The organism is Blastococcus sp. SYSU D00922 (genome assembly GCF_054050495.1).
Genome location: NZ_JBJGZL010000007.1, coordinates 57672 through 114147, shown reverse-complemented (window position 1 = coordinate 114147; position 56476 = coordinate 57672). Strand labels below are relative to the sequence as shown.

General features: G+C 72.9%; 55 protein-coding genes and 5 tRNA genes (2 of these 60 only partly in view). 19 read left to right on the top strand and 41 right to left on the bottom strand.

What is annotated here, in order from left to right:
• The 4 genes in view from aspS to ACI78T_RS12120 are tightly spaced (at most 23 nt apart) and all read right to left on the bottom strand, a layout consistent with a single transcriptional unit that may run on beyond the window.
• Positions 1-1087 carry the 5' portion of an aspartate--tRNA ligase gene (gene aspS / locus ACI78T_RS12135; RefSeq protein WP_456558349.1) on the bottom strand. It extends 689 nt beyond the left edge of the window, so 1087 of the gene's 1776 nt are visible here — the first part of the coding sequence; the start codon lies at positions 1085-1087; its stop codon lies beyond the left edge, outside the window.
• Positions 1088-1110: 23 nt separating this feature from the next.
• Positions 1111-2094 carry an aldo/keto reductase gene (locus ACI78T_RS12130; RefSeq protein ID WP_456558348.1) on the bottom strand — a complete coding sequence of 328 codons (984 nt, stop codon included), beginning with the start codon at positions 2092-2094 and terminating at the stop codon, positions 1111-1113.
• 8 nt (positions 2095-2102) lie between these two features.
• Positions 2103-3365, bottom strand: coding sequence for a histidine--tRNA ligase (gene hisS / locus ACI78T_RS12125; protein WP_456558347.1), 1263 nt, complete (start codon positions 3363-3365; stop codon positions 2103-2105).
• Positions 3362-4057 (bottom strand): MBL fold metallo-hydrolase, encoded by a 696-nt coding sequence (locus ACI78T_RS12120; protein WP_456558346.1) that lies wholly within the window; start codon positions 4055-4057, stop codon positions 3362-3364. Before ACI78T_RS12120 ends, hisS begins: the two co-directional genes overlap by 4 nt.
• Positions 4058-4207: 150 nt before the next feature.
• On the opposite strand from ACI78T_RS12120, the gene ACI78T_RS12115 reads away from it, so the two are divergent.
• Together ACI78T_RS12115 and ACI78T_RS12110 are read left to right on the top strand one after the other, a co-directional pair.
• Positions 4208-5047, top strand: a complete 840-nt coding sequence (locus ACI78T_RS12115; protein WP_456558345.1) for a peptidylprolyl isomerase — start codon at positions 4208-4210, stop codon at positions 5045-5047.
• Positions 5048-5131: 84 nt separating this feature from the next.
• The gene (locus tag ACI78T_RS12110; RefSeq protein WP_456558344.1) at positions 5132-5266 is read left to right on the top strand and encodes a hypothetical protein; all 135 of its coding nucleotides are present in this window, start codon (positions 5132-5134) and stop codon (positions 5264-5266) included.
• 24 nt (positions 5267-5290) lie between these two features.
• Here the strand turns inward: ACI78T_RS12110 and ACI78T_RS12105 are convergent, their stop codons facing one another.
• The 10 genes from ACI78T_RS12105 to pdxT form a co-directional block, all read right to left on the bottom strand.
• A complete protein-coding gene (locus ACI78T_RS12105; protein ID WP_456558343.1) occupies positions 5291-7732 on the bottom strand; it encodes a RelA/SpoT family protein in 2442 nt (813 codons plus the stop codon).
• Between the two features lie 93 nt (positions 7733-7825).
• Complete coding sequence (locus ACI78T_RS12100; RefSeq protein ID WP_456558342.1) at positions 7826-8407, bottom strand: adenine phosphoribosyltransferase; 582 nt, start codon at positions 8405-8407, stop codon at positions 7826-7828.
• Positions 8404-9729 carry a protein translocase subunit SecF gene (gene secF, locus ACI78T_RS12095; RefSeq protein ID WP_456558341.1) on the bottom strand — a complete coding sequence of 442 codons (1326 nt, stop codon included), beginning with the start codon at positions 9727-9729 and terminating at the stop codon, positions 8404-8406. The genes ACI78T_RS12100 and secF overlap by 4 nt, the downstream gene beginning before the upstream one ends.
• Positions 9726-11384, bottom strand: coding sequence for a protein translocase subunit SecD (secD, locus tag ACI78T_RS12090; protein ID WP_456558340.1), 1659 nt, complete (start codon positions 11382-11384; stop codon positions 9726-9728). Before secD ends, secF begins: the two co-directional genes overlap by 4 nt.
• 14 nt (positions 11385-11398) lie before the next feature.
• Positions 11399-11731: a preprotein translocase subunit YajC gene (yajC, locus tag ACI78T_RS12085; protein WP_456558339.1), complete on the bottom strand. Its 333-nt coding sequence runs from the start codon at positions 11729-11731 to the stop codon at positions 11399-11401.
• Positions 11732-11898: 167 nt separating this feature from the next.
• A complete protein-coding gene (gene ruvB, locus ACI78T_RS12080) occupies positions 11899-13044 on the bottom strand; it encodes a Holliday junction branch migration DNA helicase RuvB (RefSeq protein WP_456558338.1) in 1146 nt (381 codons plus the stop codon).
• Positions 13041-13673, bottom strand: coding sequence for a Holliday junction branch migration protein RuvA (gene ruvA, locus ACI78T_RS12075; protein WP_456558337.1), 633 nt, complete (start codon positions 13671-13673; stop codon positions 13041-13043). The genes ruvB and ruvA overlap by 4 nt, the downstream gene beginning before the upstream one ends.
• Entirely contained in the window at positions 13670-14236 is a 567-nt protein-coding gene (gene ruvC / locus ACI78T_RS12070) for a crossover junction endodeoxyribonuclease RuvC (protein ID WP_456558336.1), read from the bottom strand. Before ruvC ends, ruvA begins: the two co-directional genes overlap by 4 nt.
• A gap of 77 nt (positions 14237-14313) precedes the next feature.
• Complete coding sequence (locus ACI78T_RS12065; protein WP_456558335.1) at positions 14314-15066, bottom strand: YebC/PmpR family DNA-binding transcriptional regulator; 753 nt, start codon at positions 15064-15066, stop codon at positions 14314-14316.
• Positions 15063-15722 carry a pyridoxal 5'-phosphate synthase glutaminase subunit PdxT gene (pdxT, locus tag ACI78T_RS12060; protein ID WP_456558334.1) on the bottom strand — a complete coding sequence of 220 codons (660 nt, stop codon included), beginning with the start codon at positions 15720-15722 and terminating at the stop codon, positions 15063-15065. The genes ACI78T_RS12065 and pdxT overlap by 4 nt, the downstream gene beginning before the upstream one ends.
• Before the next feature lie 66 nt (positions 15723-15788).
• Between pdxT and ACI78T_RS12055 the strand changes: the two genes are divergently transcribed.
• Positions 15789-16175 (top strand): YybH family protein, encoded by a 387-nt coding sequence (locus ACI78T_RS12055; protein ID WP_456558333.1) that lies wholly within the window; start codon positions 15789-15791, stop codon positions 16173-16175.
• Positions 16176-16191: 16 nt separating this feature from the next.
• Here the strand turns inward: ACI78T_RS12055 and ACI78T_RS12050 are convergent, their stop codons facing one another.
• From ACI78T_RS12050 to ACI78T_RS12005, 10 genes are read right to left on the bottom strand one after another with little or no spacing between them, the layout of a single operon-like run.
• Positions 16192-17283 carry a heparan-alpha-glucosaminide N-acetyltransferase domain-containing protein gene (locus ACI78T_RS12050; protein ID WP_456558332.1) on the bottom strand — a complete coding sequence of 364 codons (1092 nt, stop codon included), beginning with the start codon at positions 17281-17283 and terminating at the stop codon, positions 16192-16194.
• 10 nt (positions 17284-17293) lie between these two features.
• Positions 17294-18190 carry a pyridoxal 5'-phosphate synthase lyase subunit PdxS gene (gene pdxS, locus ACI78T_RS12045; RefSeq protein ID WP_456558331.1) on the bottom strand — a complete coding sequence of 299 codons (897 nt, stop codon included), beginning with the start codon at positions 18188-18190 and terminating at the stop codon, positions 17294-17296.
• Between the two features lie 53 nt (positions 18191-18243).
• Positions 18244-18780, bottom strand: coding sequence for a hypothetical protein (locus ACI78T_RS12040; protein ID WP_456558330.1), 537 nt, complete (start codon positions 18778-18780; stop codon positions 18244-18246).
• A gap of 11 nt (positions 18781-18791) precedes the next feature.
• Complete coding sequence (locus ACI78T_RS12035) at positions 18792-19964, bottom strand: glycosyltransferase family 4 protein (protein WP_456558329.1); 1173 nt, start codon at positions 19962-19964, stop codon at positions 18792-18794.
• Positions 19964-20881, bottom strand: a complete 918-nt coding sequence (locus ACI78T_RS12030; RefSeq protein WP_456558328.1) for a phosphatidylinositol mannoside acyltransferase — start codon at positions 20879-20881, stop codon at positions 19964-19966. Before ACI78T_RS12030 ends, ACI78T_RS12035 begins: the two co-directional genes overlap by 1 nt.
• The gene (pgsA, locus tag ACI78T_RS12025) at positions 20878-21516 is read right to left on the bottom strand and encodes a phosphatidylinositol phosphate synthase (RefSeq protein ID WP_456558327.1); all 639 of its coding nucleotides are present in this window, start codon (positions 21514-21516) and stop codon (positions 20878-20880) included. Before pgsA ends, ACI78T_RS12030 begins: the two co-directional genes overlap by 4 nt.
• A 1-nt stretch (position 21517) precedes the next feature.
• Entirely contained in the window at positions 21518-22057 is a 540-nt protein-coding gene (locus tag ACI78T_RS12020) for an HIT family protein (RefSeq protein ID WP_456558326.1), read from the bottom strand.
• On the bottom strand, positions 22054-24096 hold the full coding sequence (gene thrS, locus ACI78T_RS12015; RefSeq protein WP_456558325.1) for a threonine--tRNA ligase: 2043 nt from the start codon (positions 24094-24096) through the stop codon (positions 22054-22056). The genes ACI78T_RS12020 and thrS overlap by 4 nt, the downstream gene beginning before the upstream one ends.
• Positions 24097-24136: 40 nt before the next feature.
• A complete protein-coding gene (locus ACI78T_RS12010) occupies positions 24137-25234 on the bottom strand; it encodes a CapA family protein (protein WP_456558324.1) in 1098 nt (365 codons plus the stop codon).
• 9 nt (positions 25235-25243) lie between these two features.
• The gene (locus ACI78T_RS12005) at positions 25244-25783 is read right to left on the bottom strand and encodes an MOSC N-terminal beta barrel domain-containing protein (RefSeq protein ID WP_456558323.1); all 540 of its coding nucleotides are present in this window, start codon (positions 25781-25783) and stop codon (positions 25244-25246) included.
• Positions 25784-25985: 202 nt separating this feature from the next.
• Here ACI78T_RS12005 and ACI78T_RS12000 point away from each other — a divergent pair, with 202 nt between their 5' ends.
• The 3 genes from ACI78T_RS12000 (at position 25986) to ACI78T_RS11990 (ending at position 28855) form a co-directional block, all read left to right on the top strand.
• The gene (locus tag ACI78T_RS12000) at positions 25986-26819 is read left to right on the top strand and encodes a hypothetical protein (RefSeq protein WP_456558322.1); all 834 of its coding nucleotides are present in this window, start codon (positions 25986-25988) and stop codon (positions 26817-26819) included.
• 13 nt (positions 26820-26832) lie between these two features.
• A complete protein-coding gene (locus ACI78T_RS11995) occupies positions 26833-28227 on the top strand; it encodes a multicopper oxidase family protein (RefSeq protein WP_456558321.1) in 1395 nt (464 codons plus the stop codon).
• Positions 28228-28294: 67 nt separating this feature from the next.
• Positions 28295-28855: a dihydrofolate reductase family protein gene (locus ACI78T_RS11990; protein WP_456558320.1), complete on the top strand. Its 561-nt coding sequence runs from the start codon at positions 28295-28297 to the stop codon at positions 28853-28855.
• 54 nt (positions 28856-28909) lie between these two features.
• On the opposite strand, the gene ACI78T_RS11985 is transcribed toward ACI78T_RS11990, so the two are convergent.
• From ACI78T_RS11985 to ACI78T_RS11970, 4 genes are all read right to left on the bottom strand, one after another.
• A tRNA-Val gene (locus ACI78T_RS11985) sits at positions 28910-28981 on the bottom strand.
• 43 nt (positions 28982-29024) lie between these two features.
• Positions 29025-29423, bottom strand: a complete 399-nt coding sequence (locus ACI78T_RS11980; protein WP_456558319.1) for a TIGR02611 family protein — start codon at positions 29421-29423, stop codon at positions 29025-29027.
• A gap of 83 nt (positions 29424-29506) precedes the next feature.
• Positions 29507-30313, bottom strand: coding sequence for an anti-sigma factor (locus ACI78T_RS11975; protein ID WP_456558318.1), 807 nt, complete (start codon positions 30311-30313; stop codon positions 29507-29509).
• Entirely contained in the window at positions 30310-30951 is a 642-nt protein-coding gene (locus ACI78T_RS11970; RefSeq protein WP_456558317.1) for a sigma-70 family RNA polymerase sigma factor, read from the bottom strand. Before ACI78T_RS11970 ends, ACI78T_RS11975 begins: the two co-directional genes overlap by 4 nt.
• A gap of 184 nt (positions 30952-31135) precedes the next feature.
• Here ACI78T_RS11970 and ACI78T_RS11965 point away from each other — a divergent pair, with 184 nt between their 5' ends.
• The 4 genes from ACI78T_RS11965 to ACI78T_RS11950 all read left to right on the top strand — a co-directional run bounded on the left by ACI78T_RS11965 (position 31136) and on the right by ACI78T_RS11950 (position 32010).
• Entirely contained in the window at positions 31136-31603 is a 468-nt protein-coding gene (locus ACI78T_RS11965) for an SsgA family sporulation/cell division regulator (protein WP_456558316.1), read from the top strand.
• 96 nt (positions 31604-31699) lie between these two features.
• Positions 31700-31772: transfer RNA gene (locus tag ACI78T_RS11960), tRNA-Gly, on the top strand.
• A 41-nt stretch (positions 31773-31813) separates the two neighbouring features.
• Positions 31814-31884: transfer RNA gene (locus ACI78T_RS11955), tRNA-Cys, on the top strand.
• Between the two features lie 54 nt (positions 31885-31938).
• Positions 31939-32010, top strand: a tRNA-Val gene (locus ACI78T_RS11950).
• 44 nt (positions 32011-32054) lie between these two features.
• On the opposite strand, the gene ACI78T_RS11945 is transcribed toward ACI78T_RS11950, so the two are convergent.
• Positions 32055-32273: a hypothetical protein gene (locus ACI78T_RS11945; protein ID WP_456558315.1), complete on the bottom strand. Its 219-nt coding sequence runs from the start codon at positions 32271-32273 to the stop codon at positions 32055-32057.
• Positions 32270-32866, bottom strand: a complete 597-nt coding sequence (gene coaE, locus ACI78T_RS11940) for a dephospho-CoA kinase (RefSeq protein WP_456558314.1) — start codon at positions 32864-32866, stop codon at positions 32270-32272. Before coaE ends, ACI78T_RS11945 begins: the two co-directional genes overlap by 4 nt.
• 161 nt (positions 32867-33027) lie before the next feature.
• On the opposite strand from coaE, the gene ACI78T_RS11935 reads away from it, so the two are divergent.
• Positions 33028-33303 (top strand): hypothetical protein, encoded by a 276-nt coding sequence (locus ACI78T_RS11935; protein ID WP_456558313.1) that lies wholly within the window; start codon positions 33028-33030, stop codon positions 33301-33303.
• Positions 33304-33420: 117 nt separating this feature from the next.
• Here the strand turns inward: ACI78T_RS11935 and rpsA are convergent, their stop codons facing one another.
• Positions 33421-34887: a 30S ribosomal protein S1 gene (gene rpsA, locus ACI78T_RS11930; protein ID WP_456558312.1), complete on the bottom strand. Its 1467-nt coding sequence runs from the start codon at positions 34885-34887 to the stop codon at positions 33421-33423.
• Positions 34888-35108: 221 nt separating this feature from the next.
• On the opposite strand from rpsA, the gene ACI78T_RS11925 reads away from it, so the two are divergent.
• Complete coding sequence (locus tag ACI78T_RS11925) at positions 35109-35948, top strand: class I SAM-dependent methyltransferase (protein WP_456558311.1); 840 nt, start codon at positions 35109-35111, stop codon at positions 35946-35948.
• Between the two features lie 12 nt (positions 35949-35960).
• Here the strand turns inward: ACI78T_RS11925 and ACI78T_RS11920 are convergent, their stop codons facing one another.
• Together ACI78T_RS11920 and polA are read right to left on the bottom strand one after the other, a co-directional pair.
• A complete protein-coding gene (locus ACI78T_RS11920; protein ID WP_456558310.1) occupies positions 35961-37223 on the bottom strand; it encodes an nSTAND1 domain-containing NTPase in 1263 nt (420 codons plus the stop codon).
• Between the two features lie 70 nt (positions 37224-37293).
• Positions 37294-40032 carry a DNA polymerase I gene (gene polA / locus ACI78T_RS11915; RefSeq protein WP_456558309.1) on the bottom strand — a complete coding sequence of 913 codons (2739 nt, stop codon included), beginning with the start codon at positions 40030-40032 and terminating at the stop codon, positions 37294-37296.
• Between the two features lie 45 nt (positions 40033-40077).
• Here polA and ACI78T_RS11910 point away from each other — a divergent pair, with 45 nt between their 5' ends.
• Positions 40078-40479 carry a PaaI family thioesterase gene (locus ACI78T_RS11910; protein WP_456558308.1) on the top strand — a complete coding sequence of 134 codons (402 nt, stop codon included), beginning with the start codon at positions 40078-40080 and terminating at the stop codon, positions 40477-40479.
• A 7-nt stretch (positions 40480-40486) separates the two neighbouring features.
• Here ACI78T_RS11910 and ACI78T_RS11905 read toward each other — a convergent pair whose 3' ends face one another.
• Positions 40487-41083, bottom strand: a complete 597-nt coding sequence (locus tag ACI78T_RS11905; protein WP_456558307.1) for an N-acetyltransferase family protein — start codon at positions 41081-41083, stop codon at positions 40487-40489.
• A gap of 215 nt (positions 41084-41298) precedes the next feature.
• Here ACI78T_RS11905 and ACI78T_RS11900 point away from each other — a divergent pair, with 215 nt between their 5' ends.
• Genes ACI78T_RS11900 through ACI78T_RS11885 form a run of 4 tightly spaced genes read left to right on the top strand, consistent with a single transcriptional unit; the run spans position 41299 to position 45523 of the window.
• A complete protein-coding gene (locus tag ACI78T_RS11900; protein ID WP_456558306.1) occupies positions 41299-42660 on the top strand; it encodes an ABC transporter permease subunit in 1362 nt (453 codons plus the stop codon).
• 4 nt (positions 42661-42664) lie between these two features.
• Entirely contained in the window at positions 42665-43663 is a 999-nt protein-coding gene (locus tag ACI78T_RS11895) for a branched-chain amino acid ABC transporter permease (protein WP_456558305.1), read from the top strand.
• Positions 43653-44672, top strand: coding sequence for an ABC transporter ATP-binding protein (locus ACI78T_RS11890; protein WP_456558304.1), 1020 nt, complete (start codon positions 43653-43655; stop codon positions 44670-44672). The genes ACI78T_RS11895 and ACI78T_RS11890 overlap by 11 nt, the downstream gene beginning before the upstream one ends.
• On the top strand, positions 44669-45523 hold the full coding sequence (locus ACI78T_RS11885) for an ABC transporter ATP-binding protein (protein ID WP_456558303.1): 855 nt from the start codon (positions 44669-44671) through the stop codon (positions 45521-45523). The genes ACI78T_RS11890 and ACI78T_RS11885 overlap by 4 nt, the downstream gene beginning before the upstream one ends.
• Positions 45524-45595: 72 nt before the next feature.
• On the opposite strand, the gene ACI78T_RS11880 is transcribed toward ACI78T_RS11885, so the two are convergent.
• The 3 genes from ACI78T_RS11880 to ACI78T_RS11870 form a co-directional block, all read right to left on the bottom strand.
• Positions 45596-47308, bottom strand: coding sequence for a DUF222 domain-containing protein (locus tag ACI78T_RS11880; protein WP_456558302.1), 1713 nt, complete (start codon positions 47306-47308; stop codon positions 45596-45598).
• A gap of 133 nt (positions 47309-47441) precedes the next feature.
• Complete coding sequence (locus ACI78T_RS11875; RefSeq protein WP_456558301.1) at positions 47442-48770, bottom strand: ABC transporter substrate-binding protein; 1329 nt, start codon at positions 48768-48770, stop codon at positions 47442-47444.
• A gap of 221 nt (positions 48771-48991) precedes the next feature.
• Entirely contained in the window at positions 48992-49615 is a 624-nt protein-coding gene (locus ACI78T_RS11870) for an ANTAR domain-containing response regulator (RefSeq protein ID WP_456558300.1), read from the bottom strand.
• Between the two features lie 74 nt (positions 49616-49689).
• Here ACI78T_RS11870 and ACI78T_RS11865 point away from each other — a divergent pair.
• Positions 49690-49763: transfer RNA gene (locus ACI78T_RS11865), tRNA-Leu, on the top strand.
• A gap of 129 nt (positions 49764-49892) precedes the next feature.
• The gene (locus ACI78T_RS11860) at positions 49893-51509 is read left to right on the top strand and encodes an aminotransferase class V-fold PLP-dependent enzyme (RefSeq protein ID WP_456558299.1); all 1617 of its coding nucleotides are present in this window, start codon (positions 49893-49895) and stop codon (positions 51507-51509) included.
• Here the strand turns inward: ACI78T_RS11860 and ACI78T_RS11855 are convergent.
• The 4 genes from ACI78T_RS11855 to gltB form a co-directional block, all read right to left on the bottom strand.
• Entirely contained in the window at positions 51490-52359 is an 870-nt protein-coding gene (locus tag ACI78T_RS11855; protein WP_456558298.1) for an acyl-CoA thioesterase, read from the bottom strand. The two genes, ACI78T_RS11860 and ACI78T_RS11855, sit on opposite strands and share 20 nt — an antisense overlap.
• A complete protein-coding gene (pyk, locus tag ACI78T_RS11850) occupies positions 52356-53771 on the bottom strand; it encodes a pyruvate kinase (RefSeq protein ID WP_456558297.1) in 1416 nt (471 codons plus the stop codon). Before pyk ends, ACI78T_RS11855 begins: the two co-directional genes overlap by 4 nt.
• Before the next feature lie 183 nt (positions 53772-53954).
• The gene (locus ACI78T_RS11845; protein WP_456558296.1) at positions 53955-55445 is read right to left on the bottom strand and encodes a glutamate synthase subunit beta; all 1491 of its coding nucleotides are present in this window, start codon (positions 55443-55445) and stop codon (positions 53955-53957) included.
• Positions 55438-56476, bottom strand: partial view of a glutamate synthase large subunit gene (gene gltB, locus ACI78T_RS11840; RefSeq protein ID WP_456558295.1) — the 3' portion only. Its footprint extends 3617 nt past the window's final position; the window shows 1039 of its 4656 coding nt (coding positions 3618-4656); its start codon lies beyond the right edge, outside the window; the stop codon is at positions 55438-55440. The genes ACI78T_RS11845 and gltB overlap by 8 nt, the downstream gene beginning before the upstream one ends.

The following is a 56476-nucleotide window of genomic DNA, read 5'->3' as shown; positions in this document are numbered from 1 at the left end:
CGGCCTCGGAGATGTTCTTGGCGACCGGCCCGCCCAGCTCGCCGTCCTCGCCGATGGTCACGTACGCGAGGCCGCGGGCACCGCGCGACTTCGCCCAGTCCTGCCACGCGTCGAACGCCCGCCGCGGCTGCGAGCCGCCGCCGGGCATGACGACCGCCCCGACGTAGGGCGCCTGGAACACGCGGAACGGCGTGTCGGCGAAGTAGGAGGTCAGCTCGGTCAGCTCGACCCCGAAGCGCAGGTCGGGCTTGTCGGAGCCGAACCGGTCCATCGCCTCGCGGTAGGTCATCCGCGGGATCTCCGGGACGTCGTAGGACGCCAGCTCCCGCCACAGCGCCCGGACGACGTCCTCGGCGATCGCCAGGACGTCGTCGCGCTCGACGAAGCTCATCTCGAAGTCCAGCTGGGTGAACTCCGGCTGCCGGTCGGCGCGGAAGTCCTCGTCCCGGAAGCAGCGCGCGATCTGGTAGTAGCGCTCGAGGCCGCCGATCATCAGGAGCTGCTTGAACAGCTGCGGCGACTGCGGCAGGGCGTACCACTTGCCCGGCTGCAACCGGACCGGGACGACGAAGTCCCGGGCGCCCTCGGGGGTCGAGCGGGTGAGGTTGGGCGTCTCCACCTCGGCGAAGCCGTGCCGGTGCATGACCTCGCGGGCGATCCGGCTGATCTCCGAGCGGATCCGGAGGGCCCGCGCCGGTCCCTGCCGGCGCAGGTCGAGGTAGCGGTAGGTGTAGCGGACGTCGTCCGAGGCGGCCTGGTCGGTCTCGATCGGGAACGGCAGCGGCGCCGACGCCGACAGCACCTCCAGCGAGGTGGTCGCGACCTCGATCTCACCGGTCGGCAGCTCCGGGTTCTCGTTGCCCTCGGGGCGGCGGCGCACCTCACCGGTCACGAGCACGCAGTACTCGTTGCGCAGGTGGTGGGCCTCCTCCTCGCGGACGACCACCTGGACGTAGCCGGAGGCGTCGCGCAGGTCGAGGAAGACCACCCCGCCGTGGTCGCGGCGGCGGGCGACCCAGCCGGCGAGGGTGACGGTGGTGCCGGCGTCGGACGCGCGCAGCGTTCCGGCGTCGTGGGTGCGAAGCACAGCGAGTGCCTTTCGGGTCAGGGTTACCAGCGGTCGTGCACGTGGGCGCGGATGCGCTCGTCGTACACCCGCTCGAGGTCGGAGAGCTGGGAGTCGGACAGGGGCGCGAGCGACGCGGCGGCGACGTTCCCGCGCACCTGCGTGACGTTGCGGGCGCCGGGGATGACGGTGGTGACGCCGGGCTGGTCGATGACCCAGCGCAGCGCGAAGGCGGCGGTCGGGACGGCGTCGCCGGCGATCTCGGCGACCTCGCGGGCGGCGGCGACGCCGACCTCGAAGGGCACACCCGAGAAGGTCTCGCCCACGTCGAAGGCCTCGCCGTGCCGGTTGTAGTTCCGGTGGTCGTCGGCCGGGAACCGCGTCGACTCGTCGTACTTGCCGGTCAGCAGCCCGCTGGCCAGCGGCACCCGCGCGAGGATCCCGACGCCGGCCTTCGCGGCCGCGGGCAGCAGCTCCTCCAGCGGCTTGCGCCGGAACACGTTGAGGATCACCTGGATCGTGGCCACGCCCGGGTGCTCCAGGGCGGTCAGCCCCTCGGCGACGGTCTCCACCGAGACGCCGTACGCGGCGATCGCGCCGTCCTCGACGAACGAGTCGAGCGCGTCGTACACCCGCTGGTCGGAGTAGACGGCCGTGGGCGGGCAATGCAGCTGCACCAGGTCGAGGGTGTCGACGCCGAGGTTGCGCCGGGACCTGTCGATCCACGCGCGCAGGTTCTCCGGCGTGTACTGCTCGGCGGTGAACGGGTCCGCGCGGCGGCCGGCCTTGGTGGCCACGAAGGGCCGGTCGGACCGGGCGGCCAGCGACCGGCGGATGCGCTCCTCGGACCGGCCGTCGCCGTACACGTCGGCGGTGTCGAGCAGCGTGACGCCGGCATCGAGCGCGGCGTCGAGGACCTCGGCGGCCGCGTCGTCGTCGACGTCCCCCCAGTCACCCCCGAGCTGCCACGTGCCCAGCCCGATCACGCTGACGTCCGCCCCGGTCCGCCCCAGCGGCCGCTGTTCCATCGAAGAAGTCACTCCCCCACGCTTTCACGAAGGCGGTCGAACAGCTCGGCCACCGGTACCGCGTGCTGCTCCCCCGACCGCATGTCCTTGAGCTGGCCCACACCCGCGGCAAGGTCCCGATCGCCGATGACGACGACGTGCGAGGCGCCGGACCGGTCCGCGGCCTTCATCGCGCCCTTGAGGCCGCGGTCGCCGTACACGGTGTCGGCGGCGATCCCCGCCTCCCGCAGCTGCCCGACCAGCCGGACGGCGAGCCGCTTGGCCTCCGCCCCGAGGGGGACGACGAACGCCTGCACGCCGGCCGTCGCGCCGATGTCGAGCCCCTCGGCCTGGACGGCCAGCAGGGTGCGGTCCACGCCCACGGCGTAGCCGATGCCGGAGACGTCCGGGCCGCCGAGCGCGGCCGACAGGCCGTCGTAGCGACCGCCGCCACCGATCGCCGACTGCGCGCCGAGCCCGTTGTGCACGAACTCGAACGTCGTCTTCGTGTAGTAGTCCAGCCCGCGCACCAGCCGCGGCGCCTCGGTCCAGGTCACCCCGAGGTCGGTCAGGTGCTGGCGGACGGCGTCGTAGTGCGCCTTGGTCGCGTCCGACAGGTGGTCGACCATCAGCGGCGCCTCGTCGAGCTGCGCCTGCACCTCGGGCCGCTTGTCGTCGAGCACCCGCAGCGGGTTGATCTCCGCGCGCCGGCGGGTCTCCTCGTCCAGGTCGAGCTTCGCCAGGTACTCGACCAGGAGCTCGCGGTACTGCGGCCGGCAGGTGCTGTCCCCCAGCGAGGTGAGCAGCAGCTCGAAGTCGCGCAGCCCCAGGTCGCGGAACCCCTGGACGCCCAGCGCCACCACCTCGGCGTCCAGCGCCGGGTCGTCGACGCCGAGCGCCTCCATGTCCACCTGCGTGAAGTGGCGGTAGCGGCCGGCCTGCGGGCGCTCGTAGCGGAACGCCGAGCCGACCGTCCAGAGCTTCACCGGCAGCGCGCCGTCGTGCAGCCGGTGCTCGATGAAGGCCCGCATGAGCCCGGCGGTGAGCTCCGGCCGCAGGGTGAGCGAGCGGCCCCCGCGGTCCTCGAAGGTGTACATCTCCTTCGTCACCACGTCGGTGGACTCGCCGACCCCGCGGGAGAAGACGGCGGTCTCCTCGAACACCGGCGTCTCGACGTAGCCGTAGCCGGCCCGGCGCAGCGGCGCGGTGAGCGTCTCCCGGACGGCGAGGAACCGCGCCGACTCCGGCGGCAGGGTGTCGAAGGTGCCCTTGGGGGCGGTCAGGCCGCTCACAGCCCGCGGCCCTTCGGCGCGGCCCCGGCTCCGGCGGCGGCCTCGGCCAGGTACGGGTTGGTGGCGCGTTCCCGGCCGATCGTCGTCGCCGGGCCGTGGCCGGGCAGCACCACCGTCTCGTCGTCCAGCGGGAGGACGACGTCGCGCAGCGACCGCAGCATCGCGTCCCACGACCCGCCGGGCAGGTCGACCCGGCCGACGGACCCGGCGAAGAGGACGTCGCCGGCCAGCAGGCCGGGCGCCTCCCCGAGGTCGACGGAGAACACGACCGAGCCCTGGGTGTGCCCGGGGGCGTGCCGGACGGTGAGCTCCACGCCGGCCAGCGAGAGGACGGCGCCGTCGTCGAGCGGCCGCACCTCCGAGGGGTCGGGCAACCGGACGCCGGTGATCAGCGGGGCCAGCTGCGGACCGTGCCAGCGCGCGGGATCGGCGAGCATGCCGTTGTCGGCCGGGTGCAGGTACGCCGGGATGTCGTAGCCGTCGCACACCGGCAGCACGGAGAACGTGTGGTCCAGGTGGCCGTGGGTCAGGACGACCGCCACGGGCTTGAGGCCGTCCTCGGCGAGCATCCGGGCCAGGGGCTCGACGGCGTCCATGCCGGGGTCGACGACGACGCACTCCTGCCCGGGCCCGGAGGCCACGGCGTAGCAGTTGGTGCCGAACGCGCCGGCGGGGAAGGAGCGGATGAGCACCCGTGCAGGTTACGCGGGAGACCATCCCGCCCCGGGCGCCGCCGGGGAACGCCCAGCTTCGCCCCCTAGACTCGCCGCCGAGCAGCGGGCGTCGGGTCCACGCCGACCGCGTCCGCCCTGCACCAGCACCCGCCCGAGGAGTACTGCACCGTGCCCACGAACAAGCAGCGGCGCCAGGCCGCCCAGCGCCACCTGCAGCGCCAGCTCGAGCGCCGCGCCGAGCAGGCGAAGAAGCGCCGCCGGAACCTGGGCATCCTCGCCAGCGCGATCGCGGTGCTCGTGGTGGTCGGCGCGGCCCTGCTCATCACCGGCGTCTTCAGGGGCGACGACACCGAGGCCGCCGGGGACCCGACAACCTCCTCCGAGCTGCCGACCAGCGCCGCGGCGCCGTCGACCAACGCCGACGGCACCGTGAGCTGCACCTACGCCGCCGACACGTCGGGCAACACCAACCTCACCGACGTCGGCACGCCGCCCACCCCGGAGGCGACGCCGGCCACCGGCACCAGCACGCTGCTGATGAGCACCGACCAGGGCGACCTGACGCTGACCCTCGACAAGGCGAAGGCCCCCTGCGCGGCGGCCAGCTTCACCTACCTGGCCCAGCAGGCGTTCTTCGACGGGAGCACCTGCCACCGGCTGGTCGTGCAGCCCAGCTTCGGCGTCCTCCAGTGCGGTGACCCGACCGGCACCGGCTCGGGCGGCCCGAGCTACAAGTACGCGGAGGAGGTCACCCCGGAGACCACCTACCCGCGCGGCACGATCGCCATGGCCAAGACCCAGGCGCCGGGCACGACCGGCAGCCAGTTCTTCCTCTGCTTCGTCGACACGGCCCTGCCGCCGGAGTACACGGTCGTCGGCACCGTCGACGAGGCCGGCCTGGCCGTCCTGGACACCGTCGCGGCCGGCGGCATCAAGGACGTCGGCCCCGAGGGCGACGGCGCGCCCGCGATCCCGGTGAACATCTCGTCCCTGTCCGTCGTCGGCTGACCCGGGGTTTCCCGGGACGGCGATCGGCGCATCCCGTCCGCGACGGGTGCACGACGCACCCTCGCGGACGGGAGGACGGACGACATGAGCCAGCCGCAGGGCGAGGAGCGGGACGAGGCCGTCGAGCGGGGCGGCATGGAGGAGGAGAGCGGCGCGCCGCTCACCGAGACCGAGGTCGAGACCTCGAAGAAGCCCGAGGACCGCGACAGCGACGTGTGAGCCACGGCGTCACCGCCTGCTGCGTCAGGCGGTGACGCGCTCCACGTCGAAGACGCCCTCGACGTTCCGCACGGTCTGCAGCACGGCGCCCAGGTGCGCGGGGTCGGCCAGCTCGAAGGTGAAGCGGCTGATCGCGACCCGGTCCCGGCTGGTCTGCACCGAGGCCGACAGGATGTTGACCCGCTCGTCGGCCAGGGCCTTGGTGACGTCGGAGAGCAGGCGGTGCCGGTCGAGCGCCTCCACCTGGATGGCGACCAGGAAGACCGAACCCGGCTGCGAGGCCCACTCGACCTCGACCAGCCGCTCGGGCTTTCGCTGCAGGTCCGCGGCGTTGGTGCAGTCGGTGCGGTGCACGCTGACCCCACCGCCACGGGTGACGAAGCCCAGGATGTCGTCGCCCGGCACCGGGGTGCAGCACTTGGCGAGCTTGGCCCACACGTCGCTCATCCCGTGGACGACGACACCCGGGTCGCCGCTCGCGCTGCGGCGCGGCACCCGGCGGGTCGGGATGGCGGTCTCGGCGATGTCCTCGACCGCGCCCTCGCTGCCACCCAGCGCGGTGATGAGCTTCTCCACCACCGAGGCGGCGGAGATCTGGTTCTCCCCCACCGCGGCGTACAGCGCGGTGACGTCGGCGTAGCGCAGGTCCTTCGCCAGCGTCGACAGCGCCTCGCCTCCGAGCAGCCGCTGCAGCGGCAGGCCGGCCTTGCGCATGGCGCGGGTGAGCGCCTCCTTGCCCGCCTCGACGGCGTCCTCGCGGCGCTCCTTGGTGAACCACTGCCGGATCTTGGTGCGCGCCCGGGAGGAGCCGACGAACGACAGCCAGTCCTGGGACGGGCCGGCGGTGGGCGACTTGGAGGTGAACACCTCGACGACGTCGCCGTTGGAGAGCTTGCTGTCCAGGGAGACCAGCGAGCCGTTCACGCGGGCGCCGATGGTCCGGTGGCCGACCTCGGTGTGCACCGCGTAGGCGAAGTCGACCGGCGTGGAGTCCCCGGGCAGGCTGATCACGTCGCCCTTCGGCGTGAAGACGAAGACCTCCTGCGGGCCGAGGTCGTAGCGCAGCGTCTCGAGGAACTCGCCGGGCTCCTGCGCCTCCCGCTGCCAGTCCAGCAGCTGCCGCAGCCAGAGCATGTCGTCGGGTGAGCCGACCTTGGGCGGCGCGCCGAACTCGCCCGCGCTCGGCTTGCCGCCGGCCCGCGCGCTCTCCTTGTACTTCCAGTGCGCGGCGATGCCGTAATCGGCGGTGCGGTGCATGTCGTGCGTGCGGATCTGCAGCTCGACGGGCTTGCCGTGCGGGCCGATCACGGTCGTGTGCAGCGACTGGTACATGTTGAACTTCGGCATCGCGACGAAGTCCTTGAAGCGCCCGGGCAGGGGCTGCCAGTGGGCGTGCATGATGCCCAGCGCGGCGTAGCAGTCGCGCACCGAGTCGACCAGGATCCGGATGCCGACGAGGTCCCAGATGTCGGTGAAGTCCCGGCCGCGGACGATCATCTTCTGGTAGATCGAGTAGTAGTGCTTCGGCCGGCCGGTGACGACCGCCTCGATCTTCGCGGCCTTGAGCTGCTCCTGGACCTGCGAGGTGACCTCGGCCAGGTAGGTGTCCCGGGAGGGCGCGCGCTCGGCGACCAGGCGCACGATCTCGTCGTAGCGCTTGGGGTAGAGCGTCGCGAACGCGAGGTCCTCGAGCTCCCACTTGATCGTGTTCATGCCCAGCCGGTGCGCCAGCGGGGCCAGGATCTCCAGCGTCTCCCGCGCCTTCTTCTCCTGCTTCTCCGGCGGGAGGAAGCGCAGCGTGCGCATGTTGTGCAGCCGGTCGGCCAGCTTGATGACCAGCACCCGGGGGTCGCGGGCCATCGCGACGATCATCTTGCGGATGGTCTCGGCCTGGGCGGCGTCGCCCAGCTTCACCTTGTCGATCTTGGTGACGCCGTCGACGAGGTGGGTGACCTCCGAGCCGAAGTCGGCGGTGATCGACTCGAGGGTGACCCCGGTGTCCTCGACGGTGTCGTGCAGCAGCGCCGCCACCAGCGTCGTGGTGTCCATGCCCAGCCCGGCGAGGATGGTCGCGACGGCCAGCGGGTGGGTGATGTAGGGGTCGCCGCTCTTGCGCTTCTGGCTGGCGTGCGCCGCCTCGGCGACGTCGTAGGCCCGCTGCAGGAGCGCCAGGTCGGCCTTGGGGTGGCTCTGCCGGTGCAGGGCGGCCAGCGGCTCGAGCACCGGGCGCACGACCGGCGTGCGCGGGCTGGCCATGATGCGGCGCGTCAGCCGGTCCCGGACGCGCCGGCGAGGAGTGCCGTCCGGCTCGCCGGGCTCGGAGCCGACGTCGTCGGGACGGCGGACGGCCGGCCGGTCGGGCAGCGGCGCGCGCTGCGGCGCACCGGCGGCCGGCGGCGCGGCGCCCTCGGTGGAGGGCTCACCCGGCCGCGCGGGAGCCGCGTCTGCGGCTACGTCCGAGGCCACGGCTCCTCCTGCCCTGCTGACGAGGGATGACCCCTTCCATGCTAGCGGGGCGATGCCCCGTCAGGCCCCAGACGGGACGAACGTCTCCCCCGCTCAGGTGGTCCAGAGCGCGTGGACGGTGTGAGGGGCCAGCCGCTCGCGCCCGCCGAGCGCGGTCAGCTCGACGACCACCGAGACGGCGGCGACGATCCCGCCCAGCCGCTCGACGAGGGCGATGGCCGCGCCCAGGGTCCCGCCGGTGGCCAGCACGTCGTCGACGACGAGGACGCGGGCCCCCGGCCGGATCGAGTCGGCGTGCAGCTCCAGGGTCGCCGTCCCGTACTCCAGCGAGTAGTCGGCCGCGATGCGCTCCCGCGGTAGCTTGCCCGCCTTGCGCACCGGGACGACGCCCACCCCGGCGTCCAGGGCCACCGCGGCCGCCAGCAGGAAGCCGCGGGCCTCGACCCCGACGACGACGTCGAAGTCCGGGCCGGCCCCCTCGGCGACCGCGGCCGCCCGCGGGTCGGACGCCGCCGGGGCCGCGAGCCCGTGCACCATCCGGCGGAACGCCGGGCCGTCGGCGAACACCGGCGTGAGGTCGCGGAAGAGGACCCCCGGTTCCGGGTGGTCGGGGACGTCGACCGTCAGCGAGGCGATGAGCTCGTCCAGCGGCGCCTCGGGCCCGGCGGCGCTCACCGGCGCTTCTTGCCCGCCGGCCGGCCCTTGCCGCCCGGTCGCTGCGGCCGCGCACCCGGTCGCGGCGCCGCCGTGGCCCCGCTGCCCTCGGGCCGGACGGAGGCCGGCGACTCGACGACGACGTCGGCCTCCACCGCGTCCGGGAGCTCCGCGACGGCGACGCCACCCCGCGCGGGACGAGCCCGCCGGGCGCTGGCCACCGGACCGGCCGGGACCGCGGCGCGCCCGCCCTGGCGGGCCGCGGAGGACCGCCGGGCCTGGACGCGCCGCCGCAGGGCCTGCACCTCCGGCTCGCGCTCCTTGAGGTCGGCCACGATCGGCGTGGCCAGGAAGATGGAGGAGTACGTCCCCACCGCGAGCCCGACGAACAGCACGAGCGCCAGGTCCTTGAGCGTGCCCACCCCGAGCAGACCCGCGCCGACGAACAGCAGGCCGGCGACCGGCAGCAGCGCGATGACCGAGGTGTTGATCGAGCGCATGAGCGTCTGGTTGACCGCCAGGTTGGCCGCCTCGCTCCAGGTCATGCGGGCGCTGCGGTCGAGGTCCTTCACGTTCTCGTCGACCTTGTCGAACACCACGACGGTGTCGTAGAGCGAGAAGCCGAGGATGGTGAGGAAGCCGATCACGGTCGACGGCGTGACCTCGAAGCCGACCAGCGAGTAGATCCCGGCGGTCACGACGATGTCGTGCGCCAGCGCCGCCATGGCTCCGATCGCCATCTTGGGCTGGAAGCGGACGGCCAGGAACAGCACCACGGCCACCAGGAAGACCACCAGGGCGATCAGCGCCTGGTCGGTGATGTCCCGGCCCCACTCGGCGCTGACCGACTCGGGGCTCACCTGGCTCGCCTCGACCCCGGCCGCGCCCGCGATCGCGTCGACGACGTCCCGCTCGGTGTCGTTGTCCAGGGTTCCAGTCCGCAGGAGCAGGGTGTCACCCCCGACGACCTGCGCGGTGGCGACCTCGGCGCCGGCGTCCTCGGCGGCCGTCCGCACCTCCTCCAGCTGCTGCTCGGTGCCCGGCAGCCGGAAGCTGTTGCCGCCCTCGAAGTCGATGCCGAAGTTGAAGCCGCGGAAGACCATGGAGAGCAGGCAGAGCGCGACGACGACAGCGGTGACCCGGTAGATCAGCCCGCTGCGGCCGACGACGTCCAGGCCGGCCTCGCCGTTGTAGAGGCGGTGCCCGAGGCCGGCCCGCGTGCGGACGCGGACGGACGAGTCGCCCACCTCCTGGGGCAGCCCGGCGTCGGCGAGCGCCTGCTCGTCGGCCGGCTGCTCGGCGAGCTCGTCCTCGCGCCGGTCGTCGTCGGGGGTGCGGCTCATGACGTGCTCCTGTCTGCGGCGCCGACCAGGTCCCGCCCGGCGTCGGCGGTGCTCCGGGCAGGGCGGCGGGTGTGCTCGACCCGGCCGAGCCCGGAGATGCGGCTGCTCCCGAACCAGCGGAAGCGCGAGAGCACCGCGATCAGCGGGTGGGTGAAGAGGAAGACCACGACCAGGTCCAGGACCGTCGACATGCCCAGCGTGAACGCGAAGCCCTTCACGTCGCCGATGGCCAGCAGGTAGAGGATCGCGGCCGCCAGGAAGCTGACCGCGTCCGCGGAGAGGATGGTGCGGCGCGCCCGCACCCACGCCCGCGGTACCGCCGACCGGAAGCTGCGGCCTTCCCGGATCTCGTCCTTGAGCCGTTCGAAGTAGACGACGAACGAGTCGGCGGTGATCCCCAGCGCCACGATGAAGCCGGCGATGCCGGCCAGGCTCAGCGTGAACCCGATCTGCCGGCCGAGCAGCACCAGGCAGGCGTAGACGACGACGCCCGAGAGCACCAGGCTGGCGATCATCACCAGGCCGAGCAGGCGGTAGTAGATGAGCGAGTAGACGAACACCAGCGCCACACCGATGGCACCGGCGATGAGGCCCGCCCGCAGCTGTTCCTCCCCGAGCTCCGTGGAGATGGACTGCGCGGTCGCCTGGGTGAAGCTCAGCGGCAGGGCTCCGTACTTGAGCTGGTTGGCCAGCTCGGTCGCGGACTCCTGGTCGAAGCTGCCCGAGATCTCCGTGCCGCCGGAGATGGCGGAGTTGATCGACGGGGCGGAGATGACCCGGCCGTCAAGGGTGATCCCGACGCTCTGGCCGATGTTCGCCGCGGTGTAGGCGGCCCACGCGGCCGAGCCTTCGTTGTCGAAGTCCAGCTGGACGATCCACTCACCGGTACCGGACCGGGTGCCCGCGGACGCGTCGGTGACGGCGGTGCCCTCGACCACCGACGGGCCGAGCAGGTACTTCGCGGTGCCGTCCTCGCTGCAGGTGGCCACGTAGTCCTCGGGCCGGTCGACCGAACCGGGCGCCTCGGTGTCGCAGGTGAGGGTCGCGTACTCCGCCGCGGCCTCCTCCTGGGTGACCGCCGGGCGGTCGGTGTCGGCCTCGGGGTCCTCGACCGCGTCGCCCGACGGCGCCGCCGTGCCGGTCGCAGCCGCCGGGTCCGTCGGTGCCGCGCTGTCGGAGGGTGCCGCGGTGTCGGAGGGCGCCGCGGTGTCGGTGGGCGCCGCCGTGTCGGTGGGCGCCGCGCTGTCGGTGGGCGCCGCGCTGTCCGACGCCGGGGTGGCCGGCTCCGGGCCGCTGATGACCGGCCGGAAGCGCAGCTGCGCGGTCTGGCCCAGCTCGCGCGCCTGCTCGCCGTCGTCGCCGGGCACCGAGATGACGATGTTGGAGTCGCCCTCGGTCACCACCTCGGCCTCGGCGACGCCGAGGCCGTTGACCCGCTGCTCGATGATCTGGCGGGCCAGCTCCAGGTCCTCCGGAGCGGGCGACTGACCGTCCGGCGTCCGCGCGGTCAGCGTGACCGTCGTCCCGCCGCGCAGGTCCAGCCCGAGCTGAGGGGTGCGCGTCGTGCCGGTGAAGTAGATGAGGCCGTAGAGGATCGCGACGATCAGCGCGAACGCCGCAAAGTAACGGCCCGCGGGCAGGGAGCGGTTGGCCACGGTGGTCCCCCGGCTCAGAGGGTGCCGTCGGCGGGGCGGTCCCCGGCAGTGCCGGGCGAACCGGAGTCGGTGCCCTCGTCGAGCGTGCCGGCGGGCTTGCGGACCTCCACGATCGCCGGCCGGAGGAAGGTGACGACGACCCCGGGCGCGACCTCGAGGTCGACGGTCTTCTCACCCAACGCGGCGACCGTCCCGTAGAGGCCCCCGCTGGTCATCACCGGCGTGCCGATGGTCAGCGAGTTCTGCAGCTCCTGGGCCTGCTGCTGCATCCGCTTGCGCTGCCGGGCGGGCAGCACGAACAGCAGCAGCGCCAGCGCCACGAAGACGAGGATCGGAAAGTACTCCACGACAGGTGTGCCTCTCTACCGCGCGTCGAGCTCCGCGGTGGGTGCGGTCCCGGTCGGGACCGCTCGGGTGCATCGGTTGCCTCGTGCACGGCCGCTCACGCCCAGGGGCGACCGGACGGACGCGCGCGGCCGCGGCCGGGACGAGTTGCGCGCCAGCGTGCGGGAGTCTATGCGCCGAACAGGGGCTCTGACGACGCACCCGGGGTACCCGGTGCGCCGCCTCCCCCGCCGAACCCCCCGCCCGCGCCGCTGATCAGCGCCCCACCGCGGGGCAGCGGGTGCCCGAGGTGGTGCCAGGCCGCCTCGGTCGCGACACGTCCCCGGGGCGTGCGGGCCAGCAGCCCGGCGCGCACGAGGAACGGCTCGCACACCTCCTCGACGGTGTTGGGCTCCTCCCCCACGGCCACCGCCAGGGTCGCGACGCCGACCGGCCCGCCACCGAAGCGGACGACGAGCGCCTCGAGCACGGCGCGGTCGAGCCGGTCCAGGCCCAGGACGTCGACGTCGTAGAGCGCCAGCGCTGCCTGCGCGACGTCACGGGTGACGCGCCCGTCGGCCTCCACCTCCGCGTAGTCGCGCACCCGGCGCAGCAGGCGGTTCGCGATCCGGGGGGTGCCGCGCGAGCGCCCGGCGATCTCGGCCGAGCCGTCCTCGGTGAGCTCCACCCCGAGCAGGTCGGCGCTGCGGCGGAGGACCTGCTGCAGCTCGGCCGGCTCGTAGAACTCCATCTGGCCGACGAACCCGAAGCGGTCGCGCAGCGGGCCGGTCAGCAGACCGGCCCGCGTCGTGGCGCCGACGAGGGTGAACGGGCTGATCTCCAGCGGGATGGCGGTCGCGCCGGGGCCCTTGCCGACGACGACGTCGACCCGGAAGTCCTCCATCGCCATGTAGAGCAGTTCCTCGGCGGGGCGGGCGATCCGGTGGATCTCGTCGATGAACAGGACGTCGCCGGGCGCGAGGTTCGACAGCATGGCCGCGAGGTCCCCGGAGCGCTCGATGGCCGGGCCGCTGGTGATCTTCACCGAGGTGCCCAGCTCCGAGCCGATGATGAGCGCGAGGCTGGTCTTGCCGAGCCCGGGCGGGCCGGACAGCAGCACGTGGTCCGGCGGCCGGCCGCGGCGCTTGGCGCCCTCCAGCACGAGAGCCAGCTGGCGGGCGACCTTCGGCTGGCCGATGAAGTCGTGCAGCGAGTGCGGCCGCAGGGCCGACTCGACGACCCGCTCCTCGTCACCCGCCTGCGGGGAGACCGCGGTCTCCTTGCCGAGCGCGTCGGCGATCGAGCCGGTGAACGGCCGGTCGAACGGGGCGCTCACTGCCGGCCCAGCAGCTGCAGCGCCTGGCGCAGGAGGACCGCGACCTCGACCGCGCCGGTCGCGGCGATCTGCTCGTCGGCGACCGGGGCGAGCTGACCCAGGGCCGTGTCGGCCTCCTTCGCCGACCACCCGAGCCCCACCAGGGCGGAGGTCAGCTGGTCGCGCCACGGGGCGACCGGCGTCACCGACGGCAGCCCGGCAGGCGCGTCCAGGGACGTGTCGCTGGTGGTGGAGCCGAGCCGGTCGCGCAGCTCGAGGATCAGCCGCTCGGCACCCTTCTTGCCGATGCCCGGCACCTGCATGAGCGCCTTGACGTCGGCCATCGAGACCGCCCGGCGCACCTCGCGCGGCGGGTGGATGGCCAGCACCGCCTGCGCGAGCCGCGGACCGACGCCGTTGGCCGTCTGCAGGAGCTCGAACAGCTGCCGCTCGTCGTCGTCGGCGAACCCGTAGAGGGTCAGGGAGTCCTCGCGGACGACCAGGCTGGTGGACAGGCGGGCGTTCTCCCCCGGCTGCAGCCGGGCGATGGTGCCGGGCGTGCACTGGACGGCCAGCCCGATGCCGCCGACCTCCACCACGGCGCCGTCGGGCGAGACGGCGGCGACCCGCCCGGAGACCGAGGCGATCACTTCGCGACCCCCGTCCAGCGCGGCAGCGTGCGCTGCACGACGGGGGCGCCGATCCCCCCGGCCAGGGCCGCGACGCGCAGCCGCTGCTGCGCCGGGCCCCGCCAGGCGTGGCAGACGGCCAGCGCGAGGGCGTCCGCCGCGTCGGCCGGCTTCGGCGGGGAGGCGAGCCCCAGGACCCGGGTGACCATGAGGGTGACCTGCTCCTTGTCCGCGCGGCCGTTGCCGGAGATGGCGGCCTTGACCTCGCTCGGCGTGTGCCACGCGACCGGCCGGTCGGCCTGGGCCGCGGCGAGCGCCGCCACCCCGGCGGCCTGAGCCGTGCCCATGGCGGTGCCCTTGTTGTTCTGCGTGAAGACCCGCTCGATCGCGACGACGTCGGGCCGGTGCTCGCGCAGCAGCGCCGTCACCGCCGTGTGCAGCTCGAGCAGGCGCAGCTCCAGGTCGAGCTCGGCCATGGTGCGGACGACGCCCACTCCGACCGCGGTGGGCCGGGCGCCGGGACGCCCGTCGACCACGCCCCACCCGCACCGGGTGAGGCCCGGGTCGATGCCGAGCACCCGCATGAGAAGACTCCCGCCGTCAGCCGAACTGGTGTTCGACTGTAGAGCCGCCGGGTGTCAGAACCCCCGGCGACACTCCGTCAGCCGACCTTCTCGAGCACCTCGTCCGAGACGTCGTAGTTCGCGTAGACGTTCTGCACGTCGTCGAGGTCCTCGAGGGCGTCGATGAGCCGGAAGACCTTGCCGGCGCCGTCCTCGTCCAGCTCGACGGTCACGCTCGGCACGAAGCCGATGTCGGCCGAGTCGTAGTCGATCCCGGCGTCCTGCAGGGCGGTGCGGACGGCGACGAGGTCGCCGGGCTCGCTGACCACCTCGAAGGTGTCCCCGAGGTCGCGCACCTCCTCGGCGCCGGCGTCGAGGACCGCCATGAGCACGGTGTCCTCGTCGGCGCTGTCGGTCTTCGGCACGACCACGACGCCCTTGCGGGAGAACAGGTAGGACACCGACCCGGGGTCGGCCATCGACCCGCCGTTGCGGGTCATGGCGGTGCGGACCTCCATGGCCGAGCGGTTCTTGTTGTCGGTCAGGCACTCGATGAGGACGGCGACACCGCCGGCGGCGTAGCCCTCGTAGGTGATGCCCTGGTAGTCGACGCCACCGGCCTCGGCGCCGGACCCGCGCTTGACCGCGCGGTCGATGTTGTCGTTGGGGACCGAGCTCTTCTTCGCCTTCTGGATGGCGTCGTAGAGCGTCGGGTTGCCCGCCGGGTCGCCGCCGCCGGTGCGGGCGGCGACCTCGATGTTCTTGATCAGCTTGGCGAAGAGCTTGCCGCGCTTGGCGTCGATCCCGGCCTTCTTGTGCTTCGTCGTCGCCCACTTGGAATGGCCGCTCACGACAGACCCCTCTCGTCCCCGGCAGCTGTGCCGGCCTTCTGCGCCAGGGAACGGCGCACGATCTCGACGAACAGCGCGTGCACCCGGCGGTCCCCGGTCAGTTCGGGGTGGAAGCTCGTGGCCACCAGGTTCCCCTGGCGGACGGCCACGATCCTACCGTCGGCCGCCCCGCCCACGACGCGGCCGAGCACCTCGACGCCGGCGCCGGCCTCCTCGACCCACGGGGCGCGGATGAACACCGCGTGCAGCGGACCGCCGTCGAGCCCCAGGTCCACCTCGGACTCGAAGGAGTCGACCTGGCGGCCGAAGGCGTTGCGGCGGACGGTCGCGTCGAGCCCGCCGACCGTCTCCTGGTCCGGCGGGGCGTCCAGGATGCGGTCGGCCAGCAGGATCATCCCGGCGCACGAGCCGTAGACGGGCAGGCCCTGGCGCACCGCCGCCCGCAGCGGCTCGAGCAACCCGGTGCGGGCGGCCAGCTTGGCGATGGTCGTCGACTCGCCGCCCGGCAGCACGAGCCCGGAGACGCCGGCCAGCTCCTGCGGCCGGCGCACCACGACGGGGTCGGCGCCCTGGTCGGCAAGGGCCGCGACGTGCTCGCGGACGTCGCCCTGGAGCGCGAGCACCCCGATCACCGGGCGGCCGGATCCGCTGGACACGACGGGTCAGCGTACGGCCGCGTCCGCGCAGGCCCGCGGGCGCCCGGCGTGTGGCAGCGTGCCCGCATGGATCGCGACGAGGTGATGCGGTGGGTCGCCGAGTACGAGCGGATCTGGCGGTCGGGCGACCTGGCCGGGGTCGCCGGCCTGTTCACCGAGGACGCCCGCTACCGCACGTCGCCGTACGCGGAGCCGAAGCTCGGGCACGCCGGCATCCAGGCGTTCTGGCTGGACGACGCGGGGTTGACGTTCGAGGTGACCGCGGAGGCGGTCGCCGTCGACGGGTCCGACGCCGTGGTCCGGCTGGAGGTCCGCTACGGCGAGCCTCAGCCGCAGGAGTACCGGGACCTGTGGGTGCTGCGCTTCGCGGCCGACGGCCGCGTCGAGGACTTCGAGGAGTGGGCGTGCTGGCCGGGCAAGCCGCACTCGGTCGAGCAGGAGCGGGCGGGCTGACCCGTCGTCGTCCGCCTCAGGACACCGGGCCGACAGCCGCAGCACGCGACGAGGTCCAGGTGAGCAGCCGCTCGAGCGGTCCCCGGCCGAGCCGCCACCACCAGAGGCCGGCGCCGGCGAGGGCGCTGACGACGAACGCCAGCCACAGCCCGGCGCCCTCCGGGCGCTCGGGTCCCACCTGGAGCAGGGCCCAGAGGACGACGATCTGGGCGGTGTAGACCGTCAGCGCCAGCGCCCCCACGGCCCGCAGCGGGAAGGTGAGCAGCGGCAGCCGATCGGCGACCACCAGGCAGGCGGCGAGCACGAGGACGGCGAACCCGCAGGACCCGACCAGCTCGAAGGTGGTGCCGCTGTGCGGCTCGGCGCCGGTGAACCAGGCGGCCCGCCACTCCCCCACCGGCGCGGCGAAGCCCTCCTCGGGCCCGGCGGAGGGCAGCCCGTCGGCCAGCGCCCGGGTGCTCATCCAGCCGCCGACGTAGCCGACCACCGCAGCCACGGCTCCCGCGCCGGCCAGGCGGGCCCGGACCGATCCGCTGCCCAGGTCCAGCCGGCCCACACCCAGGCCGACGAGCACGAAGGCCAGCCACAGCATCGCCGGGTAGGTGCCGGTGACCAGCAGCTCGGCCACGTAGTGCGACTCCGCGTCGGCGACCGAGAGGACCTGCCCGAGGAGCGCGTCCAGCGGCGGCCCCACGAGCGCGACCGCCCCCGCGCTGACGAACAGCCGGCCGGGCGACCAGCGGAGGAACGGCAGCGCGAGCACGAACAGGACGGCGTAGACGGGGAGGATGACCGCCACGAAGGTGTCCAGCCACTCCAGCGCCGCACCGATGGCGAACACCCAGGCGGCCCGGACCAGGATGCGCACCCGGGCGCGGACCAGGTCGATGCCCTCGGCCGGCCGCTCGCCCCCGGAGAGCAGGGCCATCGAGACGCCGGCGAGCGTGGCGAACAGGATCGACGACCGGCCGTCGACGACCGCCGCCCAGCTCGACGGATCGGTCGTCAGCTCGGTGCCGATCCGCAGGTGCGCCCCGAACATGCCGAGGACGGCGAGGCCGCGGGCGAGGTCGATCCCCCCGACGCGGCCGTCGCCGGAGGCGCTCACCGGCCGCGCCTCACCAGCCGCGGGTGGCGTAGCGCTCGCTCTCCGGGAGGGTGGAGACGTTGATGCCGACCATCGGCTCGCCCAGGCCGCGCGAGACCTTGGCGATGACGTCGGGGTCGTCGTGGAACGTCGTCGCCTGCACGATCGCGGCGGCCCGCTGCGCGGGGTCGCCGGACTTGAAGATGCCCGAGCCGACGAATACGCCCTCGGCGCCGAGCTGCATCATCATCGCCGCGTCCGCGGGGGTCGCGATGCCGCCGGCGGTGAACAGCACCACCGGCAGCTTCCCGAGCCGGGCCACCTCGGCCACGAGGTCGTAGGGCGCCCGGAGCTCCTTGGCCGCCACGAACAGCTCGGTCTCGTCGAGGGTCGCCAGGCGCTTGATGTCCGCCCGGATCTGCCGCATGTGCCGGGTGGCCTCCACGACGTTGCCGGTGCCGGCCTCGCCCTTCGAGCGGATCATCGCCGCACCCTCGGAGATGCGGCGCAGGGCCTCGCCGAGGTCGGTCGCGCCGCAGACGAACGGCACCGTGAACTCGCTCTTGGCGATGTGGTGCGCCTCGTCGGCGGGGGTGAGCACCTCGGACTCGTCGATGTAGTCGACCCCGAGAGCCTGCAGGACCTGCGCCTCGACGAAGTGGCCGATCCGCGCCTTGGCCATCACGGGGATCGAGACGGCGCCGATGATGCCCTCGATCATGTCCGGGTCGCTCATCCGCGCGATGCCGCCCTGGGCCCGGATGTCGGCGGGGACCCGCTCCAGGGCCATGACGGCGACCGCGCCGGCGTCCTCGGCGATCTTCGCCTGCTCGGGCGTGACGACGTCCATGATGACGCCGCCCTTGAGCTGCTCGGCCATGCCGCGCTTGACGCGATCGGTACCGGTGGAGGGGTTCTGCGCGGACACGGGGTTTGCCTCACGGTGGTCGGACGGTGTTCGGAAGGCAGATCCTACGGCGCTCAGCGCGCGGGCCGACCGGCCCCGGCAGCCTGCTCGACGCGGTCGTCGATGTCGAAGAAGCGCGGCAGCGGGCGACGGGCGTGCAGGCGCAGCAGGCGGGCCAGCCGCGAGCGGCGGAGGGCGCGGGTGTCGCGCACCGCGTCGTTGTAGAAGCGCCGGGCGAGGCCGACGCGGATCCCGGTGCCCTCCAGGTCGGTGCGGAGCGAATGCGGCACCCCGCGCAGGTCCCCGGGCAGCTCCCGCAGCTCGCGGCCGAGCGCGTTCTCGGCCAGCTCGCGGTCGCCGTCCACGGGCCGGCGGGCGTCCGCCGCGAAGACGGCCAGGTACTCGGCGCGGTCCTCCCCGACCGCCGCCGGGTAGTCGCGGGCCAGCTCCTCCGCCAGGCCGGCGCGCCGCTGCAGCTGGGTGTCGAGGGCCAGCCAGGCCCGGTCGACGCGGTCCTCCAGCCGGCCCAGCCGGGTGAGCGTCCACGCCACCCAGACGGCGAGGAGCAGCAGGAGCCCGCCGACGAGCAGCAACCAGGCGTCGGGCGTCACGGGGACGGAGGCTAGCGGGACGTCCGCCCCGGTGGGACCTCCGCGTCCTCGGGCGCGCTGACCGCGCCGCCGCCGGGCAGGACCACCGTCTCGTACACGGCCAGGATCCGGCGGGCCAGCACCTGCCAGTCGTAGGCGGCAGCGGCGCGCGGTCCGGCGGCCGAGAGCTCGGCCCGGCGCGCGGGGTCGGCGAGCAGCTCGCACAGCGCCCGGCCGAGCGCCGCCGCGTCCCCCCGGCGGACCAGCACACCGGCCTCGCCGTCCTCCAGGACGCGGGCGAACGCGTCGAGGTCGCTGGCGACGATCGGGGCCCCGGCCGCCATCGCCTCGATGAGGATGACGCCGAACGACTCGCCGAGCAGGTTCGGGGCGCAGTACACGTCGACCGAGCGGAGGAACGCCGCCTTGTCCGCCTCCGACACCTCGCCCAGCAGCGAGACGTGCGGTCGCAGGTCCTCCCCGACCAGCTGCCACAGCTCGTCGGCGTCGCCGCGGCCGGCCACCAGCAGGCGGGCACCGGGGTGCTCGCGGACGACGGAGCGCATGGCCTCCAGCAGCACCGGCAGGCCCTTGCGCGGTTCCAGGTAGCGGCCCAGGAAGCCGATGGTCGGCCCGTCGACGCCGCGCGCGTACCCGGGCAGCGTCGGCCCGTCGGCGAAGAAGCCGACGTGCACGCCGTTGGGGATGATCACCGCGTCGCCGCCCAGGTGCTCGACCTGGACCCGCCGGGCGAAGTCGGACACCGCGATCCGCCCGCTGATCCGCTCCAGCCAGGGGCGCACGACCGGCCCCCAGGCGGCCAGCCACTTCGAGCGGGTCGTCGCCGCGTGGAACGTGGCCACGATCGGCCCGTCGGCGATCATGCAGACGAGCAGCCCCACCGACGGCGGCGCGGGTTCGTGCACGTGGACGACGTCGAAGTGCCCGTCGCGCAGCCAGCGGCGGACCCGCGCGGCGGACACCGGCCCGAACTGCACGCTGGCCATCGAGCCGTTGTACGGGATCGGCACCGTGCGCCCGGCGAAGGTGATCCACGGGTCGGTGAGCGACTCCTCGCGCTCGGCCGGCGTGAGGATCTCGACGTGGTGCCCCATGCCGCGCAGGGTCTCGGCCAGGTCCCGCACGTGGTACTGGACGCCACCGGGGACGTCCCACTGGTAGGGGCAGACCAGGCCGATGCGCATCAGGGCCGCCTGGGCGGGTCCGGCGGTACGTCGGCCCAGATCCGGCCGAGCATGTGCCAGTCCTCCGGCCGGTCGGCGATGGCGGCGGCGAAGGCGTCGGCGACCGTCTGCATGGCGGTGGTCACCCGGTCCCTCAGCCGGCCGGGGCCGGCGACCGGGACCTCCGGGGAGAACACCAGCCGCCAGCCGTTCCCGGTGAACTGGCACACGGTGGGGATGACCGCCGCGCCCGTCCGGTCGGCCAGCAGCGCCGCGCCGCCGGGGAGGGCGGCCGGCCGGCCGAAGAACTCGACCGGCACTCCCCCGCTGCCCAGGTTCCGGTCGACCAGCAGGCAGGCGGCCCCGCCGTCGGCCAGCCACTCGCGCAGCACCTCGGTGCTGGGCCGGGGCCCGCCGGTCAGCGGGACGACGCGGAAGCCGAGCGACTCCCGGAACGCGACGAAGCGCTCGTACAGCGATTCGGGCTTCAGCCGCTCGGCCACCGTCATGAACGGCCCGCCGAGCCAGTCGATGAACCAGACGCCGGCGGCGTCCCAGTTGCCGCTGTGCGGCAGGGCCATGATCACCGGCCGCCCGCCGGCGCGGGCCTTCTCCAGGTGCTCGAGGCCGACCACCTCGGTCCCGGCCACGATCCGCTCGCTGCTCAGCGACGGCAGCCGGAAGGCCTCCTGCCAGTAGCGGGCGTAGGAGCGCACGCCGCGGGCGGTCAGGTCGGCGAGCTCGTCCTCGTCCAGCGCTCCGCCGGTGACCACCCGCAGGTTCGCCCGCAGCTGCCGGGTGCCCTTGCCGTCGCGCCCGGCCGCCCACCGGCCCGCCCGGTCGAACGCACCGCGGGCCGCCGGCTCGGGCAGCAGCCGCACGGCGTGCCAGCCGGCGGCGAACCCGGCATCGGTGAGCCGGGCGCTCAGCGCGCTCATGACGCCGGTGGGGTCGGCTCGACCGGGACGGCGCGACCGGCGGCCTCCCGGCGGACGGCCAGGAACCGCTGCCCGACCGTGACCGCGCTCCCGGCCAGCAGCACCCAGAGGGTGACGTGCAGGGCGTACGGGATCCCGAGGCCGGTGAAGCCGGTGCCAACGAGCACGAGGATCAGCCGCTCGGTGCGCTCGACGACGCCCACGTCGGCCGACAGCCCCACCCCCTCGGCGCGTGCCTTGATGTAGGAGGTCAGGACGCCGAGCACCAGGCAGACCAGGGCCAGCAGCACGAGCAGCCGGTTGTCGCCGTCGCCGGAGTACCACCAGACCAGGGCGCCGAAGACCGCGGCGTCGGCCGCCCGGTCGCCGACCGAGTCGAGGACGGCGCCGAACACCGAGCCGCTGCCGCGGGCTCGCGCCAGCGCCCCGTCGAGCATGTCGAGCAGGACGAACACGGTGACGGCGACCGCGCCCCACCACAGCCAGCCGTTGGCGATGAGGAGGACCGCCGACAGGACGGCGCCGACCGTGCCGGTGACCGTGACCATGTCCGGAGTGACCCCGGCGCGGGCGAGGCGGGCCACGACCGGTGCCCAGAAGCGGGCGACGGCCGGGCGCGCGTTGCTGCCGAGCACGTCAGCTCCCCCGCACCAGCGCGGCCTGCTCGGACCACGCCCCGGCCAGCAGGGTGCGGGTCTCGGCCAGCACCTGGGGCAGCACCCTCGTCAGCCCGATGACCGGCATGAAGTTGGTGTCGCCGCCCCAGCGGGGGACAGCGTGCTGGTGCAGGTGGTCGGCGATGCCGGCACCGGCGACCGAGCCCTGGTTCATGCCGATGTTGAACCCGTGCGCACCGCTGACCGCGCGCACCGTGCGCATCGCCGTCTGCGTGAAGGCGCCGAGCTCGGCGACCTCTTCGGCGGTGAGGTCGGTGTAGTCGGGCACGTGCCGGTACGGGACCAGCATCAGGTGGCCGGCGTTGTACGGGTAGAGGTTGAGAACGGCGTAGACGCTGGTCCCGCGGGCCACGACCAGCCCGTCCTCGTCGCTCATCGTCGGGATGACGCAGAACGGGCAGTCGTGCGCTCCCGTGGGCTTGCCCTCTCCCTGGATGTAGGCCATCCGGTAGGGCGTCCACAGGTGCTCGAACGGCTTGCCCGGCCCGTCGTCGGTCATCCGGCGGCCCCCGGCAGGTCAGCGGCGGAGGGGTCGGCGTTGGAGCGGGAGGCGACCCACGCCGCGATCTGCTCGACCGCCTCGGCGACCGGGACGCCGTTCTGCTGCGAGCCGTCGCGGTAGCGGAAGGACACCGCACCCGCCTCGGCGTCGGTCGCGCCGGCGATGAGCACGAACGGCACCTTCTGCTTGCTCGCCGTCCGGATCTTCTTCTGCATCCGGTCGTCGGAGTCGTCGATCTCCACCCGCAGGCCGCGGGCCTTCAGCTTCAGGGCGACGTCGGTCAGGTAGGGCACCTGCTCGTCGGTGACCGGGATGCCGACGACCTGCACCGGCGCCAGCCACGCGGGGAAGGCGCCGGCGTAGTGCTCGGTGAGGACGCCGAAGAAGCGCTCGATCGACCCGAACTTCGCCGAGTGGATCATCACCGGCTGCTGCCGGGTGCCGTCGGCGGCGCTGTACTCCAGGCCGAAACCGGCGGGCTGGTTGAAGTCGTACTGGATGGTCGACATCTGCCACGTCCGGCCGATGGCGTCGCGCGCCTGCACCGAGATCTTCGGGCCGTAGAACGCCGCGCCGCCCGGGTCGGGCACCAGCTCCAGGCCGGTCTCCTTCGCCGCCTCCTCGAGCACGGCGGTGGCGACCGCCCACTGCTCGTCGGACCCGATGAACTTGTCCTGCTTGGCGGGATCGTCGCCGCGGGTCGACAACTCGAGGTAGTAGTCGTCGAGGCCGAAGTCGCGCAGCAGGCCGAGGACGAAGGCCAGGAGGTGGCGCACCTCGCCCGGCGCCTGCTCGGGGGTGACGTAGCTGTGCGAGTCGTCCTGGGTCAGGCCGCGGACGCGGGTGAGGCCGTGGACGACGCCGGACTTCTCGTACCGGTAGACGGTGCCGAACTCGAAGAAGCGCAGCGGCAGCTCGCGGTAGGACCGCCCGCGCGACCGGAAGATCAGGTTGTGCATCGGGCAGTTCATGGCCTTGAGGTAGTACTGCGCGTTGTCCAGCTCCATCGGCGGGAACATGGTGTCGGCGTAGTACGGCAGGTGGCCCGAGAGCTCGAAGACGTGCTCCTTGGTGATGTGCGGGGTGCCGACGTAGTCGAAGCCCTCCTCGATGTGCCGGCGGCGGACGTAGTCCTCCATCTCCCGCTTGACGACGCCGCCCTTCGGGTGGAACACCGCCAGCCCCGAGCCGATCTCGTCGGGGAAGCTGAACAGGTCCAGCTCCGCGCCCAGGCGACGGTGGTCGCGGCGCTCGGCCTCGGCGAGGTGCTCGAGGTAGGCCTTGTGGGCGTCCCGGCTCTCCCAGGCGGTGCCGTAGATCCGCTGCAGCTGCGGGTTCTTCTCGCTGCCCCGCCAGTAGGCGGCCGCCGACCGGGTGAGGCTGAACGCCGGGATGGCGTTGGTGCGCGGCAGGTGCGGGCCGCGGCACAGGTCGGTCCAGATCCGCTCGCCGGTGCGCGGGTCGAGGTTGTCGTACATGGTGAGCTGGGCGCCGCCGACCTCGACCTCGGCGCCCTCGGCCTCCTCGCCGGCACCGCCCTTGAGGCCGATCAGCTCGAGCTTGTACGGCTCGTGCGCGAGCTCGGCCTTCGCGTCGGCGTCGCTGATCTCGCGCCGGGAGAAGTTCTGCCCGGCGCGCACGATCTCGGTCATCTTCTTCTCGAGGGCCTGCAGGTCCTCGGGGGTGAAGGGCCGCTCGGGGTCGAAGTCGTAGTAGAAGCCGTTCTCGACCGGCGGGCCGATACCCAGCCGGGTGCCGGGGAACAGCTCCTGCACCGCCTGGGCGAGGACGTGGGCGGTCGAGTGCCGGATGACGGCCCGCCCGTCCGCGCTGGCCGCCGGGACCGGCTCCACCTCCGCGTCGGCGTCGGGAGTCCAGGCGAGGTCCTTGAGCTCACCGGTGGCGACCTCGCGGACGACGACGGCGCCGTCGGGGCCCTTCAGCGGGATCCCGGCGTCCTTGAGGGCCTGCAGCGCCGTCGTCCCGGCCGGGACCCGGAGGGAGCCGACGGCGGTGGGCGAGGGCGGGGTCGACACGGGGACGCTCCAGGGAGTTCGAGGGAAAGGCCCCTTGAGCCTAGTGCGGGACGACGGCGAGCCCTGCCGCGACGCCGCCCCGGCGACCGAGCACCTCGGAGACCCGGGCGAACGTCTCCGGGTCCGCCGGCCGCACGGTGACCGCGTCGGCGCCCAGCTGGATGCTCAGCGGCACCGCCTCGGCCGTCGTCACGGCGAACCGGCCGTCGGCTCTCCGGGTGAAGGTGAACCGGGCGGCCACGGAGTCCTCGGTCGGGTAGCCGCGGGTGGCGTGCTCGGCGACGTGGTTGCCGAGGCCGTAGGCGACCCACTCCCCCGCGATCAGCTCGAACGGCTGGACGACGTGCGCGTGGTGCCCCAGGACCAGGTCGACGTCCGGTGAGGCCAGCAGCGCCCGCACCGCCGCCACCTGCGCCTCCGTCGGGTCGTTCCGGTACTCGACGCAGCAGTGCAGGCTCGCCACGACCACCTCGGCCCCTGCGGCCCGCGCCCGCGCGGCGGCCGCCAGCATCCCGGAGACGTCCGGGATGTCGGCGACGTCGACCGACCACTCCCGGCCGGCCGGCAGCGGCACCCCGTTGAGGCCGAACGTCCCCGCCACGTGCCCGACGGTGACCCCGCCGACGTCGACGAGCGTGGGCTCCCGCGCCTCGGCCTCGCTGCGGTAGGTGCCGGTGTGCCGGACGCCCGCGGCGTCGAGGACGTCGAGGGTCCGCACGAGCCCGTCGACGCCGTCGTCCAGCGAGTGGTTCGACGCCGTCGAGCACAGGTCGTACCCGGCACCGGCCAGGGTGCCCACGATCTCGGGCTGGACGGCGAAGCTGGGATATCCCCGGTACGGGCCGCCCTCCGGTGCGACCGGCGTCTCGAGGTGGCAGATCGCCAGGTCGGCGCCGCCGATCAGCGGGGCCACCGGCGCGAGCACCCCCGCGAAGTCGTAGCTGCCGTCGGCCCGCTCGGCGCCCTCGGTGAGCGCCCGGTCCTGGTGCACCAGCACGTCGCCGGTCGCGACGAGGGTGAAGCTCTGCGGGGGCGGCGGGGCCGACGGTGAGAACGGCGCGGCCGCTCGGGGCGCCGGTCCGGCCGAGCACGCGCCGAGCAGGGCGAGCAGGACGACGACCCCGAGCCTGCGTGCCACGGCGGGAACCTAGACGAGGACGACCGGATCCCCGGTGCGCACCACGCCGGGGGTCAGCACGTCGGCGTAGACGCCCAGGCAGTGCTTCGGGGTGCGGGTGAGCCGCAGGACGGCGCCTCCGATGCGGAGGTGGCGGCCGACCCAGGCCCGCTCGTCGCCGTCGAGGTCGAGGTCGAGCAGCAGGTTGGCGCGCGGGTCGTCGGCCGAGCAGCCCTCGGGCACCTCCCCTGCGGCGGCGCGGTCGACCGCGGCGCGGGAGACGAGGTGGACGGGCGCCACCCCCGGCTGCGGAGGGAGCTGCTCGAGGTGGACGGGCCGGCCGAGCACCTCGGACAGGGACACCGGGTCCGCCGCGGCCGGGTCCAGCGTCGCGAGGGCGGGTGCGTCCTTCGCGCGCACCGGCCCGTCCTCGCCCACCACCGTCCACACCCGGTCGCCGGCCAGGCCGCCCGACCCGGCCTCGACCGTCTCGACCGCGGTGCCGGCCAGCGACCGAACCGGGTAGACCCGGATCTCCGCGACCCGGCCCACCGCCTGCTCCGCCGTCACGCCCGCGACGCTACCGGGCCTCCCGGTACCAGGCGGTACCACGCAGCGGGCTCGGGTCCTGACGTCGCGTGACGGATCGCTGGTCGGGGCACCGCGCGGCCACGCACCGTGTATCCGGCACCGCCACGTCCTGCTCCTCCTCGCAACCCTGCACCGTCACCCGGCCGGCGGTCGCCGTCCGCGCAGAGAGAGGTTGGACAGCATGCACAGGACGACTGGGACACGGGGCATCCGCCGCTGGGTCCTCGGGGGCGCGTCGCTCGCGCTCGCGGCCACGATGGTGGCCTGCGGATCGGACGACTCCGGCGGCGAGGACACCTCGGCCGCCCAGACCAGCGCGTCCGAGGAGGCGAGCGCCGATCCCGCCGAGTTCTGCGAGGCATCGGTCGACCTGGAGGCGGCGTTCTCGATGGGCCCACCCATCGACGAGACCACCCCGCCGGAGGAGGCGCAGGCCGCCATGGAGGAGTTCGGCGCCACGGTGGAACCGCTCCTGGGCGACGTCGAGGAGACCGCACCGGAGGAGATCTCCGACACCGTCACCGAGGCCACCGGTCTCGTCCGCCAGGCCCTGTCCGGGGACCAGTCGGTGCTCGAGGCCCCCGAGTTCGCGGCCGCCGACGACGAGATCGACGAGTACATGCTCGCCGAGTGCGGCTACGAGCAGGTCGAGGCGACCGGCGTCGACTACGAGTACGAGGGGCTCCCGGACAGCCTGCCCGGTGGCGTGGTCGCGATGACCTTCACCAACGAAGGCGAGGAGATGCACGAGATCGGCCTCGCCCGCATCAACGACGACGTCACGATGCCCGTCGAGGAGGTGCTGGCACAGCCCGAGGAGCAGGTCTTCTCGATGATCCAGCTGGCCGGTGTGGTGTTCGCCGGCCCGGGTGAGTCGGAGACGACCTTCCTGCGCATGGAGCCCGGCCGGTACGGCGCGGCGTGCTTCGTCCCCCAGGGCACGACGCACGACACCGAGGGCAGCGGTCCGCCGCACTTCACCCTCGGCATGTTCGCCGAGTTCACCGTCGAGTGAGGCGGACGACCGGATGCCGGCGACCCGACGCCAGTTCCTGGGGCTGACGGCAGCCGCCGGGCTGTCCCTGGTCACCGGCTGCTCCGGTCGCGAACCGTCAGCCGCAGGTCCCTCCTCCGCGGGGGGCCTGCGGCTGACGGCCGCGCCCATGCGGGTCGACCTGGCCGGGCACGCGGTCCCCACCTGGGGTTACGGCACGGTGCCCGGCCCGGAGATCCGCCTCCGGGCCGGGGACGTGCTCCGGGTGCAGCTGGAGAACGAGCTCCCGGAGGACACCACGGTCCACTGGCACGGCCTGACGCCGCCCAACGCGATGGACGGCGTCCCGCGGATCACCCAGGACCCGGTGGCGCCGGGCGGCGGCTTCACCTACGAGTTCGAGACGCCGGTCCCCGGCTCGTTCATGTACCACGCGCACGTCGGCATGCAGCTCGACCGGGGCCTGTACGGGCCGCTCATCGTGGAACCGCGGACCGAGGAGCTGTCCTACGACCGCGAGTACACGCTGATGCTCGACGACTGGCGCGACGGGATGGACGACCACGCCGGGCACGAGGCCGGCCCGGAAGGCGAGGACCCCGGGAGCGAGGACCCCGATCCGGGCGACACCGTCTCCTTCGGCGGCCGCTCGTACCCGCTGCTGCTGGTCAACGGCCGCCCACCCGACGACGCGCCGGTGCTGGAGGCCCGGCCGGGCGACCGGCTGCGGCTGCGGGTCATGAACATCGCCGCCGACACCGGCTTCCGGTTCGCCGTCGCCGGTCACCGGCTCACGGTCACGCACTCCGACGGCATGCCGGTCGAGCCGGTCACGGTCGACGCCCTGCGGCTGGGCATGGGCGAGCGGTACGACGTGCTCGTCGACGCCGCGCAGCCCGGCGGCGCCTGGCAGGTCGGCGTGCGGGCGGAGGGCCGCGACGGCTGGGGCCGGGCGGTGCTGCGCTACGCCGGCAGCGACGCCTCGGCCACCCCCGCGGTGGCCGAGCGGCCGGCGGAGCTGGGCGGGCAGCTGGTCCGGTACGAGGACCTGCTGGCGCGGGAGCCGCTCGACCTGCCGTCCGGCAGCCCCGACCGGGTGTACGACCTGACCCTCACCGGGACCGAGATCGGCGGGCAGAGCTACCCGGACGCCGACCCGCTGCCGGTGGGCGAGGGCGAGTGGGTGCGCTTCACGATGCGCAACACGAGCGCGAAGTGGCACCCCATGCACCTGCACGGGCACCACTTCCAGGTGCTGACGCCGTCCGGCCGCGGGCCGGTGAAGGACACCGTCGCCGTCCCCGCCCGGGGTGGCGAGGTGACCTTCGACTTCCTGGCCACCAACCCCGGCCGGTGGCTGTTCCACTGCCACAACCACCACCACATGGAGGACGGCATGCTCCGGCTGGTGGAGTACGGCGGGGGCTGACCGCCGATCGATGACTTCCGCGCCTCCCCCGGGTCTCAGCCCCGACGACCACCGGGACGGGAGACGCATGGGCAAGCTCATCTACTCGATGATCACCTCGCTCGACGGCTACGCCGAGGCCGCCGAGGGCGACCTCGGCTGGGGAGCCGCCGACGACGAGGAGGTGCACACCTACATCGGCGACACCTTCCGGCACGTGGGCACGTACCTCTACGGGCGGCGGATGTACGAGACGATGGTCTTCTGGGAGACCGCGCACGCGCTGCCCGACGCTCCGCCGCACGTCGTCGCCTACGCGCGGGACTGGCAGGCCGCCGAGAAGGTCGTGTACTCGACGACGCTGGAGTCGCCGTCGAGCGAGCGGACGAGGATCGAGCGGACCTTCGACCCGGAGGCCGTCGGCCGGCTCAAGGCGGAGTCCGGCTCCGACCTCACGATCGACGGGCCGACCCTCGCCGCGCAGGCGATCGCGGCCGGCCTGGTCGACGAGTACCACCTGTTCCTGACGACAACGGTGGTCGGCGGCGGCAAGCGGTTCTTCCCCGACGGCGTGCGCCTCGAGCTCGACCTGGTGGAGCAGCGCGCCTTCGCCAGCGGGCTGATCCACGCCCGCTACCGGACCCGCTGAGACGGCGAAGGGCCAGGCCTCCCCATCGCTGGGGAGCCTGGCCCTTCGTGCCGGTGGGCGATACTGGGTTCGAACCAGTGACCTCTTCGGTGTGAACGAAGCGCTCTACCACTGAGCCAATCGCCCGCTGCGGCCGTCGACGACCGCGCCCGTTGATTGTGCCAGAAGGTCACCGCCAGAGCGGCACCCACCCCGGCACCCAGTCGGGCACGCCGGTCATGTGCAGGGTGACGACCAGGACGCCATACACGAACGCCGCCGTCGCCGCCGCGATCAGCAACCGCACCCAGACCGGCTGGGCAGTGACCCAGTCGGTCCAGCGCTTGACGTGCTTCTTGGTGAACTCGAGCAGCCGCTCGGCCCAGGTGAACTCGCTGGCGAGGACGAACAGACCGGCGATCACGGTCAGCCAGCCCGGACCGGGCAGGGGGATGGTCGCCAGGCCGAGGGCGACGATCAGGCCGCCGACGACGCCCACCGCGACGCGGTAGCCGTGGTTGACGCTGCGGCGCGCGGCCAGCCGGCGGCGCCACTTCGCATCGGCCACCCGCTCGCGCAGGCTGCGCACCTCGTCGGCGTCGTACCGCGCCCGCCGCTCGTCCCGGGTCTCCCGGTGCCCGCGCTCGGGCGGAGCCGCTGTCCCGTGCTCGCTCAGCTGGTCACCTGCCCGGTCGCCACCACCTCCGTCGGTTCCGACGGAGCTTCCCGACCGGGCTCGATGCTGATGCCGTAGGTGGCGAATCCGTCGAGGCCGGTCAGCCGGGACTCTACGGTCCGGACGGCCATCTGTGACCCATCCACGTCGAAGGTGCCGAGAGCCTCCGGCGCCTCGCCACCCAGGCCCCAGACGACGTAGGTCGTGTCCTCGGTGTCGTTGGCCGGGAGGCCGAGCGTGATCACCCGCAGCTCGCCGTCGCGGGCCACGACGGTGGCGACCGGGTCGCCCTCCTCCCCCAGCGGCGCGACCGTCGCCGAGGGGTCCAGCAACGCCTCCACCGCGTCCTGCTGCGCGGCCACGGTGGAGCTGAGCTCGGCGCGGTCGGAGCGCAGGACGACGTTCCAGACGCCCAGGCCGAGCACCGCCGCGACGGCCGCGGCCACCAGGCCCCGGGCCAGGGAGCGGGGACGCGAGCGGGGTACCGGCATGGCGGGCGGAGGCGTGGCAGGCGGAGGCGTGGCGGGCGGAGGCGGAGGTGCGGGCGCCGGCGGCTGCTCCGGGCCCACCTGCTCCGTGGCGGCCACGGCCTCCCGGAGCCGCACGGCCAGTGCGTCGGAGGGCTCGGCGGCCGGCAGGTCCGCGGCCAGCGCACCCATGACCTCGGTGGTCTCCGCGACGGTCGTCGCGCACCTGCTGCAGCCGGCCAGGTGCCGGGCGAACTCCGCCTCGTCCTCCGGCTCGAGCGCGTGCAGCGCCCAGCCGACGGCCAGCTCGTCGAAGCGCTGGTGGTCGGCGCTCATCGCTGCGTCTCCTCCGCCGGCCGGACCCCGCCCAGGGCTCCTGCCCCCGCCGGGCCGCCGAGCTCCTCCCGGAGCCGGCGCATCCCGGCCAGCATCCGGGTCTTGACCGTCCCGAGCGGGGTGCCGGTGAGCGCGGCGACCTCGCGCTGCGTGTAGCCGCCGTAGTAGGCCAGCGTCAGCGCCTCCCGCTGGGGGTGGGACAGCGCGGCCATCGCCGTCCGGACCTGGTCGGCGACCACCCGGGACCACGCGTCGTCCTCCACGTCGCGCGTGGCCGTGGGGGCGTCCAGCGCCATCTCCTCCTCCGCCTGCACCTGCCTGCGCCGCTGCGACTCCTCGCGCCGCACCGCGTCCACCGCCTTGTGGTGCACGACCGCGAGCAGCCACGACGCCACGCTGCCCCGCGACCGGTCGAACGCCGACGGGTCCCGCCACACGCTGAGGAACACCTCCTGCAGCACGTCCTCGGCCAGCGCGTCGTCGGCGAGGATCCGGCGGGCCAGCGCGAAGGCCGGCCGGCGGAAGCGTGCGTAGAGGTCGTCGACCGCGCTGCGGTCGCCCGCGCGGATGCGGCGCATGACGTCGGCGTCCCCGGAGGCGTCGTCCGGACGCCGCGCCGGGGAGGTCACGGCTCCCATGATCACACGTCCCGTTCGTGCACTCCTGCCCCAGCGGTTCATTCCTGCGGGTGTTCGGGGTTCGCCGGGCGCCCGGCCGGGCATGGCAGGGGGCGACAAGCCCCGCCCGTGTGTGACGGGTGGGACGGATGTGAAGGAAGTGCAATGCCTCGTACCTCCGAGACCCGACGGTCGTTGACCTGACATGCGCAGCGGTTGGACCCCCGGGTACTCGTCCCCCATCACGCTTCAGCTGGTCGGTCCGCAGTCGTGGACCGAGGTACCGGCGTTGCTCTGCTATGACGCGGCCGACCCGTTCGCCGTCCGGATCGCCTTCGGCGACGTCGGCGACGAGAACGGCGTCGTCGACCCCGACGACGGCGGCATCGCCTGGCTGCTGAGCCGCGAGCTGCTGCAGGCGGGGCTCGAGGGCCCGGCCGGCGACGGCGACGTCCGGCTCTGGCCGGCCCACGCGGCGACCGATGTGCTCTTCCTCCACCTGCGCGCACCGTCGGGCGAGGCGCTGTTCGAGCTGTCGCGCGCGACCGTGGCCGCGTTCCTGCGCCAGACCGAGACGCTGGTGCCGTCCGGCAGCGAGAGCGAGCTGCTGGACCTCGACGACGAGCTGCACGTGCTCCTCTCCAACGGCGGGGCGGACCCTTCGGGCCGCTGACCTGCAGTTTCGGGTCTCCCACCGGCTCCTGACGGGCCGGTGGGGACCCCCCTGCTTGGAGGGCTCAGGGCCGTCGGTTAGAGTTCTCCTCGCAACGCGGACGTGGCTCAGCTGGTAGAGCATCACCTTGCCAAGGTGAGGGTCGCGGGTTCGAATCCCGTCGTCCGCTCGGAACCTCGGGCGCTGGTCGAGAGACTGGCGCCCGCGTGCGGTGGAGTGGCCGAGAGGCGAGGCAACGGCCTGCAAAGCCGTCTACACGGGTTCAAATCCCGTCTCCACCTCGTCTCCTCTGCGGAGCACGAGCGCGGAGGAGGGTCCGGTCGCGAGGCCGGGACGGGCGATTGGCGCAGCGGTAGCGCGCTTCCCTGACACGGAAGAGGTCACTGGTTCGATCCCAGTATCGCCCACAGAGAAGAACCCCCAGGCCGACGGCCTGGGGGTTCTCTCGTTCTCAGCGCCGGCGGCGGCGCGTCCGCCAACACCGCAGCGCCAGCCAGACCTCGAGGGCGGCGACGACGGCGAACAGCCCGGGCACGAGCGGGTCGACGTCCTCGTCCAGGAAGAAGGCCCCGAGCGCCGTCCCCACGGCGATCAGGAGGATCCCGATCCACGTGCCGGTCTGCGCCCGCTGGACCTCGGGCGACGGAGCCCTCCCGGCCGGGCGGGTCATCCCGCCACCGGGGCGACGCGCTCGACCCAGAAGGCGGCCACCTGGTCGGCGAGCTGCTCGGGGGTGCCGCTGTTGTCGAGGACCACGTCGGCGACCGCCCGCCGCTGCTCGTCCGACGCCTGGGCCGCGATGCGGGCGCGGGCGTCCTCCTCGGTGAGGCCGCGGCCCACGAGCCTGCGCACGCGGATCTCGGGATCGGCCTCGACGACCAGCACGAGGTCGTAGGAGCCCGCCTGGCCGGTCTCCACCAGCAGGGGGACGTCGTTGACCAGGACGGCGTCCTCGGGCGCCTCAGCGACCAGCTGAGCGGTCCGGGCGCGCACCAGCGGGTGCACGATGCCGTCGAGCCGGGAGCGGGCGGCCGGGTCGCTGAACACGACCGCGGCCAGCGCCGGCCGGTCGAGAGCTCCCTCGGCGGTCAGGATCCGGTCGCCGAACGCCTCGACCACCTGGGCCAGGCCGGGCGTGCCGGGCTCGACCACCTCGCGGGCGATGCGGTCGGCGTCCACGACGACGGCACCGCGATCGGCCAGGAGCGCCGAGACGGTGCTCTTGCCCGATCCGATCCCGCCGGTCAGCCCGATCCGCAGCACGACCGGACACTAGTTGCCCGCGCGGACACCCTCGGGAGGGGTCGAGGTCACGGCCGGGTAACAGCCGCCCCTCTCGTCCGGCGCGTCGCACCAGTCACACGCGCCACGCGCATAACGTCCGCCTCGGCGATCTTCCCCCGCCGAGAGAGGCAGAACCCGACATGTCCCGTACCACCGCTGACGCACCCTCCGCGACGCGCGCCGCCCACCGACAGGGCGCGGGCCGGCACCGGCTGGGCTCGGCCACCGGGATCCGCTGCGCCGACATCCCCGCCGTCCGCGAGCGGATGCAGTTCCAGCGCCCCGCGACGCGGCGCCGCAGCTCGTTCGTGGAGTGGCTGTTCCAGGCCCCGCCGGCCGGCCGCCACACGTGGAGCTTCCTCGCCGGTTCCGGCGGCCGCCCGCGCACCGCGTTCGCGATCATCCTCAGCCTCTGAGTCGACGCCGGAAGGCCCGTGGACGACCGTCCACGGGCCTTTTCGCGTGCCCAGGGAACGCCAGAGGCCCGGCACCCCCTGAAGGGGATGCCGGGCCTCTGGACGGGTGGGGCTAGGTCACTCGCCGCCGGCGAGCTTGGCCCGCAGCGCGGCCAGGGCCTCGTCGCTGGCCAGCGTGCCACCGGAGACCTCGGCGCCGACCGAGTCGCCACCGTCGCTGGAGTAGTTGCCCCCAGCGGCGGCCTCGGCGTCGGCCTCCTTGGCCGCGGCGATCTGCTTGCGGTGCGCCTCGTAGCGGGCCTGGGCCTCGGCGTACTGCCGCTCCCACTCCTCGCGCTGCGCGTCGAAGCCCTCGCGCCACTCGCCCGTGTCGGGGTCGAAGCCCTCCGGGTACAGGTAGTTGCCCTGCTCGTCGTAGGACGCGGCCATGCCGTAGGCGGCGGGGTCGAACTGGTCGTCCTCGCCGACGACGCCCTCGTTCGCCTGCTTGAGCGACAGCGAGATCCGACGGCGGTCGAGGTCGATGTCGATGACCTTGACCAGGATCTCGTCGCCGACCTGCACGACCTGCTCCGGGATCTCCACGTGGCGCTCGGCCAGCTCGGAGATGTGCACCAGGCCCTCGATGCCCTCGTCGACGCGCACGAACGCACCGAACGGGACGAGCTTGGTGACCTTGCCCGGGACGACCTGACCGATCTGGTGCGTGCGGGCGAACTGACGCCACGGGTCCTCCTGCGTCGCCTTCAGCGACAGGGAGACCCGCTCGCGGTCCAGGTCGACGTCGAGGACCTCGACGGTGACCTCCTGGCCCACCTCGACGACCTCGGACGGGTGGTCGATGTGCTTCCAGGACAGCTCGGAGACGTGCACCAGGCCGTCGACGCCGCCGAGGTCCACGAACGCACCGAAGTTGACGATCGAGGAGACGACGCCCGTGCGGACCTGGCCCTTGGCGAGCTTGTTGAGGAACTCGCTGCGCACCTCGGACTGGGTCTGCTCCAGCCACTGGCGACGGGAGAGCACGACGTTGTTGCGGTTCTTGTCGAGCTCGATGATCTTGGCCTCGAGCTCGCGGCCCACGTAGGGCTGGAGGTCGCGGACGCGGCGCATCTCGACCAGCGAGGCGGGGAGGAACCCGCGCAGGCCGATGTCGAGGATGAGGCCACCCTTGACGACCTCGATGACGGTGCCGGTGACGACCTCGTCGGCTTCCTTCTTGGCCTCGATCGTGCCCCAGGCGCGCTCGTACTGGGCGCGCTTCTTGGAGAGGATCAGCCGGCCTTCCTTGTCCTCCTTCTGGAGGACGAGGGCTTCCACCTCGTCGCCGACGCTGACGACCTCGTTGGGGTCGACGTCGTGCTTGATGGAGAGCTCGCGCGAGGGGATGACGCCCTCGGTCTTGTAGCCGATGTCCAGCAGCACCTCGTCCCGGTCGACCTTGACGATGACGCCCTCGACGATGTCGCCATCGTTGAAGTACTTGATCGTCTGGTCGATCGCCGCGAGGAAGTCCTCGGCGGAGCCGATGTCGTTGACGGCGACCTGGGGGGTGCTGGAAGGACGGACCTGGGTGGAGGTCATGTGGTTGGTTGCTCCGGACGGTTTATGCGTAGGGACAGGACGACCCACGGCCGTTCGGCCGTGGGGATGATCAGCGGGGAGAACCGGCGCGGGCCTTCCCCTGTGGGGAAGAGCACGACAGACCTCTGGCGCATTCCCCATGGTACGGACGCGCGCCCGCCCGGGTCCACCTGGGTTCCGGTCCGTGATCGGCCGCTCCGGCGTGTCACCATCGGCGCGCCATGAAGGAAACCAGCCCCCTCCCCCTCGCCGACGACGGCTACCCCGCGGCGGGCGGCGTCGCCCGCCGGGCCGCGGGCCGGGAGGAGTCGGCGCGGGCCAACCGCCGCTGGTGGGACGCCGCCGCGCCGGCGTACCTGGCCGAGCACGGCTCCGACCTCGGCGACGCGGACTTCCTCTGGTGCCCGGAGGGGCTGCGCGAGGCCGATGCGCACCTGCTGGGGGACGTCGCCGGCCGCCGCGTGCTGGAGATCGGCTGCGGGTCGGCGCCCTGCTCGCGCTGGCTGCGCTCGGCCGGGGCGGACGTCGTGGCGCTGGACCTCTCGGCGGGGATGCTGGCCCGGGCCGCCGAGCTGAACCGGTCGACCGGCATCGCCGTCCCGCTGCTCCAGGCCGACGCCGGCGCTCTGCCCCTCGCCGACGGATCCGTGGACCTGGCCTGCTCCGCCTTCGGCGGCCTCCCGTTCGTCGCCTTCGTCGAGGGCGCCCTGGCGGAGGTCGCCCGCGTGCTCCGGCCGGGCGGGCGGTTCGTCGCGTCGGTCAACCACCCGATGCGCTGGCCCTTCCCCGACTCCCCCGACCCCGAGGACCTGCGCATCGTCTCCTCGTACTTCGACCGCACGCCGTACGTGGAGACCGACTCCGGTGGGCGCGCCGTCTACGTGGAGCACCACCGCACTGTCGGCGACTGGGTGCGCGCCGTCGTCGGCGCGGGCCTGGTGCTCGAGGACCTGGTCGAGCCGGAGTGGACACCGGGCCGCACGCAGCACTGGGGCCAGTGGTCGCCCGAGCGGGGCGCACTAGTCCCCGGGACGCTAATCATCATGGCCACGCGCCCGTGAGGGCCCGCGACGTCACACCATCTCGTTAGCGATCCGGACGTATGACGCCATCCTGGGATCCTCGAAGCGGTAGTGCCCCTGCCCCGTCCGTCGAAGGATCGCAGATCCAGTGTTAGACACCAGTCGCTGGAAGTAGTTGTTCAGAGATCCCTGGGAGATCGGCGAACCAGTGACTCGCTCGATGGCGTCACGGAGGTCGGCGGAGGAGAACTCCTCTGTTTCGAAGGTCGCACATGCGACGAGGATCTGGCGATAGAGATCCGATTGCGAACGGATCGCGTCCCCGTACACGCGTCGCAGCGTCCCCTCCGCATCTTGCACTGCGAGACGGAGGGCGGCGCGCAGGTCTTCGGGACCGATTCGGTTGCGCCGCTGACCGATCGCCTCCTCAGCGCACTTCAACGCGAGCAGGTGAGTGAAGTGCGGATAGCCAGCGCTTAACTTCACGATCATGTCGACCGCCTTACGGTCGAAATGGAGACCAAGCGCACCAGCACCGGACTCCACAATCGCTCGAAGCTCGGCAGTGGCCATGCGGCGCAGCTTGACTTCGCGGAGGCAGCGCGCGACGGAGGGATGGGCTGCCGTTAGTTCCGCCCCAGTCGCTGCAATTCCAACGATCATGATTTTGAAGGGCGATCCGGAGTCACTGAGGTTCTTGATCAGCTCGGCGAGTTGGCGGCGGTCATCATCCTCGCTGATGGCATCAGCTTCATCAATGATCAACAGTCCTCGGAGGTCGCCGAGTGCGGCACCCACCGTGGAGGGGGAGAGCTTGCCAGTGGCTTGGTAGGTGGCGACGACCTCCCTTGCCCTGCTGGCCTCGATGGAGAGTGGACCAGCAGACAGGGCAGCACCGGCCTCACCGCCCGAAGACTTTTCCACCTGGGTCAGAGTGAGGTCTGCTCCCACGCGTGCGAGAGGAGACGCCATGATCGTGGCGAAGCTGTCGTGGCTGTCGCAGCGCTTCGTGAACAATTCCTGCGCGCTGCCGCTTCGGACAACGGCCGCGAGGACGTTGGCCAGGGATGTCTTCCCCACTCCTCGCTCCCCGTACAAGAGGATGTGTTGACCCGGCGTATTCAGGGTCTCGAAGAGGCCTCGTACTTCATCCTGTCGTCCGAACAGTAGATCGGTCTCGGAGACCGGCTTGTGCGGGGTGAAGACGTTCCGGACACCGGACTCAGTGACGCGCCGCTCTCGCTCGAGCCACGTGATGTCTACCGGACGAGAACCCGCCCGAGCCGGCTTGCTTGGAGAGGCGGCCTTGGCCAACCGCCGCTTGTTGTTCCGTCGCCCTGGCACAAGTCCGACCTTAACGGGGATGACGCTGCACCCCTTGGGTTCAGTGGGCCGCGTCGTTCCAGGTGCGCCCGAACCCGACGGAGACCTCGAGCGGAACGGAGAGATCCGCCGCGCCGGCCATCTCGCGCCGGACGAGGGTCTCGAGCGTCTCCCGCTCTCCCGGGGCCACCTCCAGGACCAGTTCGTCGTGCACCTGGAGCAGCATCCGCGAGCGGAGGCCCTCCTCGGCGATCGCCTTCTCCACGTTGAGCATGGCCACCTTGATGACGTCGGCGGCCGAGCCCTGGATGGGCGCGTTGAGCGCCATCCGCTCGGCCATCTCGCGCCGCTGGCGGTTGTCGCTGGTGAGGTCGGGCAGGTAGCGGCGGCGGCCGAGCGTGGTCTCGGTGTAGCCGGTGAGCCGCGCCTCCTCCACGACGGTGTCGAGGTAGTCGCGGATCCCGCCGAAGCGCTCGAAGTAGGCGTGCATCTGGCCACGCGCCTCCTCGGGGGTGATGCGCAGCTGCTGCGACAGGCCGTAGGCGGACAGCCCGTAGGCCAGGCCGTAGCTCATCGCCTTGATCCGGCGGCGCATCTCGGGGTCGACCTCCTCGATCGGGATGTCGTACGCCCGGGACGCGACGAAGGAGTGCAGGTCCTCCCCCGACGTGAACGCCTCGATCAGGCCCTCGTCCCCGGAGAGGTGGGCCATGATCCGCATCTCGATCTGGCTGTAGTCCGCCGTCATCAGCGACTCGAAGCCCTGGCCGACGACGAACGCCTGGCGGATGCGGCGGCCCTCGGCGGTGCGGATCGGGATGTTCTGCAGGTTCGGGTCGGTCGAGGAGAGCCGGCCGGTCGCGGCGATCGTCTGCTGGTACGTGGTGTGGATGCGCCCGGCGTCGTCGACCATCGGGATGAGGCCGTCGATGACGGTCCGCAGCCGCGTCACGTCGCGGTGGCGGAGCAGGTGCTCGAGGAACGGGTGACCGGTCTGGGCCAGCAGGCCGGTCAGCGCCTCGGCGTCCGTGGTGTAGCCGGACTTGATCTTCTTCGTCTTGGGCAGGCCCAGCTCGTCGAACAGCACCGCCTGCAGCTGCTTGGGCGAGCCGAGGTTCACCTCGCGGCCGATCACCGCGTAGCACTCGGAGGCCGCGGCGGCCACGCCGTCGGCGAACTCCTTCTGCAGGTCGTGCAGGAAGTCCAGGTCCGCGGCGATGCCCCGGTACTCCATGGCGGCCAGCACCCGGGTGAGCGGCAGCTCGATACCGCCGAGGAGGGCGTCGCCCCCGCGCTGGCCGAGCACGCTCTCCAGCGCGTCGGACAGGTCGTTGACCGCCACGGCCTTGAGGACGTCGGCGTGGGCCGCCTCCCGCGCGACGTCGGCCTCGCTCGGGCCGAGGCCGTCCAGCGTGAGCTGCCCCTCCGGCTCGGCGGCGTCCTTGAGCTCCCGCTTCAGGTAGCGGACGGAGAGGTCGCCCAGGTCGAACGACCGCTGGCCGGGGTTGGCGAGGTAGGCGGCGAGCGCCGTGTCGCTGACCAGACCCTCCAGCTCCCAGCCGCGGGCCCAGACCGCCAGCAGCGGGCCCTTGACCTCGTGCGCCACCTTGGGCGCGGACGGGTCGGCGAGCCAGGCGGCCAGCGCCTGCTCGTCGGCGGTGTCGAGGTCGGGGCCGACGTCGACGAAGGTGGCGCGGTCGTTGGCGGCGGCGAGGGAGAGACCGGTGAGCTCGCCGGTCCCCCGCCCCCAGGTGCCGCGGAAGATCAGGCCGGTGCGGCCGCTGCGGGCGTTGGCGTCGAGCCACGCGCCCAGGCCGCCGGCCTCCAGCTCGTCCTCGACGACGTCGAAGCCGCCCTCGACCTCCGGCTCGGCGCTGGTCAGGGTGGCGAAGAGCCGGTCGCGCAGCACCCGGAACTGCAGGTTGTCGAAGAGCGTGTGCACCTCGTTGCGGTCCCACGGCTGGACGGCGAGGTCGGCCGGGCCGAGGTCGAGCGGCACGGCGCGGTCGAGCTCGGTGAGCCGCCGGTTCTGCAGCACCGAGGAGAGGTGCTCGCGCAGCTTCTCGCCGACCTTGCCCTTCACCGTGTCGACCTGGTCGACCAGCGCGTCGAGCGAGCCGTACTCCCGCACCCACTTGGCGGCGGTCTTCTCGCCGACGCTGGGGATGCTGGGCAGGTTGTCGCTCGGGTCGCCCCGCAGGGCGGCGAAGTCCGGGTACTGGGCCGGGCTCAGGCCGTACTTGGTCTCGACCTCCTCCGGCGTGAAGCGCGTCATGTCCGACACGCCCTTGCGCGGGTAGAGCACGGTGACGTGGTCGTTGACCAGCTGCAGGGCGTCGCGGTCACCGGTCGCGATCAGGACGTCCATGCCCTGCTCGACCGCCTGGACGGTCAGCGTGGCGATGACGTCGTCGGCCTCGTAGCCCTCGGCGGTGATCACCGGGACGTGCAGCGCGGCCAGCACCTCCTGGACGAGGCTCACCTGCCCGCGGAAGTCGGTGGGGCTCTCGGACCTGTTGGCCTTGTACTCGGCGTAGATCTCGCTGCGGAAGGTCTTCCTGCCGACGTCGAAGGCGACGGCGAGGTGGCTGGGCTTCTCGTCGCGCAGGATGTTGATCAGCATCGAGGTGAAGCCGTAGACCGCGTTGGTCGGCTGGCCGGTCGTCGTGGAGAAGTTCTCGACCGGCAGCGCGAAGAAGGCGCGGTAGGCCAGCGAGTGGCCGTCCAGCAGGAGCAGGCGCGGGCGCTCGCCCGTGCTCGACGGGACGGCGGGCGCGGAGGTGGAGACCGGTGCGGACATCGGGGCCGATCCTAGGTGGGGGGTCCGACTGATTACCGTGCCTCCGTGACGACAGCTCGCCCGGACTGGATCCCCGCCGACAAGCTCAGCCCGCTCGACGACAAGCTGGGCATCCGGATCACCGACTACAACCCGGACCGGCTGGTCGCGACCATGCCGGTCGAGGGCAACGAGCAGCCGTTCGGCCTGCTGCACGGCGGCGCGAGCTGCGCCCTGATGGAGACGATCGGCTCGTGGGCCGGCGCCCTCCACGCCGGCCCCGACAAGCAGGTCGTCGGCATCGAGCTGAACGCCAGCTACCTGCGCGGGGCGACGTCCGGCGTCGTCACCGCGGTGTGCACCCCGGTCCGCCGCGGGCGGACGCTCTCGACGTTCCTCATCGAGATCACCGACGACCAGGGCCGGCCCACCGCCACCGGGCGGCTCACGACCCTGACCAAGGCGTAGCCGCGGCCTAGGCGGTCAGCCCGCGCGGGACCGTCCGCCGCCGGGGAGCCGGCCGGCGCGGCGACGGCAGCGGCACCCCGCCGCGCTGCCAGGACGCGAGCGACCGCACGAGCGAGTCGACGGCCACGATGCGCCGCGTGGTCAGCGGCGCGAAGCCCATCCGGGCGAAGAAGCGCTGCCGCTCCGCCTCGTGGCCGCCGGCGGCGGCGACCACGTACGCCGCGTCGTGCTCCCGCGCGTAAGTCGCTGCCGCCTCGAGCAGGACGGCGCCGGCACCGCGCCGCCGGTGCTCGCGGTGGACGACGAAGGTGTCCACGGTGACCTGCGGGTTGCCGAGCACGAGGGACAGCGGGTCGAGCCCGAGCACCGCCAGGCCGACCGCGATCTCGCCGCCGGCGGCCCCGTCGGCCGCGTAGGGCCCGGGCAGGACGGCGAGGACGACGCGGTGGCCCGGGTCGTCGAGCAGCCGGCGGAAACCGGAAGCCGCGGCGTTCAGCGAGGTGTGGCCGGTGAGGACGTCCTCGGCGTGCGCGTCGGCGCGGTGCTGGCGCACGAGGGCGAGGACGGCGGGCAGGTCGGCCGCACGTGCCGTACGCGTGACCACGCGGGACCGCGAACCCGAAGCTGGCACCGGAACCTCCCCTGGAAGTGGGGGAAGACTGCACCGCTGAACTGCCGTGATCACGCCGACGCGCCGCAACGACACGGACCGTTACCACGGCGGCGTGTCGCGGAAAGGTCACAGGTCAGCCGGAAGAGACGGCTGCGCAACACAGCCGGGTTAGGGTCCGTGCTCAATCATCCGCCCTGGGAGGTCGAGTGACGCACGCGGGAAACCGTGCCCGCCGGCACGGTCGACGATCGGGACCCGCCGGGTCCCCGCAGCGACTGGGAGGTCGCGGTCGGCCACCGGTCGGGCACGGCGTCGTCCGGCTGCTGCTGGTCCTGGCGTTCGGCCTCGGCCTGGCCGCCTTCACGCCGGGCGTCGCGCAGGCCGAGGCCGCGAGCGAGCAGGTCGCCGGAACGCTGCAGACCAGCCGCAGCGGCCCCATCGAGGGCATCGAGGTCCTCGTCGAGGACGAGGCCGGTGAGCGGATCGACGAGGTCGAGACCGACGAGGAGGGCCGCTGGTCGGTCGACCTCCCCGGCCCCGGCCGCTACACGGTCACGATCGACGCGGACGACCTGCCCGAGGGCGTCGAGCTCGCCGGTGCGGACAACCGCACCGTCAACGTCGACGAGGGCCGCCGGCAGGCGGTCATCATCGGCCTCGAGGACGGCAGCCGCGGCTCCGGCGGCGGGACCGTCCGCGCCGTCCAGCTGCTCGTCGACGGCATCCGCTTCGGCCTGCTGATCGCCATGGCCGCTGTCGGCCTGTCGCTGATCTTCGGGACGACGGGGCTGACCAACTTCGCCCACGGCGAGCTGGTGACCATCGGGGCGGTCGCCGCCTGGTACATCAACGTGTCCGGCGGGGTGAACCTGATCGTCGCGACGATCCTGGCGATGATCGTGGGCGCCGCGGTCGGCGCGCTGAACGAGCTGGGCCTGTGGCGCCCGCTGCGGCGCCGCGGCACCGGGCTCATCGCGGCGCTGGTCGTCTCGATCGGCCTGTCGCTGCTGCTGCGCTACCTGATCCAGGTCATCTACGGCGGCCGGTCCAGCCCGTACCAGGGCTTCCAGGGCGGTCGCGCCGTCGACTACGGGATCTTCACGATGACGAACGCCGACCTGGCGTCGGTGATCATCTCCGTGGTCGTCCTGGTGCTCGTCGCGGTGATGCTGCAGCGGACCAAGATCGGCAAGGCCATGCGGGCCGTGTCCGACAACCGCGACCTGGCCGCCTCCTCGGGCATCGACGTGAACCGCGTGATCCTCGTGGTCTGGATGATGGGCGGCGCGCTGGCGGCGCTGGGCGGCGTCCTGCTCGGCCTGTCGGACCAGGTGCAGTGGGACATGGGGTTCCGCCTGCTGCTGCTCATGTTCGCCGGCGTCACGCTGGGCGGGCTCGGTACCGCCTACGGCGCCCTCGTCGGGAGCCTCATCGTGGGCGTGTTCGTGCAGATGTCGACCCTCGTCATTCCAAATGACGTGAAGTACGTCGGAGGGCTGCTGCTCTTGATCGTCATCCTCGTCATCAGGCCCCAGGGCATCCTGGGCAGCCGGGTACGGATCGGCTGAGGCGATGGCTGACCTCCTCAACGCCCTGGCCGTCGCCGGCAAGTCCGCGCTCGGGTTCCAGGCGATCTTCTTCGCGCTGCTGGCCATCGGCATCAACGTGCAGTTCGGCTACGCCGGGCTGCTGAACTTCGGCCAGATCGCCTTCGCGATGCTCGGTGGGTTCGGCATCGCGATCTCGGTGAGCAAGTGGGGCCTGAACTTCTGGGTCGGTGTCCTCGTCGGCATCGCGGCTGCCGTCGTGCTGGCCCTGCTGCTCGGTCTGCCGACGCTGCGGCTGCGCGCCGACTACCTGGCCATCGCGACCATCGCGACGGCCGAGGGGCTGCGGCTGCTGTTCCGGTCGGTCTCGGCCACGCCGGTCACCAACGGGACGCGCGGGATCTCCGGGTTCAACCAGGACTTCATCGCCCTGGCGCCGTGGAACACCTCCCAGCGGTACCGGATCCTCGGCACCAGCTGGTCGGGCGGTGAGCTCTGGGTGGCGCTGATCGGCTGGATCCTGGTGATCCTCGCCAGCCTCCTGGTGTGGGCGCTCATGCGCAGCCCCTGGGGGCGCGTGCTCAAGTCCATCCGCGAGGACGAGGACGCCGTCCGCTCGCTGGGCAAGAACGTCTACGTCTACAAGATGCAGGCGCTCGTGCTCGGCGGCGTCCTCGGTGCCCTCGGCGGCATGGTCTACGCCGTCGGCACCGGCTCGGCCGTGCCGGACCAGTACCAGAACGCGAACACGTTCCTGGCGTACGCCGCCCTGATCCTGGGCGGGGCCGCACGTGTCCTCGGCCCGGTCGTGGGTTCGATGATCCTGCTGTTCATCCTGCAGTTCGCCGACACCGGGCTCCGCCTGCTGATCAGCAACGGCGTCATCCCCGAGGACCTGCTGTCCTCCACCGACGTGGCGCAGATCCGGTTCATCCTGGTGGGTGTCGGACTGATGCTGCTGCTGATCTTCCGCCCGCAGGGCATCTTCGGCGATCGACGAGAGGTGATGCTCGATGCCCGCTGACCCCACACCCCACGGTGCGACGGCGTCGGGCGCAGGTGCGTCCAAGGCTGCGCCGCAGCGGCTGGCCCAGGCGGCCCTGCGCGACCTCCCCTGGGAGGTCGGCGTCGCCAAGCCGGACGCGGCGGTCGTCGTCGACGGCGTCACGCGGACCTTCGGTGGTCTGACCGCCGTCGCGGTGGACCACCTGGAGATCCAGCGGGGCGGCATCACCGGCCTGATCGGTCCCAACGGTGCCGGCAAGACGACGCTGTTCAACCTGCTGACGGGGTTCGACCAGCCCGACACCGGGACCTGGTCGTTCAACGGCAAGGATCTGGGCAAGCTGTCGCCGCACCAGGTGGCGCGGCTCGGCGTCGTCCGCACGTTCCAGCTGACCAAGGCGCTGTCCCGGCTCACCGTGCTGCAGAACATGCTGCTCGGAGCGCAGGGGCAGCGCGGTGAGAGCTTCTTCCGCGCACTGGTGCCCGGCACCTGGCGGGCGCAGGAGAAGGCGAACACCGAGAAGGCCATGGACCTGCTCAAGCGGTTCAAGCTGGACGCGAAGAAGGACGACTTCGCCGGGACCCTGTCGGGCGGTCAGCGCAAGCTGCTGGAGATGGCGCGGGCGCTCATGAGCGACCCCCAGGTCGTCATGCTCGACGAGCCGATGGCCGGGGTGAACCCCGCGCTCACCCAGAGCCTGCTCGGGCACGTCAAGGACCTGCGCGAGCAGGGCATGACGGTGATCTTCGTCGAGCACGACATGGACGTCGTCCGCGACATCAGCGACTGGGTGGTGGTCATGGCCGCCGGCCGGATCATCGCCGAGGGGCCGCCGGAGTCCATCAGCCAGAACCAGGCCGTGGTCGACGCATACCTGGGCGCGCACCACGACGCCCCGCTCACGGTCGAGGAGGAGGACCGCGTCCTCGCCCAGGCCGAGCAGGCGATCGCCCGCGAGGAGGCGACCGACGGCGAGGTCCTGAGCACCGAGAGCGCGACCGGAGACGACCGGAGGAACGACCGATGAGCGACCCCTTGTTCGAGGTCGACGAGTCCGGTGAGGACCTGACCCGCGCCGACACCGCCGCGACGACGACGGAGCTCTCCCCCGCGGAGAAGGCGGCCACCCGCGAGGAGCACGTGCGCCTCGCCGAGGGTGCGCTGGTGCGCGCCGACGACCTGGTGGCCGGGTACGTCCCGGGGGTCAACATCCTCCGGGGTTGCGACTTCTACCTGCAGGACGGCGAGCTCGTAGGCATCATCGGCCCGAACGGGGCCGGGAAGTCGACGCTGCTGAAGGCGCTGTTCGGGCTCATCCCGGTGCGGTCGGGGACGGTGACGCTGCGGGGAGAGGACATCACCTCGGCGCCGGCGCACCGCCTGGTGTCGCTCGGGGTCGGCTACGTGCCGCAGAACAACAACGTGTTCCCCTCGCTCACCCTCGAGGAGAACATGCAGATGGGCGTCTACCTGCGGCCGAAGACGTTCAAGGAGCGCTTCGACTACGTGGTCGACCTCTTCCCGCTGCTCGGTGAGCGGCGCAAGGCGAAGGCCGGCACGCTGTCCGGTGGTGAGCGGCAGATGGTCGCCATGGGTCGCGCGCTGATGATGGACCCGTCGGTGCTGCTGCTCGACGAGCCCTCGGCCGGCCTCTCTCCCGCCTACCAGGACGAGGTCTTCATCCGCTGCCGCCGGATCAACGCGACGGGCGTCTCGATCATCATGGTCGAGCAGAACGCGCGCCGCTGCCTGCAGATCTGCGACCGCGGCTACGTCCTCGACCAGGGCCGGAACGCGTACACGAACACCGGCGAGTCGCTGATGCACGACCCGAAGGTCATCGAGCTCTACCTGGGCACGCTCGCCAAGGCGAACTGACCGCCCCGCACGGCCTCGGTCCCGGCGCCGGCTCCCCTCGGGGGGCCGGCGCCGAGTCGTTCCGGTGCCTCCTCAGAAGGGAGCCGGTTCGTCGCCGGGGCGGGGTGGACGCCCGAGCGCCCGTTCGCGCAGGGTAAGCCGCTGCGGTGGCGCCTGCTGCGGCGGTGGTCGGTCGTCGGTGCCGTAGCGCGGCGGGTGGGTGGTGATGCGTTCCCCGGAGGGGGTCGTCCACTCCAGGCCGCCGTCGGGGAGCCGGCGCATGCTCCAGCCGGGTGCCTGGTGGCTGAGCCGGTGGTGGTGGCGGCACAGGCAGCAGAGGTTGTCGCAGCTGGTCGCGCCGGCCGGCCAGGGCCGGTTGTGGTCGAGGTCGCAGCGGGCGGCCGGGATGCGGCAGCCCGGGAAGCGGCAGCGCCGGTCGCGGGCCCGCACGAATCGCTGCATCGCGTCGCTGGGCCGGTACCGGTCGACCGGTGAGGGCGGGCCGAGGCCGGCGGTGACGGGTCGGTGGGTGCACGGCGCCCGGCCGGTGCGGCAGGCGGGCCGATCGCAGGTGGCGGCGCGGCGGATCTCGGTCGGGCTGGCCAGGGCCAGCAGTTGCCCGGAGAGATCGTCCACGACCGCGATCTGCGGCGGCTCGGCCAGCGCCGTCCCGGCGACCGACGGCAGGCCCAGCAGCTCCGGCATCCCGTCGGACGGCCGCGGAGCGACCGGCGCAGCGTCCGCTGCCTCCGGTCGCGGCAGGAGGCCGAGGGCGTGGGCGAGCTCGCGGACCAGCAGGGCCGGCACCGGCTGCCCGTCGACCTCGCCGGGCTCGTTGCCACCGGTGAGGGTGCCCACGGTGGCGACCACTGTCAGCTGCGCCTGCACCGGCGGCCGCTCGGCGTCCGGGCGCAGGATCAGGTCGGCCAGGCAGTCGACCATCCGCTGGTCCTTGCTGCGGGCGTCGTCGGGGGTCGCGCAGTCGGCGGCGTAGGCCTCCAGCGCCCGGTAGCAGGCCCGGGCCACCGGCAGCGGCATGCCGGCGGACAGCGTCGCCATGCCGTCCTCGCCCGGCTGCACCCGCACCGCCCGGTCGCGCACCGCCGCGGCCAGCCGACGCGCCGCGGCCGACGCATCGGCGCGCAGCACCGCCCGCTTGGCCGCGACGCGGAGGGCGGCCACCGTCCTCCCGGCCGCCCGCGCCAGCACCCCGGCCTCCACCTCGGCGCGGATGCCGTCGTCCGCGATCGGCGACAGCACCTCGGTGAGCATGCGCGCGTGCGCCGGCGTGATCACCCCGGCCTCCAGAGCGGCCAGCGTGGCCGGCAGCTGCTCCACCAGGGTCACCGACTCGACCAGCAGCGCCGAGGCCGCCTGCGCCGACAGGCCGAGCGCCGCCATCACCTCGTCCACCGCCCACTCGCTGACCGCGGTGAGCTCCGCCGGCCGCGCCGCCCGGGTGGCAGCCGCCGCCGCGCCCACCTCGGTGTCCGGGCGGTCGAGCTCAGCGGCCGGACGCGCCCGGGCGAACGCCGCCACCGCACGCGCCTGCACCGCCGCCTCCCGCGACGCCCGCCGCTGCGCGGCCTTCGCCCCGGCCAGCTGGAGCGCGCCGGCCTCCAGCAGCGCGGCCAGCCGGCCACCCTCCGGCTCCACGGCCACCGGCCGCTGCGGCAGGTCCACGAGCACGGCGCGGCGCGGGATCAGCAAGTCGATGCGCTGCGGCCGGCCCTCGAGCCGGTCGCGCAGCCGCTCCTCCACCGCGGAGGCAGCGCCCGCGGAGGACGACGGCAGCGGATCGAACATGCGTTCGATCCTATCGGACGGACCGCCCCGTGACCAGCGGGGACGAAGCCTGTGGACAGCACAGTGGCCCGGCACCGCGAGGGTGCCGGGCCACTGTGGTGGCTCCTACCGGATCAGCGATCCGGCAGAGGGATCAACGCTGCGGGCCGACGCCGTTCGAGTTGAGACCCTCGAGGATCCGCGAGGACTCCTCGAAACCGATGACCACGATGGCGTCGGGGTTGAAGTCCACCATCTGCTGGACCTCGGAGTCGAAGTTCGCCGCCTGCGGGTCGTAGGTGATGCTGACGATGTCGTCCTCGGAGAGACCCGCGTCAACCAGGTTGTTGAGGGTGTTCTCCGCGAGACCCGTGCCGTACGGGTCGTTGAGGGCCAGGATCCCGACCGTGTTGTTGCCGTCCTCGATGATCAGGTCGGCCAGGGCGCGAGCCTGCAGCGTGTCCGGCGGAGCCGTACGGAAGTACAGCCCGTTGTCGTTGTAGGTCGTGAACTGGTCCGACGTGTTCGCCGGGGAGATCTGCATGACGCCGGCCTGCGTGATGGCGTCGATGACGGTGAGGCTCACGCCCGAGGACGCGGCACCGACGATCGCGTTGACGCCGGCCTGGAGCAGGCGGTCGACGGTCTGCGTGGCGGTGTCGGTCGAGGCGTCACCCGAGTCACCCTCGACGAGCTGGACGGGCTGCCCGAAGACGCCGCCGGCCTCGTTGATGTCCTGGACGGCGAGCTTGGCACCGGCGACCTCCGGCGGGCCGAGGAACGCGAGGTTCCCGGTCAGCGGGAGCAGGGTGCCGATGACCAGCGGAGCGCCGGACGTCGCGGTCGGGACCGGGTCCGGGCCCTCGTCGGTGGCGGCGTTGGCCTCGTCGCCGGCGAGCACGAACTCCGTGGCGTCGTCGTCGAGGGCGTTGTCCTCACCGAACTGGAGGATGCCGAAGCTGGCCTCGGCCGGCTCACCGGCGTCGGCGAAGCTCAGCGGGCCGGAGGCACCGTCGTAGTCGACGTTGCCGCCGCCGGCGAGGATCTCCGCGCAGCTGGCGTAGTCGGTGCACGCCTCGCCACCGAAGGTGAGGCCGTTGACGTAGTCCTTGAACGTGTTGGCCTGGTTGGTGCCGGCCGCCTGGGCCGCCAGCGCCGTCAGGACCACGGCGTCGTAGGTCTCACCCGCGTAGTTGTAGTCCTGCAGCTCGGGGTCGACCTCGAGCAGCCGGTCCGTGAACTCCGACGACAGGTCGGTGAGGGGCGTGGTGCCCTTCATGCCGGCCAGGGCGCCCTCTTCGGAGAAGTCCTCGCCGAGAGCGTTACCCATGTTGCCGTCGGTGCCGTAGATGTTGACCTGCTTCTCACCGCTGTCGGCCGAGCCGGTGTCACCCTCGTCGTCGCCCCCGCCGCCGCAGGCGGTGAGAGCGAGCAGGGCGGCACCAGCGAGGGCGATGCTGCGGGCAGTGGTGCCAGTGCGCATCAAGCAACTCCCAGTGTCATCGTTCTCTGCGTCGCCGGGTGGATTCACAGGAAATCCGCCGCTCGGACGCCGATCGGTGCGGAGAACCTAACTGGCCCGCGGAGCGATGCACCCGGCGTTCAACCGATAGTGATGGGGTTGTGATCTAGGGATTTCCCGGCGATCCGGCCCGCGGACGGTGGGTCACCCACCCCACGGGAGCCGCGGGCACCCTCCGCGATTCAGACCGTCGAGCCCTCGCCCGTCGTGCCCGGGACGGCGTCGGCGACGGCACCCGCGTCGATGATCGACTGCGCCAGGGCCTTCATCGACGTCCGCTGGTTCATCGCGGTGCGCTGGATCCACCGGAAGGCCTCGGCCTCGGTGATGCCCTGCTCGGCCATCAGCTGACCCTTCGCCTTCTCGACGACCTTCCGGGTCTCGAGCCGCTCCTCGAGCGTCCGCACCTCACCGTCCAGCGCGGTCATCTCGGTGAATCGGGCCCGCGCGACCTCGATGGCCGGGACCAGGTCGTTCTTGGAGAAGGGCTTCACGAGGTAGGCCATGGCACCGGCGTCGCGCGCCCGCTCGACCAGCTCCCGCTGGCTGAAGGCGGTGAGCACGATGACGGGGGCGACGCGGGCCGACGCGATCTGCTCGGCGGCCGACAACCCGTCCAGGACCGGCATCTGGATGTCGAGGATGACGAGGTCCGGCCGCAGCTCGGTGGCGCGGTCCACAGCCTGCTGCCCGTCGCCGACCTCGGCGACGACCGAGTAGCCCTCCTCCTCGAGCATCTCCTTGAGGTCGAGGCGGATGAGGGCCTCGTCCTCGGCGATGATGACCCGGATCGTCTCGCTGCTCACGGGCGGAAGCCTAGCGACGTCGGGCCGCCCGCACCTCACCGCTACGCTGCTCGGGCAGCCGGGCACCCCGGCGCGCCCCCGTACCCCAATCGGCAGAGGGAGCGGATTCAAAACCCGCGCAGTGTGCGTTCGAGTCGCACCGGGGGCACTCTGCAATCCTGTCGTCCTGCGGGCGACACCGCGGCCAGGTGCCGTCCCGACCAGCGTCGAGCCGCTTCGTCGCGGCTCCGCGGGACCCTCCGGGCCCCCCTCGCCACGATCCCCCTACCGTGGCGCTGTGACCGAGCCCGTTCCGCACATGACGCCCGAGCAGTTCCGGCAGCACGGCCACGAGGTGGTCGACTGGATCGCCGACTACTGGACGCGGATCGGCGAGTTCCCCGTGCGGTCGCAGGTCTCCCCCGGCGAGGTGCGCGCTTCCCTCCCCGCCCAGCCCCCCGAGCAGGGCGAGCCCTTCTCCGCCGTCCTCGCGGACCTGGAGCGCGTCGTCCTGCCGGGCACCACGCACTGGCAGCACCCGGGCTTCTTCGGCTACTTCCCGGCCAACACGTCCGGGCCCTCCGTCCTGGGCGACCTGGTGTCCGCCGGGCTCGGCGTCCAGGGCATGTCGTGGGTCACCAGCCCCGCCGCCACCGAGCTCGAGCAGCACGTCATGGACTGGTTCGCCGGCCTCCTCGGGCTCCCGGAGTCCTTCCTCTCCACCGGCACGGGCGGTGGCGTCGTCCAGGACTCCAGCTCGGGCGCCAACCTCGTCGCCCTGCTGGCCGCCCTCCACCGGGCGAGCACCGGCGCCACCGTCCGCCACGGCGTCGACCCCGACCGCGCCACCGTCTACGTCTCCGCCGAGACCCACTCCTCGATGGAGAAGGCCGCGCGGATCGCCGGCCTGGGCAGCGACGCCGTGCGCATCGTCGAGGTCGACGACGACCTCGCCATGCGGCCCGCCGCCCTGGCCGCCCGCCTCGAGCGGGACATCGCCCGGGGGTACACCCCCGTCCTCGTCTGCGCCACGGTGGGGACGACGTCGACGACGGCGATCGACCCGCTGGCCGAGCTCGGCCCGATCTGCCAGAAGCACGGCGTCTGGCTGCACGTGGACGCGGCCTACGCGGGCGTCAGCGCCGTCGTCCCGGAGCTGCGCGAACTCCAGGCGGGTGTGGAGTGGGCCGACAGCTACACCACCGACGCGCACAAGTGGCTGCTCACCGGCTTCGACGCGACGCTCTTCTGGGTCGCCGACCGCGGCGCCCTCACCGGCGCCCTCGCGATCCTCCCCGAGTACCTGCGCAACGCCGCCACGGACGCCGGGGCGGTCGTCGACTTCCGCGACTGGCAGATCCCGCTCGGTCGCCGGTTCCGCGCCCTGAAGCTGTGGTTCGTCCTCCGCTGGTACGGGGCCGAAGGGCTGCGCGCGCACATCCGCTCGCACGTCGCCATGGCGCAGGAGCTCGCGGCCCGCGCCGACGCCGACGAGCGGTTCGAGGTCGCCACGTCGCACCCCTTCTCGCTGGTGTGCCTGCGCCCGCGGTGGGACGGCGAGGTCGACGCCGACGTCGCCACCATGACCCTGCTCGAGCGGCTCAACGACGGCGGCGAGGTGTTCCTGACCCACACCAACGTCCGCGGGCAGGCGGTCCTCCGCGTCGCGGTCGGCGCCCCCTCGACCACGCCCGCGCACGTCGAGCGGCTGTGGGCGCTGCTGTGCGAGCACCACGACTTCCTGGCCACCGACTTCGCGGCGGCCGCCGCCGAGCGCGAGGAGGAGCGCCGCCGGGAGCGCGAGCGGGCCGAGCAGGAGCGGGCGGAGCAGGAGCGGGCGGAGCAGGAGCGGGCCGCCGAGGACAGCAGCCCCGGGGACAGCGCCCCGGAGGAGCTCAGCCCTTCAGCGACCTGATCAGGCCCTCCTGGGCGACCGTGGCGACGTGCGTGCCGTCGGCCGACCAGATCTGCCCGAAGCACAGGGCCCGCCCGGAGGAGGCCGCGGGGCTGTCGGTCTCGTAGAGGAACCAGTCGTCGGCCCGCACCGGCCGGTGAAACCACACGGCGTGGTCGAGGCTGGCGCCGACGAAGTCCGGCCAGCCCCCGCCGAGCCGGGCGAACCCGGCCGAGAGCAGGGTGAGGTCGCTGACGAAGGTGAGCGCCGCCGCGTGCGCGGCCCGGTCCTCCCCCAGCTCCCCCGCGACCCGCAGCCAGGTGTAGCTCTTCGTGTCCGGCGGCGACTTGGGCGGCGCGGTGAACGGGTCCTGCAGGAACCGCTGCTCCACGACCTTGCCCATCGCGGCCATCCAGGCGGCGCGGTCCCCGTGGCGGGCGACGATCTCCTCCGTGCTCGGCAGCGTGTCCGGCCCCGGCACCTCCGGCATGGGCAGGCAGTGCTCGGCGACCGGCTCCTCACCCGCGTGGAAGTCCGCGGTCAGGGCGAAGATCGCGACGTCCTCGCCCTTGCGGTACTGCCGGGCCACGACGCGGCGCGTGGTGAACGAGCGCCCGTCGCGGATCCGGTCGACCTCGTAGCGGATCTCCTCGAACGGGTCCCCCGGCCGCAGGAAGTACGAGTGCAGCGAGTGCACGGCGCGGTCCTCCGGCGCGGTGCGCTCGGCGGCCATCAGCGCCTGACCGGCGACCTGGCCGCCGAAGATGCGCTGCCGCTCGGTGCTCGGGGTCTGCCCGACGAAGACGTCGGGCTTGCGCTCCTCGAGCTCCAGGACGGCCAGCAGCGCCGCGGCCTGGCTGCCGCCGGTCACGAGTCGGTTCCCACCTCGTGCACGCGGATCAGGTTGGTGGACCCCACCGTGTTGGGCGGGCTGCCGGCGACGACGACGACGCGGTCGCCGACCTTCAGGCGGCCGATCGACAGCAGGGAGAAGTCCACCTGGGCGACCATGTCGTCGGTGTGCTCGACCATCGGCACCAGGAACGTCTCGACGCCCCAGGACAGCGCCAGCTGGCTGCGCACCCGCGCGTCGACGGTGAAGGCGAGCAGCGGCTGCCGCGGGTGCAGGGCTGCGAGCCGGCGGGCGGTCTCACCGGTCTGCGTGAAGGTGGCGAGCGCCTTCACGTCCAGGCTCTCGCTGATGTCGCGGGCCGCGCGCACGATCGCGCCCGAGCGGGACCGGGAGCGCCGCACGACCTCGGGCACCCACAGGTGGTCGCTCTCGACGGCGTCGATGATGCGCTCCATCGTGCGCACCGCGCCGATCGGGTGCGCGCCCACCGAGGTCTCGCCGGAGAGCATCACCGCGTCGGCCCCGTCGAGGACGGCGTTGGCGACGTCGGAGGCCTCGGCGCGCGTGGGCCGCGAGTTCTGGATCATCGACTCGAGCATCTGGGTGGCGACGATGACCGGCTTGTTGCGCTCGCGCGCGGCCTGGATCGCCCGCTTCTGCACCAGCGGCACCTGCTCGAGGGCCAGCTCCACGCCGAGGTCGCCGCGCGCGACCATGATTCCGTCGAAGGCCTCGACGATCGCCTCGAGGTTCTCGACCGCCTCGGGCTTCTCGAGCTTGGCGATCACCGGGACGTAGATGTCCTCCTGGCGCATGATGTCGCGCACCAGCTCGACGTCGTCCGGCGAGCGGACGAAGGACAGGGCGATGAAGTCGACGCCCAGCCGCAGCGCGAAGCGGAGGTCCTCCTCGTCCTTGTCCGAGAGGGCGGGCACGCTGACGGCGACGCCGGGCAGCGACAGCCCCTTGTTGTTGGAGACCTCGCCGCCCTCGACCACGAGGCAGAAGACGTCGGGGCCCTCGACGCGGACCACGGTCAGCGCGAGCTTGCCGTCGTCGACGAGCAGGCGGTCGCCGACGCGGACGTCGTCGGACAGGTTCTTGTAGGTGGTCGAGACCCGCTCGGCGGTGCCCTGCACGTCCTCGACGGTGATGCAGACCTGGGCGCCGGTGGCCCACTCGACCGGCCCGTCGGCGAAGGTGCCCAGCCGGATCTTCGGGCCCTGCAGGTCGGCCAGGACGGCGACGGCGTGGCCGGTCTTGTCCGAGGCCTGCCGCACGAAGCCGTACGCGGTGGCGTGGTGCTCGTGGGCGCCGTGGCTGAAGTTGAGCCGGGCGACGTCCATCCCCGCCTCGACGAGGGACGTGATCTGCTCCAGCGAACTGGTGGCAGGGCCGAGGGTGCAGACGATCTTCGCGCGGCGGGACATGGGGATAACGCTAGTGGCTAGCCGAAATGATCTCGCTCGCGGCCCGGCCACGGTGTGTCGGTCGTGAACCGGTCGCGGGACCCGGAGGGTCCCCGACCGGGACGCGGGACAGGGCTCCGCGCCGGTCGGGGACGGCTCCTGGCCGCGGTGCGGTCCGGAGGACCGCGATGTCGCAGCGCGGAATCATCGCAGTGCGACCGTCGTCGGGGCCACCGGCACCGGCAGCATCGAGTTGCCGGTGAGCCAGGTGTCGGCGGCCGCGGCCGCGGCCCGGCCCTCGGCGATCGCCCACACGATCAGCGACTGACCACGACCCATGTCACCGGCCACGAAGACGCCCGGCTCGGTGGACATGAACTCCTTGTCGCGGGCCACGTTGCCGCGGCCGTCGACCTCGACGCCGAGGGAGTCGACCAGGCCCTCGCGCTGCGCCCCGGTGAAGCCCATGGCCAGGAACACCAGGTCCGCCGGCAGCTCGCGCTCGGTGCCCTCGATCTTCTGGAACCGCCCCTCGACCCGCTCGACCTCGTGCAGGAGCAGCGCCCGAACATTGCCCTCGTCGTCGCCGAGGAACCGCTCGGTGTTGACCGAGTAGAGACGCTCGCCGCCCTCCTCGTGCGCGCTGGAGACGCGCATGATCATCGGGTAGGTCGGCCAGGGGTTGGCGCCCGCGTCCCGGCGGTCCGGCGGCGCAGGCATGATCTCCAGCTGCGTCACCGAGGCCGCGCCCTGGCGGTGCGCCGTCCCGAGGCAGTCGGCGCCGGTGTCACCGCCACCGATGATCACGACGTGCTTGCCGTGCGCGTTGATCGGCGGGTCGTCGAGCTCGCCCAGCGCCTGCAGGTTGCCGTACGGCAGGTACTCCATGGCCAGGTGGATGCCGCGCAGCTCGCGCCCCGGCGCGGGCAGGTCGCGGCCGATGGTCGCGCCACCGGCGAGGACGACGGCGTCGTACTCCGACCGCAGCTGCTCGGTCGACAGATCGCCCTCCCCCGAGCCGCCGACCTCCACGCCCGTGACGAACCGGGTGCCCTCGGCGCGCATCTGGTCCAGCCGCCGGTCGAGGAGCGCCTTCTCCATCTTGAACTCGGGGATGCCGTAGCGGAGCAGCCCGCCGACCCGGTCGGCCCGCTCGTACACGGTGACCTCGTGGCCGGCGCGGGTCAGCTGCTGGGCGGCGGCCAGCCCGGCCGGGCCCGACCCGATGACGGCGACCTTCTTGCCGGTGCGCTCGGCGGGGGTCTGCGGCTGGACCCAACCCTCGTCGTAGGCGCGGTCGATGATCTCCCACTCGATCTGCTTGATCGTCACCGGCGACTCCTGCAGGTTCAGCACGCAGGAGCCCTCGCACGGCGCGGGGCAGAGCTTCCCGGTGAACTCCGGGAAGTTGTTGGTCGAGTGCAGCCGCTCGATCGCCTCGTGCCAGTCGTCGCGGCGGGCGAGGTCGTTCCACTCCGGGATCAGGTTCGCCACCGGGCACGCGTGGTGGCAGAACGGGATGCCGCAGTCCATGCAGCGGGCCGCCTGCTTGCGCACCGCGGCGACGGGGAAGACGGCGTCCTCCCCGTTCTGGCGGGACAGGTAGACGTCCTTCCAGTCCATGATCCGGATGTCGACCGGGCGGCGCGGCGGGAGCTCCCGCTCGTACTTCAGGAATCCGGTGCTGTCAGCCACGAGCTGCCTCCATCACGGCGAGATCGACGTCGGTGCCATTGGCTTCCGCCATCCGCTGGGCGTCCAGCGCCCGCTTGTAGTCGCGCGGCATGATCACGCTGAACTGCTCCGACCAGCGGCCCCAGTCGGCCAGCAGCGCCTGCGCCACCGTCGACTCGGTGTCGGCCGCGTACCGGATCAGGACGTCGCGCAGCCACTGCGCGGACTCCCCGTCCAGCGGCTCGACGTCGACCATCTCGCTGTTCACCCGGTGCCGGGCGAGGTCGAGCACGTAGCCGATGCCGCCCGACATGCCGGCGGCGATGTTGCGCCCGGTCGCGCCGAGGATCACCGCGCGGCCGCCGGTCATGTACTCGAGCGCGTGGTCGCCCACGCCCTCCACGACCGCCAGCGCCCCGGAGTTGCGGACGCAGAACCGCTCGCCGACCCGGCCGCGCAGGAAGATCTCCCCGCCCGTGGCGCCGTAGCCGATGACGTTGCCGGCGATGACGTTGTCCTCGGCGGCGAAAGGCGCCTCCCGCGACGGCCGGACGACGATCCGCCCGCCCGACAGGCCCTTGCCGACGTAGTCGTTGGCGTCGCCGTAGAGCCGCATGGTGATGCCGCGCGGCAGGAAGGCGCCGAACGACTGGCCGGCCGAGCCGCCGAAGGTCAGGTCGATCGTCCCGTCGGGCAGGCCCTCGCCGCCGAAGCGGCGGGTGACCATCGAGCCGAGCATCGTCCCGACGGTGCGGTTGACGTTGCGCACCGGCAGCTCGAGGGTGACCGGCCGCGCGTCGAGCAGCGCGCCCTCGCACAGCTGGATCAGCGTCTGGTCCAGGGCCACGTCGAGGCCGTGGTCCTGGTTCTTCACCTGCCGCAGCGGCGCGCCCTCGGGCAGCTCGGGCACGACGAGCATCGGCGAGAGGTCGAGTCCCTGCGCCTTCCAGTGCCCGACCGCCTTGCGGGTGTCGAGCAGCTCGGCGTGGCCGACCGCCTCGTCGATCGAGCGGAAGCCCAGCTCGGCGAGGTAGGACCGCACCTGCTCGGCC

Bases quoted from the DNA above. Each gene is read 5' to 3' on its own strand.
- secF (WP_456558341.1), bottom strand. From the start codon at position 9,729: ATGAGCCGCACCCCCGACGACGACCGGCGCGAGGACGAGCTCGCCGAG.
- ACI78T_RS11995 (WP_456558321.1), top strand. From the start codon at position 26,833: ATGCCGGCGACCCGACGCCAGTTCCTGGGGCTGACGGCAGCCGCCGGG.
- ACI78T_RS12110 (WP_456558344.1), top strand. From the start codon at position 5,132: ATGAGCCAGCCGCAGGGCGAGGAGCGGGACGAGGCCGTCGAGCGGGGC.
- ACI78T_RS12020 (WP_456558326.1), bottom strand. From the start codon at position 22,057: ATGACCGACGACGGGCCGGGCAAGCCGTTCGAGCACCTGTGGACGCCC.
- ACI78T_RS12035 (WP_456558329.1), bottom strand. From the start codon at position 19,964: ATGCGCATCGGCCTGGTCTGCCCCTACCAGTGGGACGTCCCCGGTGGC.
- rpsA (WP_456558312.1), bottom strand. From the start codon at position 34,887: ATGACCTCCACCCAGGTCCGTCCTTCCAGCACCCCCCAGGTCGCCGTC.
- ACI78T_RS11890 (WP_456558304.1), top strand. From the start codon at position 43,653: ATGCCCGCTGACCCCACACCCCACGGTGCGACGGCGTCGGGCGCAGGT.
- ACI78T_RS12130 (WP_456558348.1), bottom strand. From the start codon at position 2,094: ATGGAACAGCGGCCGCTGGGGCGGACCGGGGCGGACGTCAGCGTGATC.
- ACI78T_RS11935 (WP_456558313.1), top strand. From the start codon at position 33,028: ATGTCCCGTACCACCGCTGACGCACCCTCCGCGACGCGCGCCGCCCAC.
- ruvC (WP_456558336.1), bottom strand. From the start codon at position 14,236: ATGCGGGTGCTCGGCATCGACCCGGGCCTCACCCGGTGCGGGTGGGGC.
- ACI78T_RS11885 (WP_456558303.1), top strand. From the start codon at position 44,669: ATGAGCGACCCCTTGTTCGAGGTCGACGAGTCCGGTGAGGACCTGACC.
- ACI78T_RS11880 (WP_456558302.1), bottom strand. From the start codon at position 47,308: ATGTTCGATCCGCTGCCGTCGTCCTCCGCGGGCGCTGCCTCCGCGGTG.
- pyk (WP_456558297.1), bottom strand. From the start codon at position 53,771: ATGTCCCGCCGCGCGAAGATCGTCTGCACCCTCGGCCCTGCCACCAGT.
- ACI78T_RS12030 (WP_456558328.1), bottom strand. From the start codon at position 20,881: ATGAGCGCGCTGAGCGCCCGGCTCACCGATGCCGGGTTCGCCGCCGGC.
- ACI78T_RS11990 (WP_456558320.1), top strand. From the start codon at position 28,295: ATGGGCAAGCTCATCTACTCGATGATCACCTCGCTCGACGGCTACGCC.
- ACI78T_RS11875 (WP_456558301.1), bottom strand. From the start codon at position 48,770: ATGCGCACTGGCACCACTGCCCGCAGCATCGCCCTCGCTGGTGCCGCC.
- ACI78T_RS11945 (WP_456558315.1), bottom strand. From the start codon at position 32,273: ATGACCCGCCCGGCCGGGAGGGCTCCGTCGCCCGAGGTCCAGCGGGCG.
- ACI78T_RS12055 (WP_456558333.1), top strand. From the start codon at position 15,789: ATGGATCGCGACGAGGTGATGCGGTGGGTCGCCGAGTACGAGCGGATC.
- ACI78T_RS11970 (WP_456558317.1), bottom strand. From the start codon at position 30,951: ATGGGAGCCGTGACCTCCCCGGCGCGGCGTCCGGACGACGCCTCCGGG.
- ACI78T_RS11975 (WP_456558318.1), bottom strand. From the start codon at position 30,313: ATGAGCGCCGACCACCAGCGCTTCGACGAGCTGGCCGTCGGCTGGGCG.
- ACI78T_RS11895 (WP_456558305.1), top strand. From the start codon at position 42,665: ATGGCTGACCTCCTCAACGCCCTGGCCGTCGCCGGCAAGTCCGCGCTC.
- polA (WP_456558309.1), bottom strand. From the start codon at position 40,032: ATGTCCGCACCGGTCTCCACCTCCGCGCCCGCCGTCCCGTCGAGCACG.
- ACI78T_RS11925 (WP_456558311.1), top strand. From the start codon at position 35,109: ATGAAGGAAACCAGCCCCCTCCCCCTCGCCGACGACGGCTACCCCGCG.
- ACI78T_RS11965 (WP_456558316.1), top strand. From the start codon at position 31,136: ATGCGCAGCGGTTGGACCCCCGGGTACTCGTCCCCCATCACGCTTCAG.
- ACI78T_RS12000 (WP_456558322.1), top strand. From the start codon at position 25,986: ATGCACAGGACGACTGGGACACGGGGCATCCGCCGCTGGGTCCTCGGG.